Here is a 55,550-nt window from a genome sequence, read left to right as displayed (position 1 = left end):
CGGGAAGTAGTCACTCGCCGCATAGTGCTGCGTGGCCCGATTGTCCCAGAACGCAATGGAATTGGGCTGCCACCGGAAGCGGCACTGGAAGTCCGGCACCTTGGCCTGATCGAACAGGTGCTGCAGCAGCTGTGCCCCCTCGACCGGGTCGAGATCGGGGATGTGGGTGGTGAACAGGCTGTTGACGAAGAGGGTCTTGCGGCCCGTCTCCGGGTGCGTGCGCACCACGGGATGACGCACCGGCGGGTACTGCTCCTGCATGCGGGCCTGCCGCTCCGGCGGCATCGAACGACCGAACGACGGCATGAAGTCGTGCACGGCCTCCAGTGCGTCGATGCGTTCCTTGATCTCGTCGGACAGGCAGTCGTAGGCGTTGCCCATGTCCGCCCACAGGGTGTCGCCGCCTGCGGGCGGCACGTCGACGGCACGCAGCACCGAGCCGAGCGGAGGCTTCTTCTGCCAGGTCACGTCGACGTGCCAGATGTTCTCCGTCCCCGGACTGTCCTCACCGCGCTCGAAGCGCACCACCGAGGGCACCTCGCCCTGCGGCAGGAGCGGATGGACCTCCAGTTCGCCCCAGTGACTTGCGAAGTCCCGGTGCGCGGCGCCGGTGATGTCCTGGTCGCGGAAGAACAGGACCTTCCACTCGAGCAGGGCGGTACGTAGCTCGGCGATCTCCGCGTCACCGGGATCAGAAAGGTCGACGCCGCTCACCTCGGCGCCGATGAACGGCGTGACGGGACGCACCGTGATCCGCTCGTACGGCGCGGGCTCGAAGCCCTCCGGGTTCCGGCGCATCCCCCTCGGACCGAATTCGATTACATGGTCGCCGATTTCGACGGTGCGAGATGTTGTCAGTGCGGACATGCCGGCTCTCCTTTGGGTGGGTGTCAGTGGGTGGCGGTGCGGCGCTTGACGCGCTTTGCCGCGGCAGTCGAATCGGCGGCCTCCAGCGAGCCGACCGCCATGTCGATCACGTGCTCGACCGTCTCGGCGAAGCTCGCACGAACGACGGGAAGACCCTCCTCCCGCCGCTGCTCGTACACCGCGAGAGCGGAGACGGTCATGTTGAACATCAGGTCGACCCGCTCGATCGCCGCACGTCGAGACAGGTGACCCAGAATTCGCGTCAGCCGAGCAACGACCTCACGGTTTCCGTCGAAGACCTCGTCGAACTCCCCACTGGCGAAGTCGACCGACGGTGAGACACGGGCGATGAAGCGGGCGTAGTGACCCTCCGGCACCGACGCGAGGAAGTCTGTGAGCGGCCGCAGGCCTGCCTCGACGAGCGCCCTGAGGTCCTCGCCGCGGCCCTGGCGATCGATCTCCGCGAGGTACTCGCTCCGAGCCTGGTTGATCTCGCCCATCCGGTAGCGAAAGACCGCGAGCAGCAATCCGTCTCGTCCCCCGAAGTGGTACTGAACTGCCGAGTTGTTCCGCTGGCCTGCGGCGGCCGCCACATCCCGCATCGAGACGCCCTCGACGCCGTGCTCGGCGAACATCCGCTCTGCGACTTCGATGATCACGCTTCGAGTGCCCTCGACTGATGCCATGCCCGCGATGCTATAGGTCGTTGACTTAATCGTCAAGGCATTGACTTAAACTTCGAAACCCATTGGTCTACTGAATAATTGCCGCGGAAGCGCAGTCTGATCAAGCAAGGTCGGCCAATCTTCCACAGCAGTCCCGGTGAGTGAGACCGCACGGGGTCGGCTGCCTCGGTCGGTGGCTACGGTCACGATTTCACGGCGGGCGAGGCGGCCCGCATCGACTCCCACGCCGCGCCGGCGTCACCGACATGCCGCCCATGCGCATAGTGGCCCGCTCACTCACGAAGTGCTCTGCCACCACGCACAGGAACCCAGGAGTATTCGTCGATGAATCGATTCTCGATCCCGATCAACCGTACCGAGCCGCAGATCTCCCCTGCGATCAACCAGAGTGACCAGCAGCCACCGTTCACCCGTCAGCAACCGATCCGTCCGCCGGCCGGCGCACCCAACGTCCTGCTGATCATGCTCGACGACGTCGGCTTCGGTGCGTCGTCCGCGTTCGGCGGGCCGTGCCGCACCCCCACGGCGGAACGGCTCGCGTCCGACGGCGTGAAGTACACCCGCTTCCACACCACCGCACTGTGCTCCCCCACTCGCGCCGCTACCCTCACCGGACGCAACCATCACAGCGTCGGAATGGGCGTCATCTCCGAGATGGCAACCTCCGCACCGGGCTACAACGGAACGCGCCCCGATTCGGCGGCGACGGTAGCTCGGGTCCTGCAGGGGAACGGCTACGCGACCGGAGCGTTCGGAAAGATGCACCAGACGCCCGCATGGGAGGTCACCGAGGCCGGCCCGTTCGACAGGTGGCCGGCGCGCGAGGGTTTCGACAAGTTCTACGGGTTCCTCGGCGCCGAGGCCGACCAGTTCACCCCGGTCCTGTACGAGGACTTCCGGGTCGTCGACCTCCCACGCACCCCGGAGGAGGGGTACCACCTCAGCGAGGACCTGGTCGATCACGCCCTGCAGTGGATCGAAGGCGTGTCCGCGGCGGACCCGGAGAAGCCGTGGTTCTGCTATCTGCCGTTCGGTGCGTGCCACGCGCCGCTCCAGGTGCCCGAGCGCTACCTCGACAAGTATCGCGGCGAGTTCGACCACGGCTGGGACCGCCAGCGCGAGATCACTCTCGAGCGTCAGAAGCAGCTCGGCGTCGTCGCACCGGACACGGTCCTGGCGCCGTGGACCGGCGATCTGCCGCACTGGGATTCACTCAGCGCGGATCAGCGCAAGGTCTCGGCTCGGTTGATGGAGCTGTATGCGGCCTTCCTCGAACACACCGACGACGAGGTCGGCCGGTTGACCGACCACCTGCGTGATCTCGGGATGCTCGACAACACGCTCGTCGTCTACATGGTCGGCGACAACGGCGCGTCCGCGGAGGGCGGGTTCGAGGGGTCGTTCAACTACCTGGCCAACCTCAACGGCTACCGGACCACCACGGAGGAGGTGCTGGACCGGTTCGACGAACTGGGCACTCCGACGAGCTACCCGCACTACCCCGCAGCGTGGGCTCAGGCTCTCGACACCCCCTACCAGTGGGCCAAGCAGGTCGCCTCGCACTACGGCGGCACCCGCAACGGGCTGATCGTGCACTGGCCGGCGGGGATCACCGAGACCGGTGGCGTCCGCAACCAGTGGCATCACTGCGTCGACATCACTCCGACGATCCTGGAGGCGGTGGGCGTGCCGATGCCGCACACGGTGGACGGGGTGGCGCAGATGCCACTCGAAGGCGTCGCGTTGAACTACTCGTTCAACGATCCGGGGGCCGAAGAGCGGCACACCACACAGTATTTCGAGATCTTCGGCAATCGCGGCATCTACGACCACGGCTGGACCGCGATCACCGCACACCGGGCACCGTGGCTGATGGCGACCCACGGGCTGGAGCTGCCGAGCATGGACGAGGACCGCTGGGAGATGTACGACACCACCGTCGACTGGTCCCAGGCACACGATCTCGCGGAGGTGTATCCGGAGAAGCTCGAGAAGCTCAAGCAGAAGTTCCTCGTGGAAGCGGCCAGGTACCAGGTACTCCCGCTCGACGACCGGACCGTCGGCCGGCATGCCACCCCGGGATCCCGCCCCCCGCACCCCATGCACGGACGCGACTCGATCACGCTGTACCCCCACATGAACGGTCTGGTGGAGAAGGCGGCACCGAACTTCTTCAACCGGTCGTACACCCTCACCGCCGCGCTCGACACCTGCGGCAGGCCGAGCGAGGGCATGTTGGTCGGCATCGGCGGCCGCTTCGGCGGATTCGCACTGTACGTCCTCGATTCCCGTCCGGTGTTCTGCTACAACTTCAGCGGCGGAGGGCGGACCTACGTGCGCGCCGCCGCGCCGCTCACCGCGGACACCCGGGAAGTGGCGGTGGAGTTCGTGTACGACGGCGGCGGAATCGGCAAGGGCGGGACGGCGATCCTGTCCGTGGACGGCACCGAGGTCGCCCGGGAGCGGATCGAGCAGACCACCCGCGCGATCTTCAGCATGAACGAACAACTGGACGTCGGCGTCAACCGTGGCAGCCCGGTCTCGGAGGAGTACGCCGACCGCGGCCGGTTCGCCTTCACCGGGAAGCTCGCCCACGTGCGGGTCGACCTGCCCAAGGCCACGCATGCGGTGAGTGCGGCCGAGCGCGAGCGCATCGCCCTCGCCACGCACTGACCGGAAGACGACGAACGGGCGGTTACCGGAACAACTCTCGAGAGGGAGTCACGGTAACCGCCCGTTCGTTCGCGTGCACGGCCTCGCTTGTCCGCGTCAGGCCGTGAGCACCAGACCCGACGTCGGGACGCCGGTGCCGGCGGTGACGAGGACGTTCTGCACGTCCGGCACCTGATTCACCGAGGTGCCGCGAATCTGCCGGACGCCCTCCGCGATTCCGTTCATGCCGTGGATGTAGCCCTCACCGAGCTGACCACCGTGGGTGTTCAGCGGCAGCCGTCCGCCGAGTTCGATGGCGCCGTCGGCGATGAAGTCCTTCGCCTCGCCACGCCCGCAGAAGCCGAGCTCCTCGAGCTGCATCAGCACGTACGGAGTGAAGTGGTCGTAGAGCACCGCGGTCTGCATGTCCTGCGGACGCAGCCCCGACTGGGCCCACAGCTGGTCGCCGACCAGGCCCATCTCCGGCAGACCGCTCAGGCCGTCGCGGTAGTAGCTGGTCATGATGTACTGGTCCGCCCCACTCCCCTGCGCCGCGGCGGCGATGATCGCCGGGGTGTTCGGCAGGTCCTTGGCCCGCTCCGGGGAGGTCACCACGATCGCGATGCCGCCGTCGGTCTCCTGGCAGCAGTCCAGCAGGTGCAACGGTTCCGCGATGTACCGCGAGTTCTGGTGGTCCTCGATGGTGATCGGCTTGCCGTAGAAGAAGGCGTTCGGGTTGGTCGCCGCGTGCTTGCGGTCGGCGACGGCCACCCGGCCGAAGTCGGCGCTGGTCGCCCCGTACACGTGCATGTACCGCTGCGCGATCATCGCGACGAACGAGGCCGGGGTGCTCAGGCCGTGCGGGTACGAGAAGGCGTTGTCGGTACCCGACGAGTTCACCTGCTGCACCAGAGCCGAATTGACCTGTCCGAAACGCATTCCCGAGCGCTCGTTGAACGCGCGGTACGCGACCACCACGTCCGCGACGCCGGTGGCCACTGCCATCGCCGCCTGCTGGATGGTGGCGCAGGCCGCGCCGCCGCCGTAGTGGATGCGGGAGAAGAACTTCAGGTTCGGAATGCCGACCGAACGGGCCACGGCCACTTCGGTGTTGGTGTCCATCGTGAACGACGTCAGGCCGTCCACGTCCGAGGGCTTCAGGCCCGCGTCGTCGAGTGCGGCCTGCACCGCCTCCGCGGCCAGCCGGAGTTCGCTGCGGCCGGAGTCCTTGGAGAAGTCGGTGGCGCCGATGCCGACGATCGCCGCCTTGCCCGAGAGTGAATCGGTCACTGGGCTGCTCCGTCCATCACGAGGGTGACTGTCGACTTGATGTGGTCACCGAGGCTGTCCTTGCCGACGATGTCGAGGGTCACGAGCCCGTCCTCGACAGCTGCGACGCTGCCGGTCAGGGTCAAGGTGTCGTACGCGTACCACGGCACGCCGAGTCGCAGTTTGATCGACTTGATCACCGCGCGCGGGCCGGCCCAGTCGGTGACGAACCGCTGCACCAGCCCGGTGTCGGTGAGGATGTTGACGAAGATGTCCTTCGACCCGCGCTGCTGCGCCTTGTCCCGGTCGTGATGGACGTCCTGGAAGTCCCTGGTGGCCAACGCCGTCGACACGATGAACGTCGGGTCGCCGTGGATGGACAGCGGCGGCAACTGTTCGCCGACCGACACGGTAAGAGTCGAGCTCATCACTGCTCCTTCACGGGACGCCACGCGTACAGCGTCCACGGCTGCTGGTCGGTCTCGTCGTCGCCGGGCAGGTCGAGGAATTCCACCTGCACCCGCTGCCCGATCGTGACGTCGGCGGCGTCGATGCCGCGCAGTTCGCCGAGCATCCGCACGCCCTCGTCGAGTTCGACCAGCGCGACAACGAACGGCAGCGAGCGGCCCGGCACCTTCGGCGCGTGGTGCACGACATGCGAGAACACCGTGCCCAGACCGGACGCGACGGTGTAGTCGGTGCGCTCGGCCTTGTCCTTCCAGATCGCCGGGACCGGCGGGTGCTGGAGGCTGCCGTCCGGCCGCTGCTGGATCCGCAACTCGTGGGCGCCGACGCCCTCCCAGAAGAACTCGGTGTCGCGCGAGACGGACGGGCGCAGCATCCGAGCCGGGTTCAGGTCGTCGAGCGAGCCGCCCAATGACGAGGACGCCTCGGTGGGCGCGGGCGCCTCCGCCTTGGCGGGGGGCGCGAACTTCAGGATGCGGAACAGCATCTCGGCGACGACCTCGTCACCGACCTTCCAGAAGTTGCGGGTGGTGAAGAACCAGCCCTCCCCGAGGCCCGTCTTCTTCGGTCCCACAACGTCTTCGAGGACCGACTCGATGGTCACCTCCTCGCCGGGACGCAGGTACCGGTGGTAGGTCTGGTCGCAGTTCGTCGCAACCACCGAGGTGTACCCGGCCTCGTCGAGGATCTCGGTCATCCGGCCGAGCGGATCATCCTCCTCGCGGACCGCGCCGAGGCCACGCATCGTCCACACCTGAGCCATCGCGGGCGGCGCGACGAGGCCGCCGTGACCGGCGGCGATCGCGGCGTCCTCGTCGACGTAGATCGGGTTCTCGTCACCGATCGCCTCGACCCAGTTGCGGATCATCGGCATGTTGATCGGATCCCGGCCGCTGCGTGCCTTGCTGGCACCGCCGTCGCGAACCTTCTGCGCCGCAGCGAGGATGTCGTGTTCGGTCATCGGCGCGCCACCTTCGGCAGTCCCAGACCCGCGGTGGAGATGAGGTCGCGCATGACCTCGTTGACGCCGCCGCCGAAGGTGATGACGAGGTTGCGCTTGGTCTGCGCGTCCAGCCACTTGAGCAGGTGACCGGTCTCGGGATCGGCCGGGTCACCCCAGCGTCCGACGACCTCCTCTGCCAGCCGGCCCATTCGCTGGATCTGTTCGGTGGAGAACACCTTGGTGGCCGAGGCGTCGGCCATGTCGAGCGCACCGGTCTGCGAGGCCACCTGCCAGTTGAGCAGCTCGTTGAGCCGGTAGATCGCACGGATCTCGCCGAGCGCCCGCTGGACATCGGGCTGGGTCAGCAGCGGATTGCCGTCCGGTCCGGGGCGGGTGGCCCACTCGCTGACGTGGTCGTAGAGCCCGCCGACGCGGCCGCACGGGCCGAGCATGACGCGCTCGTGGTTGAGCTGGGTGGTGATCAGGCGCCAGCCCTTGTTCTCTTCACCGACCATCATCGAGGCCGGCACGCGCACGTTCTCGTAGTAGGTGGCGTTGACGTGGTGCGCGCCGTCGGCGGTGATCACCGGGGTCGAGGAGAAGCCGGGATCCTTTGTGTCCACGATCAGGATCGAGATGCCGCGGTGGCGGTCCTCGGTGGTGCCGGTGCGCACGGCGAGCCAGATGTAGTCGGCGGCGTGGCCGCCGGTCGTGAAGTACTTCTGGCCGTTGACGATGTAGTCGTCACCGTCGCGGACCGCGGTGGTGCGCAACGACGCCAGGTCGGTGCCGGCCTCGGGTTCGGTGTAGCCGATCGCGAAATGCACCTCGCCGGCGAGGATCGAGGGCAGGAACTTCTGCTTCTGCTCCTCGGTGCCGTACACCTGCAGCGTCGGGCCGACGGTCTGCAGCGTCACGGACGGCAGCGGCACGTCCGCGCGGACAGCCTCGTTGGTGAAGATCTGCTGCTCGATCTCACCGAAACCCTTGCCGCCGAACTCCTTCGGCCAGCCGACGCCGAGCCAGCCGTCACAGCCCATCCGGCGGATGACCTCGTGGTACTCGGGGCCGTGCCGGTCGGTGAGCATGGCCTCGGCCTCGTCGGGCGAGATCAGGCCCGCGAAGTACTCGCGCAGTTCCGCCTGGAGCTTCTTCTGCTCGGGGGTCAGATCGATGAGCATGCTGCCTCCACACCGAGGTCGCGGGCGCTGAGCGCGCCGAGAATGGTCAGACGGGACGAGGGTCCGCCGACGAGACGGACGAGATCCTTGGTCTGCTCGTAGTACAGGTGCGCCGGGTACGTCACGTCGGCACCCATTCCACCGTGCATGTGGCTGCACTGCTGCATCGCCACCGGCAACTGCTCGGCCAGCCAGTACGCGGCAACCGAGGTGTCCTCGGCGGCGTCGAGTCCCTCGGACAGGCGCCAGCATGCCGAACGGGCGGCCAGTTCGAGCGTGCGAGCGGTCACATAGGAATCGGCAAGCTGCTGCGAGACGGCCTGGAAGACCGCGATCGGCTTGCCGAACTGCTCACGACCGGTCACGTACTTCGCGGTGAGGTTCGTCATTCCGGTGCCCAGCCCGGCCGCCTGCGCGGCGACGGCGGCGAGCGCGATCCGGTAGACCTTGGTGACCGGGGCGCCGGTGAGCAGCGCACCCGAGTCGATACGCACACCGTCGAGCACCATCGTGTACTCGGGGGCCAGTGACGCCGTGAACGTGCGGGTCAGCGTGACGCCGTCGGCGTCCGGCGCCACGACGGCCACGCCCGCGGACGTCGGCACCAGCACGAATGCCGCCTGCTCGGCGTAACGCACGCCCACCTTGCGACCGCTGACGACGAAACCGTCGCCGTCGGCGGTGGCGGTGGTCGCCGGCGACGCGGGCAGCGGTACGCCCGGCTCGCTCAGCGCCGCGGTGAGGATCGCGCCACCGGGGACCCCGGCGAGGAAGCGCTGCGAGTCGCCACCGAGCGCGAGCAACGGCAGCACACCGAAGCCCAGGGTCTCGAGCACCGGAACCTGTGCCGCGTGCTGCCCGACCTGGCCGAGCAGCACACCGATCTCGCCGATCCCCAGGTCGTCACCGCCGAGGGACTCCGGCAAGGGGAGCGACAGCACACCCTCGTCGGCCAGCCGCTTCCACAGCGTCGCGTCCCACACGGGCGCGCCGCGGTCCATGGCCGCGAGCGCCTCGGCGCTCGCGGCGGTCTGCAGCACGGTGGCGGCCACCTCGGCCACCGCCTGCTGCTCACTGCCAAAAGTGAAGTCCACCTGAGAAATCCGTCCTGTCTGGGTACGTGGCTTGAGTTGGACTGTCGGGGCGATCAGCCGCGCGGCAGTCCGAGCAGGTGCTCGGCCGCCACGGTGAGCAGGATCTGCTCGGTGCCGCCCGCGATGGACAGGCATCGGGTGTTGAGGAACTCGCGCGAGAGCGGCCCCTCGACCGCGCCCGCCGTGCCCGCCAGCTCGAGCGCGAACTCCGCGACCGCCTGCCGATGCCGGACGCCGACCAGTTTGCGCACGCTCGACTCCGGGCCCGGGTCCTGGCCGTCGAGCTGCCGCAGCGTCGTGCGGTGTTCGAGCAGCGACCCGACCATCGCCTCGCCGACGAGGAATCCGACGCGGTCGTCGGTCACCGCATTCGGTCCGCCCCGGCCCGCGAGCTCGAGCAGTTCCTCCATCGCCTTGCCGAGCGACGACCCGCCGCTCATCGCCACCCGCTCGTTGGCGAGAGTGGTACGCGCCAGCTTCCAGCCGCCGTTGACCTGCCCGACCACGCAGTCGTCGGGCACGAACACGTCGTCGAGGAAGACCTCGTTGAAGAGGGCGTCGCCGGTGATCTCACGCAGCGGGGAGATCCGGATCCCCGCACTGCGCATGTCCACCAGGAAGTAGGTGATACCCCGATGCTTGGGTGCGTCCTTGTCGGTGCGCGCCAGGCAGATCGCCCAGTCCGCTTCGCGGGCAAGCGAAGTCCATACCTTCTGACCCTGCAGCTTCCAGCCGCCGTCGACCTTCTCGGCCGTGGTGCGCAGGGCCGCGAGGTCCGAACCTGCGCCCGGCTCACTGAACAGCTGGCACCAGATCACGTCGCCGCGCAGTGTCGGCATGGCGAAGCGTTCGATCTGCTCGGGTGTGCCGTGCTCGAGAATGGTCGGCACCGCCCACCACCCGATCACCAGGTTCGGCGTCTCCAGGCCCGCGCGCACCAGTTCCTCACCGATCAGGATCTGCTCGGCGGCCTTGGCCGACTTGCCGTACGGCTGCGGCCAGTGCGGCGCCAGGTAACCGGACTCCGCGAACGCGACACGCCGGCCGTCCTCGGGCAGCGCCGCGATCGCATCCAGCTCGCCTCGGACCGTCGCGCGCTGCGACTCGAGCTCGCCGAGGTCGACGGTGAGGTGACGACGCGCGCCCGCGTTCGTCAACTCGGCGACGCGCGCCCGCCAGGTCGCGGACCCGCCGAGCAACTGCCGCAGCGAGAGCACGCGGCGCAGGTAGAAGTGGGCATCGTGTTCCCAGGTGAAACCGATGCCGCCGAGCACCTGGATGCAGTCCTTCGCGGTGTCGACCGCCGCGTCCAGGGCGACCGCAGCCGCGACCGCGGCGGCGATCGGCAGCTCGTCGCCGGACTCCGCGGCGACCGCCGCGTCCCAGGCCACCGCGCGCGTCTGCTCGACCCGGCACAGCATCTCGGCGCACAGGTGCTTGATCGCCTGGAACGAGCCGATCGGCTTGCCGAACTGTTCGCGAATCTTGGCGTACTCCACCGCGGTTCGCAGACACCAGCCGGCGACACCTGCGGCCTCGGCGGCCGCGAGAGTAGCCGCCAGGTCGCGGACCAGACCGGGGCGCACGTCCGACAGGACGCGGTCCGCGGACACCCGCACCCCGCCGCAGGTCACGGTGGCCAGTGGGGTGCTGACGTCGACGTTCTCCACCGACTCGACCGCGAGACCCGAAGTGCCCGCCTCGACCAGGCACCATACGACGGTCTCACCGCGGACGGCCGGCAGCAGCACCGCAGTATCGGGCGCGCCGCCGAGCGCGAAGCCCGCCGTTCCGGTCAGCACCAGGCCGCCGTCTCCGTCAGGTTCGGCGGACACCGCCCCGTCGATCACCACACCGACCGGGATCGCACCCTCGGCCAGCTCCGGCCCCCACTGCTTGGCTGCCGCCTCACCGCTGCGACCGACCACCAGCGCGGCCAGCGCCGTGGACAGCACCGGACCGGACGCGAGCTCGGCAGCCGCCTGCTCGAGCATGACCGCGAGATCGACGATCTCGCCGTCCGCGCCGCCGACCTCCTCGGCCTGCGCGACCATGAACAGCCCGAGGTCGGCGAGCGCGGCCCAGTGCGACCGCCATGAGTCCGCCGGGCCGGTGCGCAGCGTCTCGATGGGGTGCGCCGCGCGCGACCAGGACTGAATAGATTCCTGGACCGCACGCTGCTCGTCGGTCGTGGCGATTGTCACTAGGAGGGCCAACCTTTCGATACTGACAAAACTGTCTAGAACGTGTTCTAATCTGTATGTCGGCCTGTAGTCAAGGCCGAGCCGGATCTGCACGAAGAACCATTGCCACAACTCAAGGAATTCGTCGATGACCTCCTCCTCTCGCAGTCGTTCCGCGGACAAGTCCTCCGCAAACAACGGGGCTGTCGCGACGCTGACCGACGACGATCTCAGTTCCAACGCGCAGCGAGAACGCCGCAAGCGAATCCTCGACGCGACGCTGGCACTGGCATCCAAGGGTGGCTACGAGGCCGTGCAGATGCGCGCCGTCGCCGAACGCGCGGACGTCGCGGTCGGCACCCTGTACCGCTATTTCCCGTCGAAGGTGCACCTGCTGGTCTCCGCGCTGTCGAACGAGTTCGAGAAGATCGACTCCCGCAAGAAGATGCCGCCGGGCAACAGCCCGATCGAGCGCATGCACCTGATCCTCGGCCAGATCACCCGGGCCATGCAGCGCGACCCACTGCTCACCGAGGCCATGACCCGCGCGTTCATGTTCGCCGACGCCTCCGCTGCCGCCGAGGTGGACCACGTCGGCAAGCTGATGGACTCACTGTTCGCCAGGGCCATGAGCGACGGTGCCCCGAGCGAGGAACAGCTCGCGATCGCCCGCGTGATCTCGGACGTGTGGTTGTCGAACCTGGTGGCGTGGCTCACCCGGCGATCCTCGGCCACCGACGTCGCCAAGCGACTCGAACTGACCGTGGAACTTCTTCTCGGCGGCGGCTACAAGGATCCGGCCGCGGAATAAGTAGACTTCGCGCAGTGAGTGCGCAGGATCTACCAGTCGAGCTCCGTCGGCGTCTCGTGTCGGTCGCGAGGACACCGCGTCTGCTTGTCGCGTCCGATTACGACGGGACCATGGCCCCGATCGTGTCCGACCCCTCGAAGGCGTTCCCGCACGCGGAATCCGTACGGGCCCTTCGCTCGCTGGCGAGCCTGCCCGCGACCACCTCCGCCGTGATCTCCGGCCGCGCACTGCGCGACCTCGCGATGCTGTCCCGACTGCCCGTCGAGGTGCAGCTCGTCGGCAGTCACGGCTCCGAGTTCGACGTCGGATTCGTGCACGAGATCAGCGACGACGCCCGCCGCCTGCTCCGGGAGCTCACCGAGGAACTGCAGCAGATCGCGGCCGCCGGCGAGGGCGTGACCGTCGAGACCAAGCCGGCCAGCGCCGCACTGCACGTGCGCAACGCCGCACCCGAGGTCGGCGAGGCAGCGCTCCAGCGGGTACGCGGCGGCGCCGCCACCTGGAACGGGGTGCAGGTCACCGAGGGCAAGGCCGTCATCGAACTCGCGGTCATCGCGACCGACAAGGGCGAGGCACTCGACATCCTGCGCCATCGCGAGGGTGCGTCGGCGACCGTGTTCTTCGGCGACGACGTCACCGACGAGAAGGCCTTCAGCCGCCTGCAGGGACCCGACGTCGGCATCAAGGTCGGCGACGGCGACACCCTCGCCGAGTACCGGGTGGACAGCACCGAGGACGTGGGCGCCGCTCTGGCGTTCCTGCTCGAGGAACGCCACACCTGGCTGCACGGCGACAGCGCCACTCCCATCCAGCGGCTGACGATGCTGGCCAGTCCCCGTTCGGTGGCGCTGCTCACCCCCGACGCCACGCTGACCTGGCTGTGCCACCCCGAACCGGACTCCGCCGCGATGTTCGCTCACCTGCTCGGCGGGGTCGGTGCCGGACACTTCACCGTCGCGCCGTACCGCGCCGCCCTCCCGCTGAGCCAGAACTACGTCGACGGGACCATGACCGTGCAGACGCGCTGGGCGAGCCTGCAGGTCACCGACTACCTGCCGCACGACGTCGACCCGGGACGCACCGACCTGACCCGGGTGATCACCGGCCGCGCGAAGGCCGTGGTGACCTTCGCGCCCCGCCCGGAGTTCGGCCAGGTCCAGGTCCACCTCGAGCAGGAGGAGAACGGCCTTCGGGTCTACGGCACCACCGACCCGGTGGTGCTGCGCTCCCCCGGCGTGCAGTGGGAGATCACCAGTGACGGCGTGCAGCAGGCCGCGCACGCGGTCGTCGACCCGTCGAACGGTCCGGTCGTGCTCGAACTGCGGTGCGGCAGTTCCGATCTCGAACCTTCGGAGATCCCCGAGGCGGATCGTCGAGCGGTGAGCGAGTCGTACTGGCGGGACTGGGCCGAGGGCCTGGAACTGCCGTCACGCAAACGCGGTCTGATGAAGCGTTCCGCCCTGACCCTGCGCGGACTCGTCCACACGGACTCCGGCTCGATCCTCGCCGCCGCCACGACCTCGCTACCCGAGGAGATCGGCGGGGTCCGCAACTGGGACTACCGGTACTGCTGGCTGCGCGACGCGTCGCTGACCGCCTCCGCACTGGTCGCACTCGGGTCGCTCGGGGAAGCCGAAGCGTTCCTGACCTGGGTGCACGGCGTCCTCGAGACGCTGCCCGGCCCCGAACGCCTGCACCCGCTGTACACGATCTACGGCGGCAACCTCCCCGCCGAGGCCGTGATCGACTCGCTGCCCGGCTACAGCGGGTCGCGGCCGGTGCGGGTCGGCAACGCCGCAAATTCGCAGGTGCAACTCGACGTGTTCGGTCCGATCGTGGACCTCATCTCGCACCTCGCGAACGCGCGCAAGAAGCACGGCGTCGCCGAGCCGGTGACCGACGCGGACTGGGATCTGGTGCGCGCCATGGTCACCGCCGTCGAGGCCCGCTGGGCCGAACCGGACAACGGCATCTGGGAGATCCGCGGCAACCCGCGTCACCACGTGTACTCGAAGGTGATGTGCTGGGTGACGGTGGACCGCGCGCTGACCCTGGCCGAGGACTTCGGCCGCGACGCCGAGCCCGCGTGGGCGGCGCTGCGCGCGGAGATCGCCGATGACGTCCTCGACCGCGGCTGGAGCGACCGCGCGCGCTCGTTCACCGCCGCGTACGACGGCACCGACCTCGACGCGGCCACCCTGCACATCGGGCTGTCGGGGCTGATCGACCCCTCCGACCCGAGATTCGCGGCGACGGTGACCGCGACGGAGGCGGAGCTGCGCAGCGGCTCGACCGTCTACCGGTACCACCACGACGACGGACTGCCCGGCGGCGAGGGCGGATTCCACCTGTGCGCGGCCTGGCTGGTCGAGGCCTACCTGCTGATCGGGCAGCGTTCCGACGCCGAGGCGCTGTTCACCCAACTCGTCGAGACGGCGGGCCCGACCGGACTGCTCAGCGAGGAGTACGACCCGGTCGCCGAGCGGTCGCTGGGCAACCATCCGCAGGCGTACAGCCACATCGGGCTGCTGCGGTGCGCACAGTTGCTCAGCTAGGCGGCTCCGCCACCTGTGAGTCCTTCTGGCCCGGCAAGGGACCACAAGGACTCACGGGCGCCGCAGGCGCCTAACTGACGGTCATGTCCGACGGGGCCCAGTAGGCGCGGAGCTCGACGATCTCGCCGGCGTCGTTGAACCGGAACGTGTCGATCGGCGCGGACCGGTAGGTGGTGTCACCGGCCTTGGAGACGACACTGAAGTGCGCGGCAGCCTCGTTGCCCGCGATCCGCAGCACCAGCAGTTCGGTGCTGTTGTCCATCGACGCGGCCCGGTTGTAGAACTCCTCGAGCGCCGCGCGCCCCACCTTCGGCGGACTGCCGACGGGGTCCTCGGCGCGGCCGTCCTCGGCGTAGAGCGCCGCGATGTCCGCTCCGGTGCCCTTCTCGAGCAGACTCAGGTAGCGCTCCACGACGGCTCGCATCTCCTCGGGGGAAGCCATGGGTGAACCTTTCCGTTTGGTGCGGTGTGCACGGACGCGGGGACACCAGGCGCCTCGGGGCGGTCGAGAACGACGGATCCCGTTGCGGTCCAGCGACACCCGACCTTGCCTCCCAACATAGGGACGGATCACAGGCGGCGCGGAATGGTCCTACTGATCGGGACCTCGGATCTCGCGCCCGAGGTCAGGAGAGCCCTGGCGGCGGGGCAGCGGTGTGGCCCCGCACGAGTTCGGTCTCGAGCATCTCGACGGTGGCGACGCCGGAGTGCGACGGGGACAGCAGCAGCGCGCCCGCCCGCCGACCCTTCTCCTCGGCGGGCTGGCGAACCGTGGTCAGGCCCTCGCGGAGCGCCTCGTCCACCCCGTCAAAGCCGGTGATCGACAGCTGACCGGGCACGTCGAGTCCGCGCCAGCGCGCGAAGTCCAGCGCGCCGAGGGCGAGCACGTCGGTGGTGCACAGCAGCGCGGTGATGCGCGGATTGATCGAGAGCGCCTGTTCGGCGGCCGAGTGCCCGGCCTTGCCGGTGTGCTCGGCGCGCTCGATCACCGTCAGCGTTGCCGGGTCGAGGCCGGCCGCGGCCAACGCGTCCCGCACCCCCGCGATCCGCTCCCGCTGCACGTGGAAATTCGGCGACTCGAGCCGCTCGGCGGCCGCGAGCCCGTCGTGCACGTCGCGACCCAGTCGCATGCAGAGCACACCGATGTCCTTGTGCCCCAACGACAGCAGGTAGTCGGCAACCTTTCGCATGGCGCCCCGGTCGTCGATGCCGACGAGTGAGGCGCCCTCGATCTCGCGCGGCTGGTCGCACACCACCATCGGCAACCTGCGTTCGAGCACCGCCGCGAGGTACGGATCGTCGTCGGCGACGGAGTACACGACGAAGCCGTCCACGCCGGCCTGCTGCACGACCGCCGCCGCGTCCACGTCCTCGCGGCCGGGGCCGGCGGGCACCAGCAACAGTCCCTGCCCCGCGGCCTCGCACGACTCCGCCAGCCCGGCCAGGAAGCTCATCGCCGCCGGGTCGCGGAACGAGTAGCTCAGCGCCTCGGTCAGCAGCAGTCCGACCGCGCCGGCCCGACGGGTGCGCAGTGAGCGCGCGACCGGGTCGGGCCCCGGGTAGCCGCGCCGCTTCGCCGCGTCGAGCACCCGTTCACGCAGTTCCGCGGACAGTTGGTCGGGCCTGTTGTAGGCGTTGGAGACGGTGGTGCGCGAGACCTTGAGCTCCGCGGCCAGCGACGCCAGCGTTGCCTGACGACGTGGATGACGGGACCTGGGCATAACGGGACGGTACGCAATGGCCGAGGTGATCGAAAGCACGGCCCCGCTAATGTACAACGGAAACGGTTTCCATTAATATCTTGGGCATGCCCCTGGTTGCCCTCCGCCCTCGACTTCTCCCCCGCCCGACCCGGCGTGGCAACCGCCGACGAATCAGCGCCGCGGTCGGTCTGGCCGCCGCCGCGCTCATCGCTGTGAGCGCCTGCTCGGCCACGGCAACGGGCAGCGCCCCCGTCGCGGACGGCCAGCGGGTGAGCATCGTCGCCTCCACCAATGTGTGGGGATCGGTGGCAGAAGCGGTCGCGGGCGACCGCGCGGACGTCAAGTCCATCGTCACCGACCCTTCGGCCGACCCGCACTCCTACGAGGCAAGCCCCCGCGATGCGGCTGCGCTCACCGACGCCAACCTGGTCGTCTACAACGGCGGCGGATACGACGGCTTCCTCGACGACATCCTGCGCAACACGCGAGACAAGCGAACGGTCAACGCGTTCGAGCTGTACGGCTCCGAGACCGACCTGCACGGCGACCACACGCAGGTCGCCGAACCCGCCGCGACCGAGTCCGATTCCCACGACGGTCACAGCCACGACAACGGCGGCGTGAACGAACACGTCTGGTACGACATGCCGACCGTCGACGCCGTCGCGCAGAAGATCGCCGCGGAGCTCGGCCGGCTCGACCCCGCCAACGCCGAGGCCTACACCGCCAACGCGGCCGCGTTCCACGAGAAGCTGCACGCGGTCACCGCGATCACCGACGCCATCGCGAAGGAACACCCGCAGGCGCCCGTCGCGCAGACCGAGCCGATCGCGCACTACCTGCTCGCCGCCGCGAACCTGCGCGACGAGACCCCCGAGGACTTCACCAAGGCGATCGAGGACGGCAACGACCCGCCGCCCGCCGCCATCGCCGCCACCCGCAACCTGCTCGCGGACAAGAAGGTGGGCGCCCTCGTCTACAACAGTCAGACCCAGGACAAGGTGACCCGCGACATCCGAGGGGCCGCCGAGGCCGCGGGCATCAAGGTGGTCGAGGTGACCGAGACGCTGCCCGAGGGGGTCGACTACATTACGTGGCAGACCAACAACGCGGAGCAGCTCGCCGCCGCGCTCGGCACTGCGCCGCTCGGCACGGCACCGCTCGGCTGACGGACACTGAGGCCCATCACGTGACAACCGAAACCCCCGCCCCTGCCGTCGAACTCCACGGCGCGCGGCTCGCGTACGGCGACCGCACGCTCTGGTCCGGCCTCGACCTCGAAGTCGCCCCCGGCGAGTTCGTCGCAGTGCTCGGCCCCAACGGATCCGGCAAGACCTCGCTGCTGAAGATGCTCCTCGGTCAGGTGCCACTGACAGCGGGTACCGCCCACATCGCAGGCAGCCCGGTCCGCCTCGGCAACCCGAACGTCGGGTACATCCCCCAGCAGAAGTCCATGGACGAAGGCCTGCCGCTGCGCGGCCGCGACCTGGTCGGGCTCGGCGTGGACGGTCACCGCTGGGGCACCGGGCTGCGAAACCGACGCAGCCGCAACGCCGTCGTGGACGCGGCCATCACCGAGGTCGGCGCCCAGTCCTACGCCGACGCGCCGGTCGGCTCGCTGTCCGGCGGCGAACAGCAGCGATTGCGCGTGGCCCAGGCCCTCGTCGGCGATCCGCGGGTGCTGCTGTGCGACGAGCCGCTGCTCAGCCTGGACCTGGCGAACCAGCACCGGGTGTCCGACCTGATCAACCGGCGCAGGGTCGGTCACGGCACCGCCGTCCTGTTCGTCACGCACGAGATCAACCCGATCCTGCCGCTCGTCGACCGGGTGCTGTACCTGGTCGACGGCCGCTTCCGGATCGGCACCGCCGCCGAGGTGATGACCTCCGAGGTGCTCTCCGAGCTCTACCAGACCGACGTCGAGGTGCTGCACGTGCGAGGACGACTGGTCGTGGTCGGCACCGGCGACGCCATCGACGCGCTCGGCGGCGCCGGCGAACTGCGCACCGACTGCGCACACCACGAGGACCACGCATGAACGAGAAGCTCTCCGATGCGCTGTCGAAGATGTTCGACTGGCAGGCCACCGTGGACCTGCTGCACTACGACTTCGTGCAGCAGGCGCTGCTCGCGGCCGCGATCCTCGGTCTGCTCGCCGGCGCGATCGGACCGCTGATCATCAGCAGGCAGATGTCGTTCGCGGTGCACGGCACCAGCGAACTGTCACTGACCGGCGCCTCGGCCGCCCTGCTCGCCGGGATCAGCGTCGGCGTCGGTGCCATCGTCGGTTCCGTCATCGCGGCCGTTCTGTTCGGCCTGCTCGGATCCAAGGCCCGCGAACGCGATTCGGTGATCGGCGTGATCATGTCGTTCGGCCTCGGCCTGTCCGTGCTGTTCATGTGGCTCTACCCCGGCCGCACCGGCACCAGCTTCTCGCTGCTGGTCGGGCAGATCGTCGGCGTCGGCAACAGCGGACTGCAACTGCTGCTGGTGTGCGCAGTGCTGGTACTGGCCGTGCTGCTCGTCGTGTACCGGCCGCTGCTGTTCGCCAGCACCGACCCGGAGGTCGCGCGGGCTCGCGGCGTGCCGATCCGCGCGCTGTCCATCGTGTTCGCCGTGCTGGTCGGCGTCGCCGCCGCCCTCGGCGTGCAGATCGTCGGGGCGCTGCTGGTGCTCTCGCTGCTGATCACCCCGGCCGCCGCGGCCGCCCGCATCACGTCGAGCCCGCTGCGGACCACAGTCCTCTCCATCGTGTTCGCCGAGATAGCGGCGGTCGGCGGCATTCTGCTCTCGCTTGCCCCCGGCGTGCCGGTGTCGACCTTCGTCACCACCATCTCGTTCGTGATCTACCTGATCTGCCGGGCGGTCGGGGCGCGGCGCGGTCGCGGGGCCGGTCGCAAGCCGGTCGCGGTCGCTGCCTGACGGGTCCGGTTCCGCACACACACGTTGGCGCCGTCACACACCCTGTAAGCGACCGGTACGGGCGTGACGGCGACAGAAGGTGTGTGCCGGAACGCGACGATCACCACGGCCGACGCTTAGGATTCGGGGAATGGCGTCCATCGATCTCAACAGCGACCTCGGCGAGAGCTTCGGCGCCTGGCGACTCGGCGACGACGAGGCCATGCTGACCGTGGTGACCAGCGCCAACATCGCCTGCGGCTTCCATGCCGGCGACCCCACCACACTGCTGACCACCTGCCGGGCCGCCGCCCAACGCACCGTCCGGATCGGCGCGCAGGTCGGCTACCACGACCTCGCCGGGTTCGGCAGGCGGTTCGTCGACGTCGCGCCCGCGGACCTCACCGCCGACGTGATCTACCAGATCGGCGCACTCGACGGCCTCGCCCAGGCCGGCGGCTCCGCAGTGGGATACGTGAAACCGCATGGCGCGCTGTACAACACGATCGTGCACCATCGCGAGCAGGCCCGCGCGGTGGTCGCGGCGGTGGTCGCGTACGACCCCACCCTCCCGGTTCTCGGGCTGCCCGGTTCGGCGTTCCTCGCCGAGGCCGAGGCCGCCGGCCTGCGCACGGTGACAGAGGCGTTCGCCGACCGGGCGTACACGCCGACCGGCGAACTTGTTTCCCGTAGAACCCCGGGCGCGGTGCTCTCGGACCCGGAAGCCGTTGCGGCCCGCGTGCTCCGGATGGTCGAACGGTCCGAGGTCGAGGCCGTCGACGGCACAATCCTGACCGTGCACCCGGAGTCGGTGTGCGTGCACGGCGACTCGCCTGCCGCGGTCGCGATGGCCGAACGGATACGCGAACGACTCGAGGCCGCCGGCGTCGACCTGGCCCCCTTCGTCTGATGCGTCTGCTCGACGCGGGCGACAGCGCGGTGCTCGCCGAGTTCGACGACCTCGACACGGTTCTCGCGTACTTCCGGGCCCTGGACGCCGATCGCCTCGCCGGCGTGGTCGACCTCGTCCCGGCGGCCCGCACCGTCCTGGTGCGCTTCGACCGCGCGGCGACCGGCCGGGACGCGATCGCGCGTTGGCTGCGCGAGACCCGACCGCTGGCAGGCGCTGACAGCGAGGCCGCCGCGCCGGTCCGGATCGGCGTCCGCTACGACGGACCCGACCTACCGGAGGTCGGGCAGCTGACCGGGCTCGGCGTCGAGGGCGTGATCGCCGCACACGTCGGCCGCGACTGGACGGTCGCGTTCGCCGGCTTCGCCCCCGGCTTCGGCTACCTGGTCGGCGGCGACCCCGCGCTGCGGGTGCCGCGCCGCGCGACGCCACGGGTCGCGGTCCCAGCCGGGGCGGTCGGGCTGGCGGGCGAGTTCTCCGGCGTCTACCCGCGGTCCTCGCCCGGCGGCTGGCAACTGATCGGCAGCACCGACGCGCGCATGTGGGACGCGGACCGGGATCCGCCCGCACTGCTGCATCCCGGCGTCACCGTTCGGTTCCACGCGCTCTGACCCGTCGCCGAGAGTGCGCATACGGTCGCCGCCACTCGGGCGATGCCCCGGCAGGTGCACACTCGGCGGACTACCGGACCGGCGCCGAGCGCCACGCCATCGGCACCGCGACGACGGCGACCACCGCGAACAGGCCGAACAGCAACTGCGCCGACCCTGCCATCGAGCCGCCGAGATTCACCAGCACCCCGGCCAGCGCAGACCCGAACGCGTTGGCCACCAACTGAACCGTGTTGATCGCCGCGGCCGCCCGGCCACCCTCCCCCGGGTCGTCGACGCTGCCCATCACGAAGGTCGCAAGGTGCGGCCAGGCGACGCCGATGCCCGCACCTGCGACCACCAACGCCGCGACCCAGGTCGCGATCACCCACCCGGACGACGTCTCACGCTGGCCGAGGGACGCCGCGAAGAGGCCGAGCGCCACCAGCGCCGGACCGGCGACCACCACCGCCCGGACCACCCGGGGGCGGGCGACGCCCGCACTGGACAACTCACCGATCGTCCAGCCCACCGCCAGCGCCGCACCGAGGAATCCCGCGGCGACCGGTGCGAGGCCACCGAGCCGCTGACCGAACAGCGGCACGAACGTCTCGGCCGTGGACGCGACCGCCAGCAGGGCAATGGTCAGGTAGGCCCACTTGAGATGGTTGCGCGCGGTGAACGTGGTGGCCGGCAGCACCCGCACGGTCGACCCCCGCTCGCAGACCACGAAGGCCACCAGCAGCGCCAACCCGGCCAGCACCCCCGCGGCGGCGACCCCGGCATGCGTCGCCAGACTCGCCACGCTCACCACCAGCGCCGCGGACGAGAGCAACAGCATCGACCGGACCGGAACCACGTCCGGCGTAGCCTCGTCGGGCCGTCGGCCCGAGATGTAGCGCGGCACCATGGCGCCGATTCCGGCCGCCAGCACCGCGAGCACCACGAACGCCAAACGCCACGCGCCGAACTGGGCGAACAGCCCGCCGAGGGACGGACCGACGAAGGTCCCCAGCCCCCACATCCCCGACACCAACGCCGACGCCCGCGCCCACAGGTGCGGGGGCAGGACGGACCGGATGAGCGCGTAGCCGAGCCCGCTCAGCAGCCCCCCGCCGAAGCCCTGCAGAGCCCGTCCGAGTAACAGGATCGCCATGTCGGGTGCGGCCGCGCAGACGACGGTGCCCACCGCGAACACGGCGACCGCGGCCAGGTACGCACCGCGTGGGCCTGCCGCCGCGAGCAGCCTGCTGACGAGCACCGCGGCGACCACCGAGGCCACGAGGAATATCGTTGTGGCCCAAGCGTAGAGCCGCGCCCCGCCGATCTCGTCGATCGCCGACGGGAGCAGGCTCGTGGTCAGGTAGATGTTGATCGCGTAGAGCGCGACCCCGCCCGCAAGCACGACCATCGGTCCGAGGTAGGCGGGCCCGAGTAGTTCGCGCCAGCCGCGGACTCGGGGCGGGGGCTCTGTCTTGCTCAGCTGCATGACCGCAACGCTAGGACCTCGAGTGCACTTGAGGTCAACGCGGGCATCCCCGTCGAGTGTGCGCCTGCGGTCACGGTTCCCGGGAAAATCCGACGGGGGTGCACCCTCGTCCGCTACCCGCCGAGGGCGAACGCGACCAGGAATCCGAGCGCGGTGGACAGGCCCACCCACCAGCCGCCCTCCCGATACGCCTCGGGCATCAGCGAGTCCGCCAGCACCGCGATCGTCGCCCCTCCGGCGAACGCCTCGGGCACATTGCCCACCGCGATTGCGACGAGCAGCACGACGCCTCCCCCGCCGCCCAGCGAGACACCGAGTGCGGTGTTCTCCGGAATGCCGTCCAAGAGCGAGCCGAGCATCAATGCCCAGCCGAGCGCCGCCGGGCCGAGTTTGTTCTCGATGAGATGGTCGGACACCACGTACACCAACGCGCCCGCCATCAGCGCGATTCCGGCGACCAGACCACCCTCCGCCTCGAACGCCGGCTGGAACAGTTCGGTGGACACCGCGGCCACCATCGTGCCCGCGCCGAAGGCCATCAGAGCTGCGAGAACGGTTCGCGGCAAGTCGAAACGCAGACCCACCGCGGCGCCGAGGAGCAGCGGCAGCACGGTTCCCAGCCCGTACAGCACGGCGGTCGACATTCGGCGATGCTGCGGCGGCCCGCTCGCGGTGGGCGACAATTGTGCGGTGAGTTGGTTGGAAGTCGTGCGCGGCGGGGTCCTGGTGACGGTCCAGGACCGGGGCCGGCCGGGCTACGCGGCGCTCGGTGTCGGGACCTCGGGCGCCGCCGATCGACGCTCGCACGACAGCGCAAACCGGTTGGTGGGCAACGACCCCGGCGCCGCCACCCTCGAGGTGACGCTCGGCGGCCTGCAGGTCCGCGCCCACGGACAGGCCACGGTCGCGGTGACCGGGGCACGGGTTCCGTTGCGGGTCAACGGCATTCCGTGCGGGGACTACAGCGCGACACACCTGTCCGACGGCGACGTCCTGACCCTCGGCCACGCAACCGCCGGACTGCGCAGCTACCTGGCCGTGCGCGGCGGGGTGGACGCGCCACCGACTCTCGGCAGTCGGGCCACCGACACCCTCGCCGAACTCGGACCGCCGTCGATCCGCACCGGTGATCGGATACCGATCGGCACGATGGCGCGGCAGTGGCCCGCCGAGGAACTGATTCCCCCACCCCCGACCGTCGGGGCAGCAACGCTTCACGTTCGGCTCGGTCCGCGCGACGAGATGTTCACCGCCGGCGCCCTGGACACCCTGTTGGGCCAGGCGTGGACGGTGACGCAGGACAGCAACCGCGTCGGTATGCGACTCGAGGGGCCGGTACCGCTGGAGCGCGCCGACCGAGGCGAACTGCCCAGCGAGGGCATGGTGCCGGGCGCGCTGCAGGTGCCTGCGGGCGGGCAGCCGGTGCTCTTCCTCGCCGACCATCCGGTGACCGGGGGCTACCCGGTGATCGCGGTGGTCGTGGACGACGACCTGGCTGCGGCCGCGCAACTCGTGCCCGGGGCCGCGCTGCGCTTCGCACGCGGTTGAAGGACGCCCATACGTGGCGTTAACTCGAATCACCATGAGATCCGACCGTCGGTACACAAATGGGTGCCCGGACCGCGACCTCCGCCGGGTGGATGCCGAGCGCCGCGTGCTGCGCACGGTTCGGTCGAGCCTCGAAGGGGGCTGACATGTCCGAGATCCTGCTCGTCACCCTCGATGCCGGCGGCAACGTGCCACCGATGCTCGGCATCGGCCGCGAGCTCGCCCGCCGCGGACATCGCGTCCGGGTGCTCGGCCACGAACGGCAGCGCACGGCCGTCGAATCCGACGGACTCGCCTTCCGACCGTATCGACGCAGCCCGCCCTGGTCCTCGGCCGAGGCGAAATCCAATGCGAAGGGTCTGGCTTCATACCTTCGGATGTTCACCGGCCGCGGTATGGGCGAGGACATGCTCGAGGTCGTCCGATCGGATCCGGCGGACCTGGTCGTCGTGGATTGCATGCTGCTGGGCGTCCTCGACGCCGCCTCACATGCCGGGATGCGGCACGCAGCACTGGTGCACACCTTCTACGGATACTTCCGCGGGCCATGGTTCCGCGGACCCATCGGGACCGTCGGCCGCGTCAGACGCCAGAATCCCCGAAGGTTGTGGGACGCGGCAGATCTAGTACTCGTCTGTACGGATCGCGAACTCGACCCGGCCGGACCCGAACCCTCCAACGCGGTCTGGTCAGGCGTGGTTCAAGACACCACTCCCTCGCACGCCGCCGCCGATGGCCGGCGAATCCTGGTCAGCCTCAGCACGATCGCATTTGCCGGCCAACGGGAGGTACTCCAACGCGTACTCGACGCTGTCGCCGTCATGGATGTCTCGGCGGTGGTCACCACCGGCGCCAGCATCGACCCCGCGGAGCTCCGATCCCCGTCGAATGTCGAGATGCATCGCGCCTTCCCGCACGACCGACTGATGCCGCATTGCGCAGCGGTGGTCGGGCACGGCGGTCACGGAACCGCGATGCGCGCGCTGTCCTACGACGTTCCGCTGCTGATCCTGCCCATGCATCCGATGCTCGACCAACCGATGGTCGGCGCCGCGGTCGCTCGCGCCGGTGCCGGGCTGACCCTAAGGAAAAGTGCTTCCCCCCAACAGATCCGGAATGCGCTCGAAGCACTGCTCGACTCCCCCGCCTACCGACAGGCCGCAGCGGCGACAGGTTCACGAATCCGGGCCACCGACGGGGCTGTGGTCGCCGCAGACCGACTGCTCGAACTCGTGTGATGTCACCGAGCCTCGTGTCCTCCGAGTCGCGCAACTAGCTCGAGCACGTCGAGGTCGCGCCCGCGCGGCCCGACGAGGCACAGCCCGACCGGGATGCCGTCGGAAGTCGGCACCGGCACGCTCACCGCGCAGCGACCGGTCGCGCCGGCGATGCAGGTGAGGGCGAACGTCGCTGCGCGGGCGCGTTCGACCACCGGCCCGCCGAGCGACGCCTCCGCTCGCGTCGGCGCCACCGACGAGGCCGACGGCAGCAGCATCAGGTCGTCGCCGAGGATTCGGTCGAGTTCCGCAGCGAACTCGGCCAGCCGCACACTCGCCCGGTCGCGGTCGGTAACGGTGTACCCGGCGGCCTTCTCGAATCGCGAACGGACGTCGGGGTTCAGACTGTCCCAGTGCCGGGAGATCCACGGCCCGTTCGCCTGCCATGCCTCCCAGCCCTGCACGGTCTGGAAGTCGCGGACCGCGGCAGGCAAGCAGGCTGCGTCGAAGGACCGCTCCTCGAGCGGTGGCAGATCCGACTCGCCCCGCCAGTCCGCGATCGCCACTCCGGTCGCGCTGCGCACCTGCACCGACGCCACCGAAAACAGGTCGTCGGAGACGATCGCCCGCGTGAACGGCCGTCGGTCTCGGCTCGGCAGCAGCACCCGGCCGACCGCGAGCAGAGTCTCGGGGTCCCTGGCCAACCACCCGACGGTGTCGAAGGACGGTGCAAGTGGCACCAGTCCGTCGGTCGGCACCGCGCCCTGCGTCGGACGGATCCCGTAGAGGCCCTGGTACGACGCCGGGACTCGGATCGATCCGGCGGTGTCGGTGCCCAGCCCGACCGTGGCCTGCCCGAGCGCTACCGCGCTGACAGGGCCGGAGCTGGATCCGCCCGGGATCCGGTCCGGCGCTGCGGGATTCGGCGGAGTCCCGTAGTGCCCGTTCGTCCCGGCCAGGCTGTACGCGAACTCGTCGGTGCGGGCGATTCCCGCGATCGTCGCGCCGGCGGCGAGCAGCGCGGCGGGCGCCGGCGCGGTGTGCGCGGCCGGTGCCGACTCGGCGAGCCAGTCGGGGTTGCCCGCCCCGACCCGACGTCCTTCGACGTCGAACAGGTCCTTGACCGCGACGGTCATCCCGTCCAGCGGTCCGGTGCCCGAGGCTCCGACCAGTGGTCGGCCGAACTCCCGCCACACGGCAGGATCGAAATCCGGGCTCACGGGGCCGACCACGGAAACCTCCTGGTCAGGTACTGTGCGCGCGATTCACCCCAACCGGGGTGAACGGCGCGCACAGGCGCGTCAGCGCCTTCGCTGGCGGGCGATGTCGGCGAGCACCACGCCGGCCGCGACCGACGCGTTGAGCGACTCGACCGGACCCGCCATCGGGATGCTGAGGATGGTGTCGCAGGTCTCGCGGACCAGCCGGGACAGGCCCTTGCCCTCGGATCCGACCACGATCACCACCGGACCCTTGCCGTCGTACTGGTCGAGGGTGGTGTCGCCACCCGCGTCGAGCCCGACGATCTGGACGCCCTTGTCGGCCCAGTCCTTCAGCGTCCGCGTCAGGTTGGTGGCCTGCGCGATCGGCAGTCGAGCCGCCGCGCCCGCGCTGGTCCGCCACGCCACCGCGGTGACGGATGCGCTGCGGCGCTGCGGGATCACCACACCGTGCCCACCGAACGCCGCCACCGAACGCACCACCGCGCCGAGATTGCGGGGGTCGGTGATGTTGTCCAGCGCCACCAGCAACGCCGGCTCCTGCTGCTTGCGGGCCTCGGCGATGAGGTCGTCGGGATGCGCGTACCGGTACGGCGGCACCTGCAGGGCAACACCCTGGTGCAGGCCGTTGGCGCTCATCCGGTCCAGGTCGCCGCGCGGGACCTCGAGGATCGAGATACCGGCGTCCGCGGCGATCTGCACGCTCTCCTTGAGCCGGTCGTCGCTCTCGGTGCCGACCGCCACGTACAACGCGGTCGCCGGCACACCGGCGCGCAGGCACTCGAGCACGGGGTTGCGGCCGAGCACGTTCTCCGGACCGGCGTCGCCCTTGCGTGGGGAGCCGCCACGGCCCCGCGGTGCGCTGCCACCGGTCCGGCCGGCATCAGCCGCCTTGGCCGCCGCCCGCGCCCGCTTGGCCGCGGGATGCTTGGTCCGCTCGATGGCGGGCGGGGTCGCGCCGCGGCCCTCGAGGCTGCGACGCCCCTTGCCGCCCGAACCGGTGACCTGGCCCTTCTTGGTGCCGGTCTTGCGGATCGCGCCGCGCCTGCTCGAATTGCCAGCCATCACTGCCCTGCTTCGTTGTGGTTCGTCTCGAGTGCCCATTCGGGCCCGTTCGGGGTGTCGGTGACCGCGATACCCGCCGCGGCGAGCCGGTCCCGGATCTCGTCGGCGGCCGCCCAGTCCTTGTCGGCCTTCGCCCGTGCGCGCGCATCGAGGTTCGCCCGGACCAACACGTCCAACGCGTCGTGTGCGGCGGACGCGTCGGCGGACTCCATGGCCCAGTGCGGGTCGAGGGGGTCCACACCGAGAATGCCCATCATCGCGCGCACCTGCCCGGCGATCTCCCGGGCGGTGTCCAGGTCGCCGGCGTCGAGCGCCTTGTTGCCCTCGCTGCGTCGGCCGTGAATCGCGGCCAGCGCCTTGGGCACACCGAGATCGTCGTCGAGGGCGGCAGCGAACTCCGCGGTCCACTTGCCGACCGGGACGTCGCCGGCCCGGTCCTGGGTCTTGAGGACGAACGCCTCGATGCCGCGGTAGGTCTCCGCCGCGACGTCCAGCGCATGGTCGGAGTACTCGAGCATCGACCGGTAGTGCGCACCACCGAGGTAGAAGCGAAGTTCTTGCGGCCGAACTCTCTTCAGCACATTCGGCACGGACAGCACGTTGCCGAGGGACTTGGACATCTTCTCGCCGCCCATGGTCACCCAGCCGTTGTGCAGCCAGTAGCGGGCGAACCCGTCACCGGCCGCGCGACTCTGCGCGAGCTCGTTCTCGTGGTGCGGGAACACCAGATCCAGCCCGCCGCAGTGGATGTCGAACTCGGAACCCAGGTACGCCTCGGCCATGGCCGAGCACTCGAGGTGCCAGCCCGGTCGGCCGCGCCCCCACGGCGTCGGCCACGACGGCTCACCCGGCTTCTCCGCCTTCCACAGCGTGAAGTCGCGCGGGTCGCGCTTGCCCTCGGCCGCGCTCTCACCCTGGTGCACGTCGTCGAGCTTGTGCCCGGAGAGGGCGCCGTAGCTTGCCCAACTCTGCACGTCGAAGTACACGTCGCCGGCCGCGGCGTACGCGTGTCCGGCGTCGATCAACCGCTGCATCAGCTCGACCATCTGGGTGACGTGGCCTGTCGCCCGCGGCTCCGCGGACGGCGGCAGCACGCCGAGCTGGCCGTAGGCCCAGTCGAAGGAACGCTCGTAGGTCGCCGCCCACTCCCACCACGGGCGACCCGCCTCGGCGGCCTTGTTCAGGATCTTGTCGTCGATGTCGGTGACGTTCCGTACGAAGGCGACGTCGTAGTCGTGGGCGAGCAGCCAGCGTCGCAGCACGTCGAACGCGACGCCGCTGCGAACGTGACCGATGTGGGGATCGCCCTGGACGGTGGCCCCGCACAGATAGATCGACGCGTGTCCGGGGGCCAGCGGAACGAAGTCACGCAAGGCCCGCGTCTCGGTGTCGAACAGTCGCAGGGTCACGACGTGCGATCTTACCGGTCCGAACCCGCGGGAAGTACCAGCGCGGTCGCGACGGCCGCGATGCCCTCACCGCGGCCGGTCAACCCCAGTCCGTCGGTGGTCGTCGCGGACACCGAGATCGGCGCGCCCAGAACACCACTGAGCGCGAACTGGGCCTCCGCCCGGCGCGGACCGATCTTCGGGCGGTTCCCGATGACCTGGACGGCCGCGTTCCCGATGGTCAGTCCCTCCGCCTCGAGCAGCCGCCGCACCTCGCCGAGCAGCAGGGCGCCACTGGCCCCGTCCCACTCCGGACGGCCGGTGCCGAACACGGACCCGAGGTCACCGAGACCCGCAGCCGACAGCAGCGCGTCGCACAGCGCGTGGGCCGCGACGTCGCCGTCCGAATGACCGGCGCAACCGTCCTCGCCCTCGAACAGCAGCCCCGCGATCCAGCAGGGCCGGCCCGCCTCGATCGGATGGACGTCGGTACCGATACCCACACGCACGCCGTGCACTCCCTACCGTTCGATCGAATCTTGCTCGCCGACCACGGCGCGGGCCAGCGCGAGGTCGAGTTGGGTGGTGATCTTGAACGCCAGCGGTTCGCCCGCGATGGTCCGGACCCGCGCGCCGAGGCGCTCCACCAGACCCGCGTCGTCGGTGGCGGCCTCGTCCGCTGCCGCGTATGCCCGTCGGAGCAGGCTCGCGTCGAACCCCTGCGGCGTCTGGATCGCGCGCAACTCGGAGCGGTCGGGAGTACCGGTGACGACACCGAGCAGGTCCACCGTCTTGATCGTGTCGGCGACCGCCAGTGCGGGCACCACGGCCTCGCGACCCGCCCGCAGTTCGGCGACCACGCGCGCGATCAGCGAAGGCGGGGTCAGTGCCCGGGCCGCGTCGTGCACGAGCAGCAGGTCGGCGTCGGCTGCGGCGGCGATGCCCGCGCGTACCGAATCGGTGCGCTCCGCCCCGCCCGCGACCACGTCGACACCGTCGGGCAGCTCGCTCCTGACGCTGACAATCCGGTCCTCGGGCACGATCACGACCACCCGGTCCACCGCACCGGACGCGAGCAGTCCGTCCACGGACAGTCGCAGCAGTGTCCGACCACCCACCGTCACGAACGCCTTGGGCAGCCCCTCACCCAGCCGGACCCCCTGACCGGCGGCCGGCACCAACGCAACGACCCGGCCTCCGTCTTCCACGTCGACCGGGTCTGTCACTTCAGTCATTTCTGCTAGGACGCCGCAGCGAGAACCTCGTCGAGAATGATCTCGGCCTTGGCGTCGTCGGTGCCCTCGGCGAGCGCGAGCTCGCCGACGAGGATCTGCCGAGCCTTGGCCAGCATCCGCTTCTCGCCGGCAGACAGCCCGCGATCCTGCTCGCGACGCCAGAGGTCACGCACGACCTCGGCCACCTTGTTCACGTCGCCCGACGCGAGCTTCTCCAGATTCGCCTTGTACCGACGCGACCAGTTGGTCGGCTCCTCGGTGTGCGGTGCGCGGAGCACCTGGAAGACCTTGTCGAGACCCTCCTGACCCACAACATCACGAACGCCGACGTACTCGGCGTTGTCTGCTGGGACCCGAACGGTGAGGTCGCCCTGCGCGACCTTCAGAACGAGATATTCCTTTTGTTCACCCTTGATGGTGCGAGTTTCGATTGCCTCGATCAGCGCCGCTCCGTGGTGGGGGTATACGACGGTGTCTCCGACCTTAAAAATCATCTGTCCCGTGCCCCTTTCGATCTGCCCAGTTTAACACGGGTTCTCGTCGCGGTGGTTCCAACGTTGCTGGTCAGGGGCACAGCGAGGTGCCTACAGGGGTTGACACGGGGACTCGAACGTGCATCCAGATGCCTCGAATTCGACCGCCGGGCCCCGCAATTCGGCCTTCCGGCGCGCGACGCGACCTGCCGAAGAACGACCCGGGGATCGACGCGCGGGATCTGACTACTACTCTGCCTAGTGGAGTTACGACCCGATGCCGTGGAGGACAACCCGTGACAGCCCTGAATGCGTCGACTCGCCGAGTCGCCACCGCCGTTGCCCTGGCCGCAGCCGCGGCCATCTCGCTGTCCGCCTGCAGCGCGGGCCAGATCACCCAGACCGCGACCCAGGTTGCGGCGGTGAATGGTAACTATGCGAACCAAGGCGACGTCTCGCTGCGCAACGTGCACATCGTGTTCCCGCAGAGCGAGGAGTACAGCCTCGAGCCGGGCGGAACCGCTGCCCTCGCGTTCACCGCGGTGAACAACGACGAGCACCGGTCCGAGCGACTCGGCCGGATCACCACCGACTACGCCAAGTCGGTCACCATCGCCGGCGAGGCGGGCGGCCGCGTGATCGAGCCGCAGACCTCCCTCGGCGCCGGCGTCCGCGCGGCCACCGTGCTGGACAACCCCGAGGACCCGACCCAGCTCGTGCTGGTCACCCTCGACGGCATCAAGGAGGGTGTGCGGCCCGGCCTGACCGTGCCGATCACCTTCACGTTCGAGCGCGCGGGCGACATCACTGTTCAGGTCCCCGTCGACGCCGGCCCGACCACCGAGCGCCACGAGTCCGCCGCGTCGGGCAGTGCCGGTTCGGAGTCGCACGGCAGCAGCGGCGGCGGCCACTAGTTCTCACCACAGCAACCCCCGACGTCGTCGACGTCGGGGGTTGCTGCTTTCGGGGGTTGCTGCGTTCGGGGATCGTGTCGGACGCACCCCCTAGGCTGCTCCCGTGGCGAAACCCAAATCCAGCTACCGCTGTTCGGCCTGCCAGCACGTGACAGCCAAGTGGGTCGGCCGTTGCCCGGAGTGCGACGCCTGGGGATCCGTCGAGGAGGCCCCGATGCTCGCCTCCGTCGCCAATCGGCCCGGTACGACCGGAGCCCGCGGCGCCGGTCTCGTCCCCACCTCCCCCGCGATGCCGCTGACGCAGGTCAGCTCCACGATCAGCCGAGCCAAGCCGACCGGAGTGCCCGAACTCGACCGGGTCCTCGGCGGTGGCATCGTGCCCGGGTCGGTGGTCCTGCTCGCGGGCGAACCGGGCGTCGGCAAGTCGACGCTACTGCTCGAGGTCGTGCACCGGTGGGCGCGCCGCAGCCCCGACGACCGGTCGCTCTACGTGACCGGCGAGGAGTCCGCCGGGCAGGTGCGTCTGCGTGCCGACCGCACCGGCGCCGTCCACGACCGCGTGTACCTGGCTGCCGAATCGGACCTTGCGACGGTGTTCGGCCACGTCGAACAGGTCCGGCCCACCCTGCTGATCGTCGACTCGGTGCAGACCATGCTCGCCGCCGACGTGGACGGTGTCACCGGCGGCGTCACCCAGGTCCGGGCCGTCACCGCCGCCCTGACCACGCTCGCCAAGACCAGCGGCATTCCGGTGCTGCTGATCGGCCACGTCACCAAGGACGGGGCGGTCGCCGGACCCCGCGCGCTCGAGCACCTGGTGGACGTGGTGCTGCACTTCGAGGGCGACAAGCACTCGACGCTGCGGATGCTGCGTGGAGTGAAGAATCGGTTCGGTTCCGCCGACGAGGTCGGCTGCTTCGAACTGCGGGAGGACGGCATCGAGTGCGTCACCGATCCCTCCGGCCTGTTCCTGCACCACCGCGACGACACCGCTCCCGGCACCGCCGTCACCGTCTCGATGGACGGCAAACGCGCGCTGCTCGGCGAGGTACAGGGACTGGTGGTGCCGACGCAGAACCCGTCGCCGCGCCGGGCGGTGAGCGGCATGGACGCCGCGCGGGTGGCGATGGTGCTGGCGGTGCTCGCCAAGCACGGCGGTGTTCGGACCCACGACAAGGAGGTGTACGCCGCGACGGTCGGCGGCATGCGCCTGACCGAACCCGCAGCCGATCTGGCGCTCGCGCTGGCCATCGCGTCCGCGAACCGCGACGCGGCGCTGCCGCCCGGGTTGGTCGTGCTCGGCGAGGTCGGGTTGGCCGGGGAGGTTCGCCGCGTCACCGCCGTCGAGCGGCGACTGGCGGAGGCCAAGCGTCTCGGGTTCACCCACGCGGTGGTGCCCCTCGACTCCGGGCCGCACCCCGCCGGCATGAAGGTCGACGCGGTCTCCACCCTGCGTGAGGCGCTGCGCGTCCTACCCCGCAGGATGGAGGCCGTCTAGGACGTCTAGAGCGTGGAACTGCCGAACGGGGACGTCGCCTCGCCGTCGACGAAGTCCTTCATCGGCGTGAAGTGCTCGGGCTTGATGGTCAGGAACAGGCCCCGAGAGGTGGCGACGACGTCGTCCCCGGCGGTCGGCCCCTCGACGATCCGGGCCTCCGCGCTGGTGTACAGCTTGCGACCGGTCATGCCGTCCATCCGGGCGCGGAACTCGAGTACCGAGCCGAGCGGAATGGGCTTGGCGAAGTCGATCTCCAGGTGCCCGGTGACCACCGGCACCCCGAGCAGCATGCACGCCATCCCCTGCGTCTCGTCGAATGCAACCGACAGGATGCCGCCGTGGATGACGCCCGGTCCGCCCTGGTAGCGGTTCGCGACCGTCAGCCGACCGGACACCTCGATGCCCTCCTCCGCGATGAACGTCATCGCCATTCCGCTGGGCTGGTCGTCGCCACAGCCGAAGCACTTCGACCAGTGCTGCGGCAGCGCTTCGCCGGGCGCGGGGAAGAAGTCGGGTCGGGTCGGCAGGTCGAGATCATCGGGCAACGTCCAGGTACTACTCATGGATAGGTAGGCTAACCGCGGCAATAAAGCGCGGGGTGACCGACTCCCGTGCATCGGACCGGGGCCGCGAGGGTCGGCGAGCAGGGGGACGGCGATGGAAGACACCGCGGCCACGCTGCGCGAGACGATCGCCCGGCTGGCGCCGGGCACCGAATTGCGCGACGGTCTGGAACGCATTCTGCGCGGCCGCACCGGTGCCCTCATCGTGCTCGGCTACGACGAGGAGATCGAGGAACTCTGCGACGGCGGCTTCGAACTGGACGTCGAGTTCGCGCCGACCCGACTGCGCGAGCTGTCCAAGATGGACGGCGCGGTGGTGCTCTCCACCGACGGCACCCGAATCGTCCGCGCCAACGTGCAACTGGTGCCCGACTACAAGATCCCGACCGTCGAGTCCGGCACCCGGCACCGCGCCGCCGAGCGCACCGCGATCCAGACCGGCTGCCCGGTGGTGTCGGTGAGCCAGTCGATGAGCATCGTCAGCGTCTACGTCGGCGGGGTCCGGCACGTGCTGGACGGATCCGCGACCATTCTGTCGCGCGCGAATCAGGCCGTGGCCACCCTCGAGCGGTACAAGTCGCGCCTCACCGAGGTCACCAACGCGCTCTCGGTCGTCGAGATCGAGGACTTCGTGACACTGCGCGACGCGCTGACAGTCGTACAGCGACTGGAGATGGTGCGCCGGGTGTCGGTGGAGATCGAACGCGACGTGCTCGAACTCGGCACCGACGGCCGGCAGCTGGCACTGCAGCTCGAGGAATTGGTCGGCGACAACGACGTGGCGCGGCAACTGGTGGTCCGCGACTACCTGGCCGGGTCGGGGCAGGCACCGACCGAGGCTGTCGAGAAGACCCTCGCCGCGCTCGACCAGCTCACCGATGCGGACCTGCTGGACCTGACCACGCTGGCCCGCGCGTTCGGCTACCCCGCGACCATCGAGGCGCTCGACGCTCCGATGAGCCCCCGCGGATACCGGGTACTCGCGCGGGTGCCGCGGCTGCAGTTCCACCAGGTACACCGGCTGGTCGGCTCGTTCGGCACTCTGCAGGGCCTGCTCGCCGCGACGGCCGCCGACCTTCAGGCGGTCGAGGGCATCGGCGGCCTGTGGGCCAGGCACATCCGCGAGGGGCTGTCCCGGCTCGCCGAGACCTCGATCGCCGGTCCGTTCGACTAGGCACTCCGTGCCCGTGAGTCCATCTGGCCCGGACAGGGACCAGAAAGACTCACAGGCGGCGGAGCCGCCTAGCCGAGGTTGAACGGCTCCGGCGTGCTGCGCAGGGCACCGAGCTGACCGACCACCGTGTACGCACCGGGACCGACCGGGTTCCGCTGCGCGGTGCAGCCCGGCTCCGAGGTCGCGCCCGACCATTTGACCGTGAACGCGGCCTGCTCTCCCGGCTTGAGGGTGCGCACGTCGGGTGCGGTGTTCGGGAAGCAGTCGGTGTTCGACCACAACCGCTTCTGACCGTCGAGGGTGTAGACCATCACCTGCTGCATGCCTGCGCCGAGATCGCGGTCGCACGGCGCGTTGCCGATGTTGGTGACCACGATGCCGAACGACGGCTCCGTGCCGGCCGGGTAGTTCGGCTGGTCGGAGCTGGCCTTGATGGCGAGCGAGTTGTCGGGGCACTGCCCGGCGGGCACCGCCGACCCGGACACCGAGCCCGCGACCGGAGCCGCGGAACCCGAAGCCTGCGCAGCCGTGCCACTCGACTCGGAACCGGAGCCCTCCGTGACGCTCGTCGACGCCGAGGCTGTCGTCGACGTCAGGGAGGAACTCGCGGCCACGGCTTCCGCGGACGCCTTGTCGTCGCCACCGCCGCGAAGGGAGGTGACGATCAACACCAGCACGATCACGGCGACCACCGCGACGCCGAGCGCAAGCATGCGGCGTCGCTGGTAGATCTCGGGGGGCAGCGGCCCGGATGGTTCCAACACGGATACCACGGTAGGTGCCCGGGCCGACGCGATCGCCCACCAGGTCCGGCGTGTCGCTCACACGGACTCGGCTCAGGCGGTCGCGGACTCCTCGTCGACGACCTCACCGATGTCGCCCACCGAGCCACGGAGTTTGATCCCGCCGTCGGAGAGCGTGTACGTGACGCCGACGATGGCGCAGGTCCCGTTGGCGACCCGGTCCGCAATGATCCGCGAGCGGTCCATCAACAGCGACCCGGTCTCCACCACGTGGCGACCCTCGAGTTCGTCGACCGTGCTCAACCCCTCGTTGCGACCCATCAGGATCGACGGTGCGACCCGCTCGACGATGTCGCGGATGAAGCCGCCGGGCACCTCGCCCTTGTCGAGTGCATTGAGGGTGGCCGCGACGGCGCCACAGCTGTCGTGGCCGAGCACGACGATCAGCGGCACGTTGAGGATGTCGACGGCGTACTCGATGGAGCCGAGGACGGAACTGTCGATGACGTGGCCGGCGGTGCGTACGACGAACATGTCGCCGAGACCCTGGTCGAAGATGATCTCCGCGGCGACGCGCGAGTCGCCGCAGCCGAAGAGCACCGCGGTGGGGTGCTGCGAGGAGACGAGCTTGGCGCGGTCGGCGATGCCTTGGCTGGGGTGCAGCGAGGCGTCGTTGACGAAGCGGTCGTTACCCTGCTTGAGGGCCTTCCAGGCCGAAATCGGGTTTGAGTTTGGCATGCCAGCCATTGTGCACCCCGCCACATCGACCGCTCCGAGGCGACCTCGCGAAACAGCGAAGAGAGGGCATGACGATCCGGTGAATTCCTCCGCACTGATCGGCTGGTACGAGCGTCAGGCTCGCGACCTCCCGTGGCGCCGGGACGGCGTCACCGCCTGGCACATCCTGATGAGCGAGATCATGCTGCAGCAGACGCCGGTGGTGCGAGTGGCACCGATCTGGGAGCAGTGGGTTGCCCGCTGGCCGGTGCCCTCGGCGATGGCCGCCGCGAGCCAGGGCGAGGTGCTCCGAGCGTGGGGCAAGCTCGGCTACCCACGCCGGGCCCTGCGCCTGCACGAGTGCGCGGGCAGGCTCGCGACCGACCACGACGACGAGGTACCGACCGATGTCGAGGTACTGCTCGGACTGCCGGGCATCGGCGCGTACACCGCGCGTGCGGTGGCCTGCTTCGCCTACGGGCAACGAGTTCCGGTGGTGGACACCAACGTTCGCCGGGTGATCGCCCGTGCCGTACACGGTGCCGCCGAGCCGGGCAACCCGTCGACGAACCGGGATCTCGCCGACGCCGAGGCGCTGTTGCCGCGTGTCCGGGCCCGTGCGGCAGTGTTCTCGGCAGCGCTGATGGAGCTGGGTGCAACCGTGTGCACGGCCCGCACCCCCGACTGCGCGCGCTGCCCGCTCGAGGACTGCGCGTGGGTGCTCGCGGGCAGACCCGAACACACCGGCCCGCCGCGCAAGGTCCAGAAGTTCGCAGGCACCGACCGTCAGGTGCGCGGGCGCCTGATGGACGTGCTGCGCGAGAGCCACGGTCCGGTGGAACGTGCACGGCTGGACCAGGTTTGGCTCTCCGACACCACGCAGCGAGACCGCGCGCTGGTCTCGCTGCTGGTGGACGGACTGGTGGAGCAGACCGACGACGGACTGTTCGCGCTGGCCGGCGAGGGCTGACGTCGGTCGACCCGGGCGCTAGCCGTCCGCCGGCGCCTTTCGCCGCGAGACCAGCGCCAGGAGTGCGCCCCCGAGCACCAGCCAGGCCCCGACGACGAGCAGTCCACCGCCGACCCCGGCGCCGTCGAAGTACACCACGGCACGCATCGCGTCGATGGCACCTGCTCCGATCCAGAAGTTGTTGAGCCAGGCCCAGAATCCGGGCAGCAGGTGCGCCGAGATCGCGCCGCCCGCGCTGGGGAAGTTCAGGAAGATCATCACCGACATCACCACGAAGATCGCCGCACGGCCGATCAGCTTGTTCAGCAGGATGGTGACGACGCCGACCGTGAACGCGTAGGCGACGGCGATGGCGAGGAGCGCTGCGATACCGAGCGCGGAGGCCCCGTACGTCCCGACGAACACCGACGAGACCAGGAACGCGACGATCGTGCCGACCACCGACATGACGCCGAGGGTCGCGAGCTGATGGCGCACGCGCATCGTCGGTGCGGCCTGGGACACGACGGTGATGGTCAGGTAGCCGAGAATGGTGCAGACGACCAGGAAGTAGAACAACCCGGTGCCGGTGCTGTCGCCGGCACTGAGCGGCGCGTGATCGGTCACCGCCAGGGGCACTCCCTGGGCTTCGGCGAGCGGTCGGGCCACGCCCTCCACGGCTTGCACGAGCGACTGCCCCTCAGCAGAGGCGATGTGTGCCGTCATCGTGGGGCCGAGCTCGATCGCTCCGACCAGGTCGCGGGACTCGATCCTGTCGACGGTGCCGGCCAGATCGGTCGAGACGGTGAGGTCGAAGCGGTCGCCGAGTTGCGGGGACAGCGCGTCGACGACCGCGCTCGCCTGTGCCGAGTCCCCCACGACCGCGATCGGGACGTGGTGGGGCTGCGGGCTGTGGAACGCACTGACGTAGCAGAGCGCGAACATGACGACGAAGAAGAGCGGGAAGCTCATCGCGCCGATGACGGCCCGCCAGTTCGGGGCGGCCGTGGGCGGGGGCGGCGTGACCTCCGGCGCCAGTGCGCGGGCGTCGGCATCCAGTGCCTGCTCCAGGTTCTCGTGGCGTCCGTCGTGCATCGGGTACTCCTGACTCTCGTGGCGTCAACACTGTTGACCACTTGATGTCAACACCGTTGACGCCAATTGTCAACAGTGTTGATAGAATGGAGCGACCGTCCGACGATCGGGGGAATGGGAAATGGCAGCCGCAGTGAGCGAGAACACCGAGCCCGACGCATCGGGCGGGCACCGCACCGCCGTCCTGACGGTGGCGACCGACCTGTTCAGAGCGAACGGCTTCGCCGCCACTGGAGTCCGCGAGATCGCGCGCCAAGCCGGGATCGACCCCGCCCTGGTCATCCGGTACTTCGGCTCCAAGGAAAAGCTGTTCCTGCGCGTGATGACCATGTCCGACGCGTTCGCTGAGGTGATGGCCGGTCCACTGGACGACCTGGGTAGCAACCTAGTCGACTTCATCCTCAGCCGCACCCGCGCCGGCACCGTGGCGACCACGGTCTTCGCCGCACTTGTGCGAGCCTCGGACCGCCCGATGGTGCAGGCCCACCTTCAGGAGTCGATCGACAAGATGATCGTCGAACCGCTCGCGCCGCGCCTACGCGGGGACGACGCGGAGCTGCGGTCGCGACTGGTGTCCGCGCAGATCGGCGGGCTGATGGTGGCGCTGTTCGTCGAGATGGACCCCGCGCTCGTCGCCGCACCGCACGACCGGATCGTCAACCACTACGGCGCTGCGGTGCAGTCGTTGATCAACGGCTGATCTCGTCGAGGAACCGTTCGACGGCGGCCCGGTACTGGTCCGGTCGGTCGTCGTGCACGAGATGTCCGGCGCCCTCGACCCACTCGTACCGGGTCACCGATTCCCTTGGGGTCCGCGCCATCTCGCGCATCTGCCCCTCGGGGGTGATGGTGAATTCACCCTCGAGCAGCAGAGCCGGGGCGCGGACCTGCGACCACTGCTGCCAGAAGTCGCGGGTGCCCCACTCCTCCGAGATGTCGCGCCAGACGGGGACCTCGCCGTGCAGGTGGTAGCCGTCCGGACGCTCCTCGAAGGAGTCCAGGAAGTACTGCGCGGCAACGGGTCCGAAGAAGTCGACCATGTGCTGCTCGTCGCGGAACGGCTGCGGCCAGGATCCGATCATGGCGGCCCAGTCGCCGGCCGTGCGCCCCTGGAAGTCGGGTGCCATGTCCTCGACGACCAGCGCCCGAACCCGATCGGGATGCGCTGCCGCGAAGCACCATCCGTGCAATCCGCCCATCGAGTGCCCGATCACCACCATTGGCTCGTCGATCGGCGCCGCGGCGGCAGCGAGGTCCGCAACGAAGGCCTCGGTGGTCAGTTCCGCGGGCGCCGGCCGGCCGTGCCCGGCGGCGTCGAAGGTGTAGACGTGGCCGTACCCGCGCAGCCACGGCACGTGCCGCCGCCAGGTGCGGGCACTGCCCATCAACCCGTGGAGCAACAGAATTGGCCGGCCGGTCCCACCCTCGTCGTGCAGCACGGCACCGAGACTAGCCCGGTGCCGTGCCGCGTCCCTGCCGAGTCCGTCAGGCGCGGTTCACCACCGGCACCGCGGTGTACTTGCCGCGCCGGCGCAGCAGCGGGGAGACGGTGATCGCCAATCCGACCAGAGCCACTCCGGTGACCAGGACGAGTCCCGGCCGGAACTGGTCGAAGCTCACTGCGGCCGCTCCCGCGGCGTGCGAGCCCCCGGTAACCAGGGCGGTGGTCAACGCCAGCACCAGTGCGGCGCCGACCTGCATCGAGGTCTGCACGAGGCCCGAGGCCAGGCCCTGCTCGGAGTCGGCGACGCCCGCGGTGGCCTGCGCCATGATCGAGGTGAAGCCGAACGCGAAGCCGAAGCCGAGCAGGATCACGCTCGGCGCGATCGCGACGACGTACGACGGCTGGTCACTGCCGACGAACAGGAACCACAGGTACCCCGCACTGAGCGAACCGATCGCCGCCATGATCATCCGCGGCGAACCGAAGCGGTCCACGAGGCGACCGACGAACGGCGACACCACCGCGACGATGAGACCGGCGGGCAGCAACGCCATCGCCATCTGCAGCGGCGACCAGCCCAGTCCGGACTGCAGGAAGATGGTCATCATGAACTGGAAGCTCAGGTAGGACCCGAAGAGCGCGATGATGCTGAGGTTCGCCCGGACTATCGCGCCGACCTTCAGGATGCCGAGGCGTACCAGCGGGTGCGCGATCCGCCGCTCGACCGCGACGAAGGTGACGAGCAGGGCTGCGGCGAGCGCGAACGACGCCAGCGTGAGCGGAGCCGTCCAGCCTCGGGCCGGCGCCGAGACCACCGTGTAGACGGCCAGCAGCATTCCCGCGACGAGTGTCGCGGCACCGACCAGGTCGTGCCCACCCGAGTCCGCGGGACGGTCCCGCGGAATGAGCAGCACGCCCCCGACCAACGCGATGATCGCGAAGGGCACCGGCATCAGGAACGTCCAGCGCCAGCCGGCGCTGGTCAGCAAGCCGCCGAGGATCAGTCCGGAGGAATAGCCGCTCGCCCCGAACACCGAGAAGATCGACAGCGCACGATTGCGCGCGGGCCCCTCCTTGAAGGTGGTGGTCAGGATGGACATCGCGGTCGGCGCGGTGAACGCCGCCGCCAACCCCTTCACGAACCGGCTGACGATGAGCAACGTCCCGTTGTCGACGAGTCCGCCCACGAGCGAGGCGATCGCGAAGACGGTCAGGGCGACCAGGAACACCTTGCGGCGGCCGAGCAGGTCGGCGGTGCGGCCGCCGAGCAGAAGCAAGCCACCGAAACCGAGCACGTAGCCGTTGACGATCCACTGCAGCGAGGTGGTTTCCAGGCCGAGTTCGGTGCCGATGGACGGTAGGGCCACGCCCACCATCGACACGTCGAGGCCGTCGAGGAACAGCACGAGGCAGAGCACTGCCAGGACGCCCCAGAGTCGGGCGGTCCAGGCCTGGTCGGGGGCGGACGCGGAGCCGTCCGCCGTGGCGAGTGGGGGCGAGGTCGTGTCGCTGATGGTCACGTTCGAAACAGTAGATGCACGTGCAATCAATGCGCAAGCACTAATTTTGTTTGCATTTAGTTTACTTGCACTAATTCCGGGGCGAAACTAGAATGCGGCCATGACTGCCGAAGCGGAACTCCGCGACACCTGGCGGACCCTGCTGAGCAGGTACAACAGCATCGCCTGCGACCTCGACCGGCAGATGCAGAGCGCCCACGGGCTGAGCATGAGCGACTTCGAGACCTTGGACCGTCTCGTGGCGGTCACCTGCAAACATCCGCGAATGCAGGAACTCGCAGCGGACATGTACCTGAGTCCGAGCGCCCTCTCCCGCAGCGTCGCGCGGCTCGAGAAGGCGGGACTGGTGGCGCGCTCGCTGTGCGAGTCCGACCGCCGCGGCGTCTTCGTCGACGTCACCGACGCCGGCCGCCGAGTGCACTCCGACGCCAGCAAGATTCAGCTGGCCGTGCTCACCGAGCACCTCGCCGAACCCGGCACCGGCGGCGCCCGCGACTGACCGCGCACCGGGTTCGGTACACCTCCTGCGACCGATTTCCCGGGAGTACGCTCGCCGTCATGGCAGTCGTGAAGATCAACGCAATCGAGGTTCCCGAGGGTGCAGGCCCCGAGCTGGAGAAGCGGTTCGCGAACCGCGCTCACGCGGTCGAGAACTCCCCCGGATTCCTCGGATTCCAGTTGCTCCGCCCCGTCAAGGGCGACGCGCGGTACTTCGTGGTCACCCAGTGGGAGACCGAGGAGGCCTTCCAGGCCTGGGCCGACGGCCCTGCCCGCGCCGCGCATTCCGGAGAGCGCGCCAAGCCAGTCGCGTCCGGATCCTCGCTGCTCGAGTTCGAGGTCGTACTGGACGTGAACGGCGCAGCCAAGTCCTGAAATCCTGTGCACTCGCGCGGCGGCCGATTGACAGGGCCGCCGCGCGAGTGCGACAGTGCGCGAGTAAGTGCGATGGTCGACGGGAATCCGGTGTAAACCCGGAGCGGTCGCGCCACTGTGATCGAGGCACACCCTCGACAGCCAGATACCGTGGCCATCGCCTGGGCTTTTTTACGGGACGCGCTATCCCAGGAGGAACCATGGCACTCGTTCACACCCCCAGCAAGGCAACCGATTCCATCGGCATTGCGATGATCATCGCGGGCGTGGTCCTGCTCGCGATGCTAACCCTGTACCTGGTCGGCTTCGACCAGGGCGCGGTCTCTCGCGGCGGCATGTACATGCACGAGCTGATGCACGACGGTCGCCACCTGCTGGGCCTGCCGTGCCACTGACCGACGCCTTCACGAAACTCCTCATTCGCGGCCTGCTGGCCGGCCTCGTCGCCGGACTGCTCGCCGGTGCCGTCGCATTCGTGATCGGCGAACCGCACATCGACGCAGCCATTGCGATCGAGGAGTCTGCCTCCGCTCCCGCCGAACATGCGGCGACGCCGCACGAGCACGACACCGCGTCCGGCGATGCCACCGCCCATCCGGACCAGGCCGCTGCCGAACCCGCCGGGCACTCGCACGGCGACGACGCGCTGGTCAGCCGGGACGGTCAGCGATTCGGACTGTTCCTGGCCACTACCTTGGCCGGCCTCGCGCTGGGCGCGATCTTCGCGGTCGTGGCCCACTACGCCCGGCGGGTGAGCGACCTGTCCGGGCCGGTGCTGGGACTGTGCCTGGCCGGGCTCGGCTGGCTCGCGATCGAGGCGGTGCCGTTCTTCAAGTACCCGGCGAACCCGCCCGCGGTCGGCGACCCGGACACCATCGACAAGCGGACCTGGCTCTGGCTCGCTTCGGTACTGCTCGGACTGCTGGCGGTCGGGCTGGCGGCGTACGCGGCGCGAATCGTCTCGGCACACCAGTTCCTGAGCGTCCGCATCGCCGCGCCCCTGCTGGCGTTCCTGGTGGTCGTGGGCATCGGCTACGTCGCGCTTCCCGGCGTCAACGAGGTCGGCAGCGACTTCCCTGCCACCCTGCTGTGGGAGTTCCGGGTGTCGTCGCTGGCCATTCAGGCGACGCTGTGGCTGCTACTCGGACTAGGCTTCGCCTTCCTCACCGAGCGCGCCAATCGGACGTCCGGGCAACGGAATTCGCTCGCGGGCGTCCGCTGAGCAGTGTCCACCACACGGTGATGGGAACCTTCGCTCGGCCTAACCGGCTGAAGGTTCCCATCACCCTGGGCAGGGGGGTACCGGCGGGGGTTGCCGGGGGACGGAGTCAGACGGCGCAGGAGCCGTCCGAGCAGGAGCCGTCCGCCTCGGACGCCCCGGCGAGGGTGACGATCGGGCTCGCGTCGGCGTAGGCCTTCTCGAGCAGCTGGGTGAACACCTCCACGGGCTGCGCGCCGGACACGCCGACGGCCCGGTTCGCTGCGAAGAACGGGACGCCGGTCACCCCCAGTGCGCGGGCCTCCGCGATGTCCGAACGGACCTTGTCGGCTGCCTCGTCGCTGTCGAGCGCGGCACGAACCTCCTCGGCGTCCAGCCCGACCTCCGCGGCGATCGCGACCAGCTCGTCGCGGTCGTCGACGACGCGACCCTGCTCGAAGTGGGCGCGGAACAGCGCGGCCATCAGGTCCTGCCCGCGGTCGCCGGCGAAGTGGATCAGCCGGTGCGCGTCGAAGGTGTTCGCGGCGATCACGGTGTCGAAGTCCATCGTCAGGCCGTCCGCGGCGGCGGTGCTCGCGACGTGCGCGAACATCTGCTTCACCTGGTCGGCAGGCATGCCCTTCATCTCGACGAGCGCGTCGACCTCTGGACGGCGGAGACCGACCGGGGTGTCCGGGGACAGCAGGTACGACCGCCACACGACCTGGACCTCATCGCGCTGCGCGAACTGCGCGAGCGCGGTCTCGAATCGCTTCTTGCCGATGTAGCACCAGGGGCAGGCGATGTCGGACCACACCTCCATCACGACGGCGGCGGTGGTGGACTGGTCAACGGATTCGATGCTCACGAATGGTTGAAACGTCCACCATCGGCGCTTTGTTCCTAGCCGCGTGCGCGTCCGAGCTGGCGGATCCACTCCCGCGACTGCGCGGGGTCGAATCGCGTCGTCGAGCCCGCCGCCCTCGACTATCGGCGGGCCACCCATGCCGATATCGGCGTCGGCGAACAGCACGAGCGGAATCTGCTTGCGCAGAGCAACTTCCAGCATCCGGTCGGCCTTGGTGTGGTTGCGCACGCCCCTGGGTGCCGGCGAGAACCGTGCAGTCGTACGAGATGACGACGGCTCCCGGTGCGATCGCGCACGGAAGTGACAGCCGGCCGAGGCAGGGAGTTTGCCACTGCCCCGACGGCCAGGCTATTTGCTTGAAAATGCTTCTGATACACCGACATCCATCGCCGCAGCGATGGATGTCGATTCGGATCCTAGTTGTCGTTGGGGCAGTCCTTCACCCACTTGACGTTTCCGTCGAAGTTGCAGCTGCCTGCGTGGGTGCCTGCGGCGAGCGCCGGGCCTGCGGCGATCCCGAGGGGCAATGCGGCCAGCAGGCCGGTCAACGCAATCTTTGCGACCAGGTGGCGGGCAGGCGAAATGGTGGGCTTGATCACTGCGGTGAATCCTTACTTTGATCGGCAGCCGTGAATCCTGGCGCCGACATCCTCGACCTGCGCCTTCGCGACCGTCTTCATGGGGGGTCCACGCCGGAACCGGTAGGTGGTTGCATCGGCGCGGTACAGCCATGATATAGGGATATTCGACCGTTGGCGAGAGTGATCCTTGCCTTTTCTAACAAAATGCCCGTACTGCTGGCCCCCGCAGGCCGCCGAACCCCGGCGACGCCGCTGACCAGCGCTGCGACGCCGCCGCGGGGTTGTCAGAGCAGGGCCGCGTCCAATGTGATGGCCACGCCGGTCAGCGCCTTGCTGACAGGGCACGACTCCCTGGCCGCCTGCGCGACAGTCGCGAACCCGGCGGCGTCGAGTCCGTCGACCTCGCCGCGCACAGTCAGCGCGATGCCGGTGAGCTTGAATCCCGGGGTGTCCGGACCGAGGCTGACCGCCGCCGTCACCTCGAGGCTCTGCGGGACACCGCCGGCCTCCCCGATCAGCGCCGACAACTGCATCGCGTAGCAGGACGAATGCGCGGCGGCGATCAACTCCTCCGGACTCGTCGTCCCGTCCGCGTCGTCCGCGGCCCGCTTGGGAAACGACACCTCGAAGGTGCCCGCCCCGGAACTGCTCAGCTCGACCTGCCCGGAGCCCTCCTGCAGGGTTCCGTTCCAGGCTGTGCGGGAAACGCGTGTGGGCATGGCTTGTCCTTCCGTCGGAACGTGCGGTTGACGGTCACCAGTGTTCACCGACAACCCCGCCTCGGACCAGTGCTCGGCCCGGGACGTCAGGAGGTGGGCGCGACCACGCGGTCGCTTTCCTCGTACTGCGCCAACAGTTCTCGTTCCCGATCGCGGTGCGGGAAGGCGAAGAAGACCAGCGCTGCACCGACCAGGACGATCGCGATGGCCGCACCGTACGCCTTGCCGTCCCCGTCCAGGAACGCCGAGCGGGCAGCGGCGATGATCGGCTCCGCGTATTGCGGATAGCGCTCGGCGATCCCCTCCGCCCCGGCGAACGACTTCTCGAGGGCGGCCTGGGTCTGCGCACTGATGGCGTCGGACTGCGGGTTCGCTGCGATCGTCGCGGCGAAGGAGGCGGTGTACCCTGCGGTGAGGAGTGCGCCGAGCACCGACTGCACGATCGCCCCGCCGAGATCGCGCTGCAGGTCGGCGGTGCCCGAGGCCATCCCCGCCCGCGACACCGGGACCGATCCGGTCAGCGAGTGCGAGGCGGGCGTGCCCGCGAGGCCGACGCCAACGCCGAGCAGCACGTACCCGAGCGCGATCTTCCAGTAGTGGGCGTCCTCCTTCCACAGCAGCAGCGCGACCAGGAGCCCCAACACGATCGCTCCGTAGCCGAGCAGAAGCGTGAACCGCGACCCGTGCGACTCGACGAGTTTGGCCGACTGCGGCGCCACCACCACCATGACAGCCGCCGCCGGCAGTCCGGCGGCCCCCGCGGCCAGAGTGGAGTAGCCGAGCACGTTCTGCATGAACTGTTGGCCGATGTACATCGTCCCCATCAGGGTCCCGAACACCACGATGCCCGCGACCGCGGCAACCCAGAAGATGCGCCGACGCGCGACATGCAGGTCGTACAGCGGGAATCGCGCCCGCGACTGGCGGATCACGAACACGACCGCGGCCGCCAGCGCGATCGACATCATCGACAGCGCCGTGCCGAGCATGCCCTCGACCGGCGCAAAGTTGATTCCGAGCACCAGTGCAGCGACCAACACCACCGACACCATCCCGCCGAGATGGTCAACCGGATCGACCGACTCGTTGACGTGACTGGGCACCCACAGCGCGGCCGCCACCAACGCGATCAATGCCAGCGGCACCGTCACCAGGAACACCGACCCCCAGTCGAAGTGTTGGAGCAGTGCACCGGAGACCAGCGGTCCCAGCGAGGAGATGCCGCCGCCGATCGAGGACCACAGCGCGATGGCCCGGGTTCGCGCCGCGCCGGACCACAGTGCGGTGATGAGCGCGAGGGTGGTCGGGAAGGCGAGACCGGCGCTGACGCCGCCGAGCAGTCGCGCGACGAAGAGCACCTCGATGCTGGGGGCGATACCCGCGACCACACTGGCTGGGATCGACAGCGCCATGCCGAGGACCAGCATCGCCTTGCGGCCGTACCTGTCGCCGAGGGCGCCGAGGTAGAGGACCGAGGCTGCCAGACCGACCGAGTAGCCCACCGCGACGAGGTTCAACTGGGTCTGGCTCGCGTCGAAGGCCCGCCCGATGTCGGGCAGGGCGACGTTCGCCACCGCAAGATTCAGGTTCGCCACAGCCGCCACGATGATCAGCGCGGCGAGGACGAGTGTGGCGCGGGCAGGGCGGTCGTCTGCTACGGACTGCACCCGGCCAGTCCACACCATCGGCCGGGTTCTCGTGCGCCGAACACGCGACCGTGGGGCGAGAACGCCCGTACCGCTCGCTGCCCCGGTGTAACCTCAGGCACTGCGAGACTGCGATTCGGGGCCTCGAGCCCGTCAGCGTCGTCTGACCGAGATGTCGACGTGCTGACACGCGGATGTGCACGATCTGGATAGACAGGCATGACGTTCCCGGGAGGAACCATGGCGATTGTCCATTCACCAAGCAGGGCAACGGAATCGCTGGGCGCGGTTCTCGTCGGCGTCGGCGTGCTCCTGCTCGCGCTACTCACCCTCTACCTGGTCGGTTTCGATCAGGGTGCGATCTCACGCACCGGAATGTTCGTGCACGAACTGATGCACGACGGCCGCCACCTACTCGGCCTGCCCTGCCACTAGCACCGCTCCACGCGAGTCGAGCAGGCCATCGCGTCGCTCGAGTTCGCTTCTCGCGCAACGAGTGCGGCTTCGCGACATACGGAGATCTCCATGAGTTCACCGACCGGTTTCGGCGCGCTGCAAGGCCGCGGCGCCGACCTCTCCCCCGTGCTCCGCAACCCGTTGGACTCGCCGTACGAGATATCCAACGAACTGTTCGCCGCTCTGCGACACGTCCTGCACGACGTCGGCGGCCAACCCGAGGAGCCCAAGTGAGCCACACCCACGACCCGCTCGCGCCCATCGAGGAATCCGGCGAGATCAGCGAGTTCGAGGTCCTCGAGACCGCGATCCGCGAACTGGCGATCGAGAAGGGCCTGTTCTCGCCCGAGGATCACCGGCGCTTCTCGGAGTGGGCGGGCTCGGTCGGCCCGTCCGGCGGGTCCCGCTTGGTCGCGAAGGCCTGGACGGACCCCGACTTCAAGGCGCGCCTGCTCGCCGACGGCACCGAGACGTGCAAGGAGGTGGGCATCGGCTGGCGCGGAGTTCGGCCTCCACATGCCACCCGACGTGGAGGTGCGCGTGCATGATTCGAACCAGAAGTCGCGGTTCATGGTGATGCCGATGCGCCCCGAGGGCACCGAGAACTGGACCGAGGAGCAACTCGCCGGCATCGTCACCCGCGACACCATGATCGGAGTAGCTCTGCCGCAGGTGGATTGGACCGCCACCGCGCCACCCTCCCAGGTCCCGACGGGGGTGTCCCGATGAACGCCGGCGGCTACGACGTGCTCAGACAGACCCTCGACCCGAGGGAGCGACGCGAGCGGACCCTGCCCGAACTGGACGGCAAACCGGCGCCGTGGGAATCGAGCATGCAGGCCACCTGCGAGTGCCTGTCGTGGCGCGGTTCGCTCGACAACCTCGAACGACGCGAGGCCGAGGACGAACTGGGCGAGACGATCTACGTCGACTTCCCGGTCCGCGCCCGGTCCGCACTGGTGACCGCGCACGCTCTGCTCGACCTGGGCGTGATCAGCCAGGACGAGCTGCAGGCCCGGATGGACGCGGTGCGGGCCCGGTTCACGCGCGGGTGAGACGACCTGCGGCGGCGGCCGCCGATCACCCGACCTGATACGTGCCCAGCCCCTTGGCCACGAGAGTGCCGCCCGTCGTGGTCACGATGTCCACGGCACAGTTGCTCAACCTGCGGCCCTGCCGCAGACGCGTTCCGATGATGTCGACGTCCTCGGCGAACGCCGGTTCGAGGAACTCGATCGACATGGACACGGTGACGCCGCGCAGCTTCTCGGGTACCCGCGGCCCGGCCCACGCCGCGGCCGTGATGCCGATGTCGATGCAGCCGGCGAGAGCGCCGCCGTGAACCATCTCGCCGACGGTGACCAGGTTGTCCCGGAACGGCATGCGCAGGTGTGCGTGATCGTCGCCGATGTCGACGAGCTCGATACCGAGGTGCCGCACGAAGGGCGACTGCGGGAGGAACAGCCGCATCGCCTCGGACCCCGTCGTAGGTGCCTGGATCGTTGCGTCGGACATGACGTCACCCCTTAACCGAAGTTTGACTACGTTTTCGGAACTGTACTACGGTTTCGGCATGAGTCTCGACCCACCCGCCGACCGCCGGCGCCGACGAACGCACACCGCGGTGCTCGACGCCGCCGATCGACTGTTCACCCGCGACGGCTACCGGTCGACGAGCGTCGACGCCCTCGCGAACGAAGCAGACGTCGCACTCAGCTCCATCTACGCGAACTTCCCCGGCGGCAAGGCCGACGTGTACGCCGCGCTCGCCTGTCGCACGGCGACCGAGCATGCGGACGGCATGCGGGAAGCACTGACCGGCATGACCGCCGGGACGAACCGTCTCCTGGCGGGCTTCGACGCATACGTCGCGTTCCACCGCTCCCGGCCCCTGGCCTTCCGGATCCTCGGCCTGACGGACGTCGACGATCGGGATTCCGAGGTCGTGGCGCTGGCCCGCACGCGCATCGACGCGACGCTGATCGGGATCATCCGCGAGCTGGTGTCGGCGATCGGTTCGACGGTCCCCGACCCCGACGAGCTCGTACTGCTGGCGTGGGCGACCGTCAACGGGGTGCTCAGCCTCGAGGGACGCCGCACGATCTCCCGTGCCGGCGCAGATTCGCTCATCGCGATGGCAAGGGCGGACGCCGTCCGCCGATTGGAGGACTTCGGAGATGCGGGGCGGTGAACTCGGCCGGGCCGACCGGCTCCGCGTGATGCTGCAGGCGGCCGCCATCCAAACCCGTGCACTGCCGAGCCAATTGGCCGCAGTACCGAAGCACGGCCCGCCGCCCGCACTGTTCGACCCGCCCGATTCCGCCCTGGCCAGGGAAGCACTCGAGCACGCTCGCGAGGTGCTCAGTCCCGGAGTCCTCGCCCACAGCCTGCGGTGTTGGCAGTGGGCCATGCGATTTCGCGCGGTGGACGGTGTCGAACCCGACCCCGAGGCACTGTTCGTCGCGTGCGCCCTGCACGACACCGCCTTGGGCGCGCCCGCCGACGCGCACGTCGGCTGCTTCGCACTGCTGGGGTCCGAGGACGCCAGGCAGTTCGTCGCGGACCGAGGCGACGCCGCTATGGCCGACACGGTGGCGATAGCGATCGCACGTCACATGGACCCGCACACACCGACCGGGCACGGCGCCGAGGCCGCCCTGCTGCACGACGCCGCCCACCTCGATGTCGCGGGATACCGGATTCGGGACCTGCCGCCGGACTTCGCTCGCGCCGTGGTCGCTGCGCTGCCCCGGGACGGTTTCGGCGCGGAGTTCGGCGCGCTCGCCCGCCACGAGAGCAAGGTCCGGCCCCGGTCGACGATCGCGGTGCTGTGGCACGGCGGGATGCGAATTCCGCTACGCCTCAACCCCCTCGACCGGACCGTCTCGCGGTAACAGCGTCGGCGGGGAAGGCTGACGCGCCGTCCCCGCCGCAGACACGACAACGCCCCACGAGCATTCGCTCGTGGGGCGTTGTCGTGCGTGCAACTACTCGGCCGAACCACCCTCGGACGGGGCCTCGCCGGCTCCGGCCAGCGCCTCGGCGGGCGAATCCGGGACCTTGACCGGCTTGGGGCTCGGCGTGAACGTGAACTTCGCGTCCTCGCCGGCACTCTCGCCGTCCCAGCCCTCGACGTCGACCAGGACGATCTGACCGGGACCGACCTCGTTGAAGAGGATCTTCTCCGACAGCTGGTCCTCGATCTCGCGCTGGATGGTGCGGCGCAACGGCCGCGCGCCCAGCACCGGATCGAAGCCGCGCTTGGCGAGCAGCGACTTCGCCTGCTCGGTCAGCTCGATGTCCATGTCCTTGTTCTTCAGCTGCTTCTCCACGCGGCCGATCATCAGGTCGACCATCTGGATGATCTGATCCTTGGTCAACTGGTGGAAGACGATGATGTCGTCGATGCGGTTGAGGAACTCGGGCCGGAAGTGCTTCTTGAGCTCGTCGTTGACCTTGAGCTTCATCCGCTCGTAGTTCGACTCGCTGCCGGTTCCGGACGAGAAGCCCAGTCCGACCGCCTTGGAGATGTCGGAGGTGCCCAGGTTCGAGGTGAAGATCAGCACGGTGTTCTTGAAGTCGACCGTACGACCCTGACCGTCGGTGAGACGGCCGTCCTCGAGCACCTGCAGGAGCGTGTTGTAGATCTCCTGGTGCGCCTTCTCGATCTCGTCGAACAGCACCACCGAGAACGGCTTGCGGCGGACCTTCTCGGTCAGCTGGCCGCCCTCCTCGTACCCGACGTACCCGGGAGGGGCACCGAACAGGCGCGAGGCGGTGAAGCGGTCGTGGAACTCGCCCATGTCGATCTGGATGAGCGCGTCGTCGTCGCCGAACAGGAAGTTCGCCAGCGCCTTGGACAGCTCGGTCTTACCGACACCGGACGGGCCGGCGAAGATGAACGAACCGGACGGACGCTTCGGGTCCTTCAGACCGGCACGGGTGCGGCGGATCGCCTTGGAGACCGCCTTGACGGCATCCTCCTGGCCGATGATCCGCTTGTGCAGCTCGTCCTCCATGCGGAGCAGACGGGTGGTCTCCTCCTCGGTGAGCTTGAACACCGGGATGCCGGTCCAGTTACCGAGGACCTCGGCGATCTGCTCGTCGTCGACCTCGGCGATGACGTCCAGGTCACCGGAGCGCCACTGCTTCTCGCGCTCGGTGCGCTGCGCGACGAGGGTCTTCTCCTTGTCGCGCAGGTTCGCGGCCTTCTCGAAGTCCTGCGCGTCGATCGCGGACTCCTTCTCCCGACGCGCGTCGGCGATCTTGTCGTCGAACTCGCGCAGGTCCGGCGGCGCGGTCATCCGGCGGATGCGCATCCGGGCGCCGGCCTCGTCGATCAGGTCGATCGCCTTGTCCGGCAGGAAGCGGTCATTGATGTAGCGGTCCGCCAGGGTGGCGGCCGCGACCAGCGCGCCGTCGGTGATCGAGACGCGGTGGTGCGCCTCGTAGCGGTCGCGCAGACCCTTGAGGATCTCGATGGTGTGCTCGACCGTCGGCTCGCCGACCTGCACTGGCTGGAACCGGCGCTCGAGGGCGGCGTCCTTCTCGATGTACTTGCGGTACTCGTCGAGGGTGGTCGCACCGATGGTCTGCAGCTCGCCGCGAGCGAGCTTCGGCTTGAGGATCGAGGCCGCGTCGATGGCGCCCTCGGCAGCACCCGCACCGACCAGCGTGTGCAGCTCGTCGATGAACAGGATGATGTCGCCGCGGGTGTTGATCTCCTTGAGCACCTTCTTCAGGCGCTCCTCGAAGTCACCGCGGTAGCGGCTGCCCGCGACCAGGGAACCCAGGTCGAGGGTGTACAGCTGCTTGTCCTTCAGCGTCTCGGGGACCTCGCCGTTGACGATGGCCTGCGCGAGGCCCTCGACCACGGCGGTCTTACCGACGCCGGGCTCTCCGATCAGCACCGGGTTGTTCTTGGTGCGGCGCGAGAGCACCTGCATGACCCGCTCGATCTCCTTCGAGCGGCCGATGACCGGGTCGAGCTTGCCCTCGAGCGCGGCCTGCGTCAGGTTGCGGCCGAACTGGTCGAGAACCAGCGACGTGGAGGGCGTACCCGCCTCGCCGCGGCTGCCACCGGACTCGGTGGGCTCCTTGCCCTGGTAACCGGACAGCAACTGGATGACCTGCTGACGGACCCGGTTGAGGTCGGCGCCCAGCTTCACGAGGACCTGGGCGGCGACGCCCTCGCCCTCGCGGATGAGACCGAGCAGGATGTGCTCGGTGCCGATGTAGTTGTGGCCGAGCTGCAGCGCCTCGCGCAGGCTCAGCTCCAGCACCTTCTTGGCGCGCGGGGTGAAGGGGATGTGACCGGACGGGGCCTGCTGACCCTGGCCGATGATCTCTTCCACCTGGCTGCGCACGCCCTCGAGGGAGATACCCAACGACTCCAGCGACTTCGCCGCAACGCCCTCACCCTCGTGGATGAGACCGAGCAGGATGTGTTCCGTGCCGATGTAGTTGTGGTTGAGCATCCGGGCCTCTTCTTGGGCCAGGACAACAACGCGCCGTGCGCGGTCGGTGAACCTCTCGAACATCGCTCTCCCTCACGTTCTTGATGGGTAGATCCCTCAGCGGGATCCACGAGCCGCACCTCTACTCTAGTGGCCGGTGGTACGGCCTGCGCCGCCTCCATCCCATTCCGACGGGGACAGTGTGCATGCTTACTGGTCTCAACGCGGTACCCAGGTGTTTCGTTTCCTGTCGGCGCTACGCTCGCAGCGAACAGGATGGAAACACGGCGTAGCAGTCAGCCGATCATCGGCAGCACCAACTCGCACGGCACCGGCGTCGGATGCTGCGGGTCGAGCGCGCTCAGCACCTTCGCTCGCGCCAGGGCTCCGCGGCCGAACCGCGGCGCGCGCTCACCCGACGACGGGCGGCACGAACACGCAGGGCACCGGGCGCTGGTGGGCCGGGTCGAGCGCGTTGAGCACCAGAGCGGCGGCCACCGGCTCACCCGCGATCGACAGGTGGTCGCCGTAGTCCTGCGAGCAGTGGTCCTGGACGAAGATGTTCGTCGCGTTCGGACCCTCCTGGTACCCACTCATGTACGGGATCACGACGTCGTCGTAGCGGGTGATGATGTTCGTGTAGGTGACACCCGGCGCGTACACGCCGCCTGCCTGCATCCTCGCCATGAATGTCGAACCGGCGATCATCTGTGAGCAAGCCCCGCACAGCTGAGCCATCCCGGGTGTCATGGCATCGACGCCCAACTTACGGAAGGACGCCAGGTTCTTGTCCAGGTCGAAGGACCCCTCGCCGTGCCAGAGCGGCGCGAGCGAGACGTACTTGTCGACCTTGTCGGCACCGCCGAGGAACTTCACCCAGTAGTTGGGCATCAGCGTGCCCTGCGAGTGACCGATGATGTCGACCTTCGAGGCCCCGGTCGCTGCGAGCACCCGGTCGACGAAGTCGGAGAGTTCCTGCGCGCTCTGTTCCATCGGGCGCATCGCGCCGATCGCGCTGATCGGCCACGGGAGCTCGTCGTGGGCGCCGTAGGTGAGGGCGAAGACGCAGTACCCCTCGTTCGCCAGCAACGGCGCGTACGTCGCCCAGTTGGTCTGGCGGTTGCCGCCGGTGCCGTGTACGAGGACCACCGGTTCCGGGTGCTGCGCGGTCGGCTTACACGACCAGTCGTTGGAACCGGGGGCCGAACCACCCGGATTTCCCAGTTCCAGCGGGACGCCGGCCAGGAACTGGTACGGAACGGGAAGGGGTGGCGGGGCGGCGCTCGAGGTGCCCGCACCCAGGAAAAACGTGGCCGCCGAAATCAACGCACCAAAGACAATTCGCCCGCGCATGGTACCCCCCGGATAGCTCTCGTCGTGTCACCCGCCCGCGAGGCTAACAGCCGACATACGCGCGGGCGGGTGAAACGAACGAGAAATACGGAAGGATCAGTTTGCTTTGTTGTACAGCTCGGTGATTTCCGAGGAGATGCGCCCGCGCGCGGACACCGGATGCCCATTGCGCCTGGCCCACTCGCGGATCGCCGCGCTCTGCTCCCGATCCACCGCCACCCGCGACTTGCCGGTCACCGGTGCGGACTTGCCGCGCCGACGCCCGGTCGACTTGCGAGCATGGGAAACCCAAACGTCAAGCTGGTCGCGGAGTTTAGCGGCATTCTCCGAGGACAGGTCGATCTCGTAGACAACTCCGTCGAGCCCGAACTCGACGGTTTCATCGGCGGCCGCTTCCTGATCCACATCGTCGATCAGCGTGACGGTGACTTTCTTCGCCATAGGTCGAGTTCCCTTCAAATGAGCGCGCAATTACCGGGCCCCGTGCTCCGGTTTTGCCGAGTGTACCCCCGAATCAAAGATACCCAACGCGCAAGAAAAGGGAAAACGCTATTAGAAAGAAATCAGCGCGCCGCAGGTCGGACAATTGGGAACAGGATCGTTTCCCTGATACCCAATCCCGTCAATGCCATGAGCAGCCGGTCGATACCCATGCCGGTGCCGGTCGTCGGCGGCATGCCCTGTTCCATCGCCGCGAGGAACTCCTCGTCGAGGAGCATGGCCTCGTCGTCGCCGGCGGACGCCAGCCGGGCCTGGTCCACGAAGCGCTCCCGCTGGATCACCGGGTCCACCAGCTCGGAGTAGCCCGTCGCGAGTTCGAAGCCCCGCACATACAGGTCCCACTTCTCGGTGACACCCGCCTCACTGCGGTGCTGCCGGGTCAGCGGCGAGGTCTCCACCGGGAAGTTACGCACGAAGGTGGGTTCGAAAAGCTGGTCGCCGCACTGGTGCTCCCACAGCTCCTCGACCAGCTTGCCGTGGCCGTAGCCCTTGTCCTTGGGCACCTCGAGACCGACCTTCTCTGCCAACGAGAGCAATTCGTCGACGGTGGTCTCCGGGGTGACCGCAACGCCGATCGCGGCGGACAGCGACGGGTACATTTCCATCGTCTTCCACTCGCCACCGAGGTCGTACTCGGTGCCGTCGGCGAGGGTCACCACCTGCGTGCCGAATGCCGACTGAGCCACCTCCTGGATCAATTCGCGAATCATCGTCGCGGAATCGTCGTAGGTGCCGTACGCCTCGTAGGTCTCGAGCATCGCGAATTCCGGCGAGTGCGTCGAATCGATGCCCTCGTTGCGGAAGTTCCGGTTGATCTCGAAAACCTTCTCGATACCG

At 69.2% G+C, this 55,550-nt stretch carries 57 protein-coding genes, 1 pseudogene and 1 riboswitch (2 of these 59 only partly in view); of the genes and pseudogenes, 25 read left to right on the top strand and 33 right to left on the bottom strand.

Going from position 1 to position 55,550, the window contains the following annotated elements:
* Both FK531_RS03375 and FK531_RS03370 read right to left on the bottom strand, forming a co-directional pair.
* Nucleotides 1-867, bottom strand: partial view of a TauD/TfdA dioxygenase family protein gene (locus tag FK531_RS03375; RefSeq protein WP_142095186.1) — the 5' portion only. 51 nt of this gene lie to the left of the window's left edge; 867 of the gene's 918 nt are visible here — the first part of the coding sequence; the start codon lies at nucleotides 865-867; its stop codon lies off the left edge, out of view.
* Nucleotides 868-890: 23 nt separating this feature from the next.
* Complete coding sequence (locus FK531_RS03370; RefSeq protein ID WP_142095185.1) at nucleotides 891-1,553, bottom strand: TetR/AcrR family transcriptional regulator; 663 nt, start codon at nucleotides 1,551-1,553, stop codon at nucleotides 891-893.
* Between the two features lie 324 nt (nucleotides 1,554-1,877).
* On the opposite strand from FK531_RS03370, the gene FK531_RS03365 reads away from it, so the two are divergent.
* Nucleotides 1,878-4,226 (top strand): arylsulfatase, encoded by a 2,349-nt coding sequence (locus FK531_RS03365; RefSeq protein ID WP_142095184.1) that lies wholly within the window; start codon nucleotides 1,878-1,880, stop codon nucleotides 4,224-4,226.
* Nucleotides 4,227-4,322: 96 nt separating this feature from the next.
* Here the strand turns inward: FK531_RS03365 and FK531_RS03360 are convergent, their stop codons facing one another.
* From FK531_RS03360 to FK531_RS03335, 6 genes are read right to left on the bottom strand one after another with little or no spacing between them, the layout of a single operon-like run.
* The gene (locus FK531_RS03360; protein ID WP_142095183.1) at nucleotides 4,323-5,495 is read right to left on the bottom strand and encodes a lipid-transfer protein; all 1,173 of its coding nucleotides are present in this window, start codon (nucleotides 5,493-5,495) and stop codon (nucleotides 4,323-4,325) included.
* Nucleotides 5,492-5,902, bottom strand: coding sequence for a MaoC family dehydratase (locus FK531_RS03355; protein WP_142095182.1), 411 nt, complete (start codon nucleotides 5,900-5,902; stop codon nucleotides 5,492-5,494). Before FK531_RS03355 ends, FK531_RS03360 begins: the two co-directional genes overlap by 4 nt.
* Nucleotides 5,902-6,900 carry a bifunctional MaoC family dehydratase N-terminal/OB-fold nucleic acid binding domain-containing protein gene (locus FK531_RS03350; RefSeq protein WP_142095181.1) on the bottom strand — a complete coding sequence of 333 codons (999 nt, stop codon included), beginning with the start codon at nucleotides 6,898-6,900 and terminating at the stop codon, nucleotides 5,902-5,904. The genes FK531_RS03355 and FK531_RS03350 overlap by 1 nt, the downstream gene beginning before the upstream one ends.
* Nucleotides 6,897-8,063 carry an acyl-CoA dehydrogenase family protein gene (locus FK531_RS03345; RefSeq protein ID WP_142095180.1) on the bottom strand — a complete coding sequence of 389 codons (1,167 nt, stop codon included), beginning with the start codon at nucleotides 8,061-8,063 and terminating at the stop codon, nucleotides 6,897-6,899. The genes FK531_RS03350 and FK531_RS03345 overlap by 4 nt, the downstream gene beginning before the upstream one ends.
* Nucleotides 8,048-9,157 carry an acyl-CoA dehydrogenase family protein gene (locus tag FK531_RS03340; RefSeq protein WP_142095179.1) on the bottom strand — a complete coding sequence of 370 codons (1,110 nt, stop codon included), beginning with the start codon at nucleotides 9,155-9,157 and terminating at the stop codon, nucleotides 8,048-8,050. Before FK531_RS03340 ends, FK531_RS03345 begins: the two co-directional genes overlap by 16 nt.
* A 53-nt stretch (nucleotides 9,158-9,210) precedes the next feature.
* Nucleotides 9,211-11,361, bottom strand: coding sequence for an acyl-CoA dehydrogenase family protein (locus tag FK531_RS03335; protein ID WP_142095178.1), 2,151 nt, complete (start codon nucleotides 11,359-11,361; stop codon nucleotides 9,211-9,213).
* Nucleotides 11,362-11,488: 127 nt separating this feature from the next.
* On the opposite strand from FK531_RS03335, the gene kstR reads away from it, so the two are divergent.
* Nucleotides 11,489-12,151, top strand: coding sequence for a cholesterol catabolism transcriptional regulator KstR (gene kstR, locus FK531_RS03330; RefSeq protein WP_142095177.1), 663 nt, complete (start codon nucleotides 11,489-11,491; stop codon nucleotides 12,149-12,151).
* Nucleotides 12,152-12,165: 14 nt separating this feature from the next.
* Complete coding sequence (otsB, locus tag FK531_RS03325; protein WP_142095176.1) at nucleotides 12,166-14,706, top strand: trehalose-phosphatase; 2,541 nt, start codon at nucleotides 12,166-12,168, stop codon at nucleotides 14,704-14,706.
* A 70-nt stretch (nucleotides 14,707-14,776) separates the two neighbouring features.
* On the opposite strand, the gene FK531_RS03320 is transcribed toward otsB, so the two are convergent.
* Nucleotides 14,777-15,148, bottom strand: coding sequence for a nuclear transport factor 2 family protein (locus FK531_RS03320; RefSeq protein ID WP_142095175.1), 372 nt, complete (start codon nucleotides 15,146-15,148; stop codon nucleotides 14,777-14,779).
* A 184-nt stretch (nucleotides 15,149-15,332) separates the two neighbouring features.
* Complete coding sequence (locus FK531_RS03315; protein WP_142095174.1) at nucleotides 15,333-16,427, bottom strand: LacI family DNA-binding transcriptional regulator; 1,095 nt, start codon at nucleotides 16,425-16,427, stop codon at nucleotides 15,333-15,335.
* Between the two features lie 86 nt (nucleotides 16,428-16,513).
* Between FK531_RS03315 and FK531_RS03310 the strand changes: the two genes are divergently transcribed.
* The 5 genes from FK531_RS03310 (at nucleotide 16,514) to FK531_RS03290 (ending at nucleotide 20,831) form a co-directional block, all read left to right on the top strand.
* Nucleotides 16,514-17,578, top strand: coding sequence for a metal ABC transporter solute-binding protein, Zn/Mn family (locus FK531_RS03310; protein WP_142095173.1), 1,065 nt, complete (start codon nucleotides 16,514-16,516; stop codon nucleotides 17,576-17,578).
* Between the two features lie 20 nt (nucleotides 17,579-17,598).
* Entirely contained in the window at nucleotides 17,599-18,447 is an 849-nt protein-coding gene (locus FK531_RS03305; protein WP_142095172.1) for a metal ABC transporter ATP-binding protein, read from the top strand.
* Nucleotides 18,444-19,331: a metal ABC transporter permease gene (locus FK531_RS03300; protein WP_142095171.1), complete on the top strand. Its 888-nt coding sequence runs from the start codon at nucleotides 18,444-18,446 to the stop codon at nucleotides 19,329-19,331. The genes FK531_RS03305 and FK531_RS03300 overlap by 4 nt, the downstream gene beginning before the upstream one ends.
* A 130-nt stretch (nucleotides 19,332-19,461) precedes the next feature.
* Nucleotides 19,462-20,220 (top strand): LamB/YcsF family protein, encoded by a 759-nt coding sequence (locus tag FK531_RS03295; protein ID WP_142095170.1) that lies wholly within the window; start codon nucleotides 19,462-19,464, stop codon nucleotides 20,218-20,220.
* Nucleotides 20,220-20,831 (top strand): 5-oxoprolinase subunit B family protein, encoded by a 612-nt coding sequence (locus FK531_RS03290; protein WP_142095169.1) that lies wholly within the window; start codon nucleotides 20,220-20,222, stop codon nucleotides 20,829-20,831. The genes FK531_RS03295 and FK531_RS03290 overlap by 1 nt, the downstream gene beginning before the upstream one ends.
* Nucleotides 20,832-20,901: 70 nt before the next feature.
* Here FK531_RS03290 and FK531_RS03285 read toward each other — a convergent pair whose 3' ends face one another.
* Nucleotides 20,902-22,299, bottom strand: a complete 1,398-nt coding sequence (locus FK531_RS03285; protein ID WP_142095168.1) for an MFS transporter — start codon at nucleotides 22,297-22,299, stop codon at nucleotides 20,902-20,904.
* 113 nt (nucleotides 22,300-22,412) lie between these two features.
* Complete coding sequence (locus FK531_RS22220) at nucleotides 22,413-22,943, bottom strand: ZIP family metal transporter (RefSeq protein WP_181762793.1); 531 nt, start codon at nucleotides 22,941-22,943, stop codon at nucleotides 22,413-22,415.
* Between the two features lie 46 nt (nucleotides 22,944-22,989).
* On the opposite strand from FK531_RS22220, the gene FK531_RS03275 reads away from it, so the two are divergent.
* Both FK531_RS03275 and FK531_RS03270 read left to right on the top strand, forming a co-directional pair.
* Nucleotides 22,990-23,847: a 5-oxoprolinase subunit C family protein gene (locus FK531_RS03275; RefSeq protein WP_181762792.1), complete on the top strand. Its 858-nt coding sequence runs from the start codon at nucleotides 22,990-22,992 to the stop codon at nucleotides 23,845-23,847.
* A 146-nt stretch (nucleotides 23,848-23,993) separates the two neighbouring features.
* Nucleotides 23,994-25,085, top strand: coding sequence for a glycosyltransferase (locus FK531_RS03270; protein WP_142095165.1), 1,092 nt, complete (start codon nucleotides 23,994-23,996; stop codon nucleotides 25,083-25,085).
* A gap of 2 nt (nucleotides 25,086-25,087) precedes the next feature.
* On the opposite strand, the gene FK531_RS03265 is transcribed toward FK531_RS03270, so the two are convergent.
* From FK531_RS03265 to carD, 6 genes are all read right to left on the bottom strand, one after another.
* Entirely contained in the window at nucleotides 25,088-26,296 is a 1,209-nt protein-coding gene (locus FK531_RS03265) for an amidase family protein (protein ID WP_246097800.1), read from the bottom strand.
* 69 nt (nucleotides 26,297-26,365) lie between these two features.
* Entirely contained in the window at nucleotides 26,366-27,349 is a 984-nt protein-coding gene (rlmB, locus tag FK531_RS03260; protein ID WP_142095164.1) for a 23S rRNA (guanosine(2251)-2'-O)-methyltransferase RlmB, read from the bottom strand.
* Nucleotides 27,349-28,758, bottom strand: a complete 1,410-nt coding sequence (cysS, locus tag FK531_RS03255; protein WP_142095163.1) for a cysteine--tRNA ligase — start codon at nucleotides 28,756-28,758, stop codon at nucleotides 27,349-27,351. Before cysS ends, rlmB begins: the two co-directional genes overlap by 1 nt.
* 11 nt (nucleotides 28,759-28,769) lie before the next feature.
* Nucleotides 28,770-29,246, bottom strand: a complete 477-nt coding sequence (ispF, locus tag FK531_RS03250; protein ID WP_142095162.1) for a 2-C-methyl-D-erythritol 2,4-cyclodiphosphate synthase — start codon at nucleotides 29,244-29,246, stop codon at nucleotides 28,770-28,772.
* A 12-nt stretch (nucleotides 29,247-29,258) separates the two neighbouring features.
* A complete protein-coding gene (gene ispD / locus FK531_RS03245) occupies nucleotides 29,259-29,972 on the bottom strand; it encodes a 2-C-methyl-D-erythritol 4-phosphate cytidylyltransferase (protein WP_142095161.1) in 714 nt (237 codons plus the stop codon).
* A 5-nt stretch (nucleotides 29,973-29,977) separates the two neighbouring features.
* Nucleotides 29,978-30,466 carry an RNA polymerase-binding transcription factor CarD gene (carD, locus tag FK531_RS03240; protein ID WP_007528440.1) on the bottom strand — a complete coding sequence of 163 codons (489 nt, stop codon included), beginning with the start codon at nucleotides 30,464-30,466 and terminating at the stop codon, nucleotides 29,978-29,980.
* A 275-nt stretch (nucleotides 30,467-30,741) separates the two neighbouring features.
* On the opposite strand from carD, the gene FK531_RS03235 reads away from it, so the two are divergent.
* The gene (locus tag FK531_RS03235; RefSeq protein ID WP_142095160.1) at nucleotides 30,742-31,359 is read left to right on the top strand and encodes a copper chaperone PCu(A)C domain-containing protein; all 618 of its coding nucleotides are present in this window, start codon (nucleotides 30,742-30,744) and stop codon (nucleotides 31,357-31,359) included.
* Nucleotides 31,360-31,462: 103 nt separating this feature from the next.
* Complete coding sequence (radA, locus tag FK531_RS03230) at nucleotides 31,463-32,857, top strand: DNA repair protein RadA (protein WP_142095159.1); 1,395 nt, start codon at nucleotides 31,463-31,465, stop codon at nucleotides 32,855-32,857.
* A 5-nt stretch (nucleotides 32,858-32,862) separates the two neighbouring features.
* Here the strand turns inward: radA and FK531_RS03225 are convergent, their stop codons facing one another.
* Nucleotides 32,863-33,420 carry a PaaI family thioesterase gene (locus tag FK531_RS03225; RefSeq protein ID WP_142095158.1) on the bottom strand — a complete coding sequence of 186 codons (558 nt, stop codon included), beginning with the start codon at nucleotides 33,418-33,420 and terminating at the stop codon, nucleotides 32,863-32,865.
* A 94-nt stretch (nucleotides 33,421-33,514) separates the two neighbouring features.
* Between FK531_RS03225 and disA the strand changes: the two genes are divergently transcribed.
* Nucleotides 33,515-34,594 (top strand): DNA integrity scanning diadenylate cyclase DisA, encoded by a 1,080-nt coding sequence (disA, locus tag FK531_RS03220; protein WP_142095157.1) that lies wholly within the window; start codon nucleotides 33,515-33,517, stop codon nucleotides 34,592-34,594.
* Nucleotides 34,595-34,662: 68 nt separating this feature from the next.
* Here the strand turns inward: disA and FK531_RS03215 are convergent, their stop codons facing one another.
* Nucleotides 34,663-35,358 carry a DUF4232 domain-containing protein gene (locus FK531_RS03215; RefSeq protein WP_142095156.1) on the bottom strand — a complete coding sequence of 232 codons (696 nt, stop codon included), beginning with the start codon at nucleotides 35,356-35,358 and terminating at the stop codon, nucleotides 34,663-34,665.
* 72 nt (nucleotides 35,359-35,430) lie between these two features.
* Nucleotides 35,431-36,075: a carbonic anhydrase gene (locus FK531_RS03210; protein ID WP_142095155.1), complete on the bottom strand. Its 645-nt coding sequence runs from the start codon at nucleotides 36,073-36,075 to the stop codon at nucleotides 35,431-35,433.
* 79 nt (nucleotides 36,076-36,154) lie between these two features.
* Between FK531_RS03210 and FK531_RS03205 the strand changes: the two genes are divergently transcribed.
* A complete protein-coding gene (locus tag FK531_RS03205) occupies nucleotides 36,155-37,024 on the top strand; it encodes an HhH-GPD family protein (RefSeq protein WP_246097798.1) in 870 nt (289 codons plus the stop codon).
* An 18-nt stretch (nucleotides 37,025-37,042) separates the two neighbouring features.
* On the opposite strand, the gene FK531_RS03200 is transcribed toward FK531_RS03205, so the two are convergent.
* Nucleotides 37,043-38,098: a hypothetical protein gene (locus FK531_RS03200; RefSeq protein WP_142095153.1), complete on the bottom strand. Its 1,056-nt coding sequence runs from the start codon at nucleotides 38,096-38,098 to the stop codon at nucleotides 37,043-37,045.
* Nucleotides 38,099-38,219: 121 nt separating this feature from the next.
* Here FK531_RS03200 and FK531_RS03195 point away from each other — a divergent pair, with 121 nt between their 5' ends.
* Nucleotides 38,220-38,798 carry a TetR/AcrR family transcriptional regulator gene (locus FK531_RS03195; RefSeq protein ID WP_142095152.1) on the top strand — a complete coding sequence of 193 codons (579 nt, stop codon included), beginning with the start codon at nucleotides 38,220-38,222 and terminating at the stop codon, nucleotides 38,796-38,798.
* Here the strand turns inward: FK531_RS03195 and FK531_RS03190 are convergent.
* Nucleotides 38,788-39,537 carry an alpha/beta fold hydrolase gene (locus FK531_RS03190; RefSeq protein ID WP_142095151.1) on the bottom strand — a complete coding sequence of 250 codons (750 nt, stop codon included), beginning with the start codon at nucleotides 39,535-39,537 and terminating at the stop codon, nucleotides 38,788-38,790. The two genes, FK531_RS03195 and FK531_RS03190, sit on opposite strands and share 11 nt — an antisense overlap.
* Before the next feature lie 46 nt (nucleotides 39,538-39,583).
* Nucleotides 39,584-41,062, bottom strand: a complete 1,479-nt coding sequence (locus FK531_RS03185) for an MFS transporter (RefSeq protein ID WP_142095150.1) — start codon at nucleotides 41,060-41,062, stop codon at nucleotides 39,584-39,586.
* Between the two features lie 100 nt (nucleotides 41,063-41,162).
* Between FK531_RS03185 and FK531_RS03180 the strand changes: the two genes are divergently transcribed.
* The 4 genes from FK531_RS03180 (at nucleotide 41,163) to FK531_RS03165 (ending at nucleotide 43,157) form a co-directional block, all read left to right on the top strand.
* On the top strand, nucleotides 41,163-41,561 hold the full coding sequence (locus tag FK531_RS03180; RefSeq protein ID WP_142095149.1) for a MarR family winged helix-turn-helix transcriptional regulator: 399 nt from the start codon (nucleotides 41,163-41,165) through the stop codon (nucleotides 41,559-41,561).
* A gap of 59 nt (nucleotides 41,562-41,620) precedes the next feature.
* On the top strand, nucleotides 41,621-41,935 hold the full coding sequence (gene mhuD / locus FK531_RS03175) for a mycobilin-forming heme oxygenase MhuD (protein ID WP_142095148.1): 315 nt from the start codon (nucleotides 41,621-41,623) through the stop codon (nucleotides 41,933-41,935).
* A 56-nt stretch (nucleotides 41,936-41,991) separates the two neighbouring features.
* Nucleotides 41,992-42,108, top strand: a riboswitch (cobalamin riboswitch).
* A 27-nt stretch (nucleotides 42,109-42,135) separates the two neighbouring features.
* Complete coding sequence (locus FK531_RS03170; RefSeq protein WP_142095147.1) at nucleotides 42,136-42,330, top strand: CbtB domain-containing protein; 195 nt, start codon at nucleotides 42,136-42,138, stop codon at nucleotides 42,328-42,330.
* Complete coding sequence (locus tag FK531_RS03165; RefSeq protein WP_142095146.1) at nucleotides 42,321-43,157, top strand: CbtA family protein; 837 nt, start codon at nucleotides 42,321-42,323, stop codon at nucleotides 43,155-43,157. The genes FK531_RS03170 and FK531_RS03165 overlap by 10 nt, the downstream gene beginning before the upstream one ends.
* 106 nt (nucleotides 43,158-43,263) lie before the next feature.
* On the opposite strand, the gene FK531_RS03160 is transcribed toward FK531_RS03165, so the two are convergent.
* The 4 genes from FK531_RS03160 to FK531_RS03145 all read right to left on the bottom strand — a co-directional run bounded on the left by FK531_RS03160 (nucleotide 43,264) and on the right by FK531_RS03145 (nucleotide 46,986).
* Nucleotides 43,264-44,001, bottom strand: coding sequence for a DsbA family oxidoreductase (locus FK531_RS03160; protein ID WP_290367597.1), 738 nt, complete (start codon nucleotides 43,999-44,001; stop codon nucleotides 43,264-43,266).
* A 416-nt stretch (nucleotides 44,002-44,417) separates the two neighbouring features.
* Entirely contained in the window at nucleotides 44,418-44,600 is a 183-nt protein-coding gene (locus FK531_RS03155) for a hypothetical protein (protein WP_142095145.1), read from the bottom strand.
* Nucleotides 44,601-44,866: 266 nt separating this feature from the next.
* Nucleotides 44,867-45,301, bottom strand: coding sequence for an OsmC family peroxiredoxin (locus FK531_RS03150; protein ID WP_142095144.1), 435 nt, complete (start codon nucleotides 45,299-45,301; stop codon nucleotides 44,867-44,869).
* 86 nt (nucleotides 45,302-45,387) lie between these two features.
* Entirely contained in the window at nucleotides 45,388-46,986 is a 1,599-nt protein-coding gene (locus tag FK531_RS03145) for an MFS transporter (RefSeq protein ID WP_142095143.1), read from the bottom strand.
* A 201-nt stretch (nucleotides 46,987-47,187) separates the two neighbouring features.
* On the opposite strand from FK531_RS03145, the gene FK531_RS03140 reads away from it, so the two are divergent.
* The 4 genes and pseudogenes from FK531_RS03140 (at nucleotide 47,188) to FK531_RS03130 (ending at nucleotide 48,458) form a co-directional block, all read left to right on the top strand.
* A complete protein-coding gene (locus tag FK531_RS03140) occupies nucleotides 47,188-47,382 on the top strand; it encodes a CbtB domain-containing protein (RefSeq protein WP_142095142.1) in 195 nt (64 codons plus the stop codon).
* Nucleotides 47,383-47,472: 90 nt separating this feature from the next.
* Nucleotides 47,473-47,637, top strand: coding sequence for a hypothetical protein (locus FK531_RS22215; protein WP_181762810.1), 165 nt, complete (start codon nucleotides 47,473-47,475; stop codon nucleotides 47,635-47,637).
* Nucleotides 47,634-48,132: pseudogene (locus FK531_RS03135) on the top strand (nitrile hydratase subunit alpha). The gene FK531_RS22215 and the pseudogene FK531_RS03135 overlap by 4 nt, the downstream one beginning before the upstream one ends.
* Complete coding sequence (locus FK531_RS03130) at nucleotides 48,129-48,458, top strand: nitrile hydratase subunit beta (RefSeq protein WP_142095141.1); 330 nt, start codon at nucleotides 48,129-48,131, stop codon at nucleotides 48,456-48,458. Before FK531_RS03135 ends, FK531_RS03130 begins: the two are co-directional and overlap by 4 nt.
* A 25-nt stretch (nucleotides 48,459-48,483) precedes the next feature.
* Here the strand turns inward: FK531_RS03130 and FK531_RS03125 are convergent, their stop codons facing one another.
* Nucleotides 48,484-48,918, bottom strand: coding sequence for a PaaI family thioesterase (locus FK531_RS03125; RefSeq protein WP_142095140.1), 435 nt, complete (start codon nucleotides 48,916-48,918; stop codon nucleotides 48,484-48,486).
* 58 nt (nucleotides 48,919-48,976) lie between these two features.
* Here FK531_RS03125 and FK531_RS03120 point away from each other — a divergent pair, with 58 nt between their 5' ends.
* Nucleotides 48,977-49,594, top strand: a complete 618-nt coding sequence (locus FK531_RS03120; RefSeq protein WP_142095139.1) for a TetR/AcrR family transcriptional regulator — start codon at nucleotides 48,977-48,979, stop codon at nucleotides 49,592-49,594.
* Nucleotides 49,581-50,297, top strand: a complete 717-nt coding sequence (locus tag FK531_RS03115) for an HD domain-containing protein (RefSeq protein WP_142095138.1) — start codon at nucleotides 49,581-49,583, stop codon at nucleotides 50,295-50,297. Before FK531_RS03120 ends, FK531_RS03115 begins: the two co-directional genes overlap by 14 nt.
* Nucleotides 50,298-50,390: 93 nt before the next feature.
* Here FK531_RS03115 and FK531_RS03110 read toward each other — a convergent pair whose 3' ends face one another.
* The 4 genes from FK531_RS03110 to lysS form a co-directional block, all read right to left on the bottom strand.
* On the bottom strand, nucleotides 50,391-52,943 hold the full coding sequence (locus FK531_RS03110) for an ATP-dependent Clp protease ATP-binding subunit (protein WP_142095137.1): 2,553 nt from the start codon (nucleotides 52,941-52,943) through the stop codon (nucleotides 50,391-50,393).
* Nucleotides 52,944-53,270: 327 nt separating this feature from the next.
* Entirely contained in the window at nucleotides 53,271-54,212 is a 942-nt protein-coding gene (locus FK531_RS03105) for an esterase/lipase family protein (RefSeq protein ID WP_142095136.1), read from the bottom strand.
* Nucleotides 54,213-54,308: 96 nt separating this feature from the next.
* Entirely contained in the window at nucleotides 54,309-54,653 is a 345-nt protein-coding gene (locus tag FK531_RS03100; RefSeq protein WP_142095135.1) for a histone-like nucleoid-structuring protein Lsr2, read from the bottom strand.
* Between the two features lie 122 nt (nucleotides 54,654-54,775).
* Nucleotides 54,776-55,550: the 3' portion of a lysine--tRNA ligase gene (gene lysS / locus FK531_RS03095; RefSeq protein ID WP_142095134.1), read on the bottom strand. Its footprint extends 737 nt past the window's final position; only the last 775 of its 1,512 coding nucleotides appear in the window; its start codon lies beyond the right edge, outside the window; its stop codon occupies nucleotides 54,776-54,778.

Source organism: Rhodococcus spelaei (assembly GCF_006704125.1).
Lineage (GTDB): Bacteria > Actinomycetota > Actinomycetes > Mycobacteriales > Mycobacteriaceae > Rhodococcus_G > Rhodococcus_G spelaei.
This window is presented reverse-complemented; position numbering and strand designations above follow the sequence as displayed.

What these genes read in the sequence shown, in the direction of transcription:
- FK531_RS03370 (WP_142095185.1), bottom strand. Translation starts at nt 1,553, where the DNA reads ATGGCATCAGTCGAGGGCACTCGAAGCGTGATCATCGAAGTCGCAGAG.
- FK531_RS03365 (WP_142095184.1), top strand. Translation starts at nt 1,878, where the DNA reads ATGAATCGATTCTCGATCCCGATCAACCGTACCGAGCCGCAGATCTCC.
- FK531_RS03355 (WP_142095182.1), bottom strand. Translation starts at nt 5,902, where the DNA reads ATGAGCTCGACTCTTACCGTGTCGGTCGGCGAACAGTTGCCGCCGCTG.
- FK531_RS03350 (WP_142095181.1), bottom strand. Translation starts at nt 6,900, where the DNA reads ATGACCGAACACGACATCCTCGCTGCGGCGCAGAAGGTTCGCGACGGC.
- FK531_RS03345 (WP_142095180.1), bottom strand. Translation starts at nt 8,063, where the DNA reads ATGCTCATCGATCTGACCCCCGAGCAGAAGAAGCTCCAGGCGGAACTG.
- kstR (WP_142095177.1), top strand. Translation starts at nt 11,489, where the DNA reads ATGACCTCCTCCTCTCGCAGTCGTTCCGCGGACAAGTCCTCCGCAAAC.
- FK531_RS03320 (WP_142095175.1), bottom strand. Translation starts at nt 15,148, where the DNA reads ATGGCTTCCCCCGAGGAGATGCGAGCCGTCGTGGAGCGCTACCTGAGT.
- FK531_RS03315 (WP_142095174.1), bottom strand. Translation starts at nt 16,427, where the DNA reads ATGCCCAGGTCCCGTCATCCACGTCGTCAGGCAACGCTGGCGTCGCTG.
- FK531_RS03310 (WP_142095173.1), top strand. Translation starts at nt 16,514, where the DNA reads ATGCCCCTGGTTGCCCTCCGCCCTCGACTTCTCCCCCGCCCGACCCGG.
- FK531_RS03300 (WP_142095171.1), top strand. Translation starts at nt 18,444, where the DNA reads ATGAACGAGAAGCTCTCCGATGCGCTGTCGAAGATGTTCGACTGGCAG.
- FK531_RS03295 (WP_142095170.1), top strand. Translation starts at nt 19,462, where the DNA reads ATGGCGTCCATCGATCTCAACAGCGACCTCGGCGAGAGCTTCGGCGCC.
- FK531_RS03290 (WP_142095169.1), top strand. Translation starts at nt 20,220, where the DNA reads ATGCGTCTGCTCGACGCGGGCGACAGCGCGGTGCTCGCCGAGTTCGAC.
- FK531_RS03285 (WP_142095168.1), bottom strand. Translation starts at nt 22,299, where the DNA reads ATGCAGCTGAGCAAGACAGAGCCCCCGCCCCGAGTCCGCGGCTGGCGC.
- FK531_RS22220 (WP_181762793.1), bottom strand. Translation starts at nt 22,943, where the DNA reads ATGTCGACCGCCGTGCTGTACGGGCTGGGAACCGTGCTGCCGCTGCTC.
- FK531_RS03270 (WP_142095165.1), top strand. Translation starts at nt 23,994, where the DNA reads ATGTCCGAGATCCTGCTCGTCACCCTCGATGCCGGCGGCAACGTGCCA.
- rlmB (WP_142095164.1), bottom strand. Translation starts at nt 27,349, where the DNA reads ATGGCTGGCAATTCGAGCAGGCGCGGCGCGATCCGCAAGACCGGCACC.
- ispD (WP_142095161.1), bottom strand. Translation starts at nt 29,972, where the DNA reads ATGACTGAAGTGACAGACCCGGTCGACGTGGAAGACGGAGGCCGGGTC.
- carD (WP_007528440.1), bottom strand. Translation starts at nt 30,466, where the DNA reads ATGATTTTTAAGGTCGGAGACACCGTCGTATACCCCCACCACGGAGCG.
- FK531_RS03225 (WP_142095158.1), bottom strand. Translation starts at nt 33,420, where the DNA reads ATGAGTAGTACCTGGACGTTGCCCGATGATCTCGACCTGCCGACCCGA.
- disA (WP_142095157.1), top strand. Translation starts at nt 33,515, where the DNA reads ATGGAAGACACCGCGGCCACGCTGCGCGAGACGATCGCCCGGCTGGCG.
- FK531_RS03210 (WP_142095155.1), bottom strand. Translation starts at nt 36,075, where the DNA reads ATGCCAAACTCAAACCCGATTTCGGCCTGGAAGGCCCTCAAGCAGGGT.
- FK531_RS03200 (WP_142095153.1), bottom strand. Translation starts at nt 38,098, where the DNA reads ATGCACGACGGACGCCACGAGAACCTGGAGCAGGCACTGGATGCCGAC.
- FK531_RS03195 (WP_142095152.1), top strand. Translation starts at nt 38,220, where the DNA reads ATGGCAGCCGCAGTGAGCGAGAACACCGAGCCCGACGCATCGGGCGGG.
- FK531_RS03180 (WP_142095149.1), top strand. Translation starts at nt 41,163, where the DNA reads ATGACTGCCGAAGCGGAACTCCGCGACACCTGGCGGACCCTGCTGAGC.
- mhuD (WP_142095148.1), top strand. Translation starts at nt 41,621, where the DNA reads ATGGCAGTCGTGAAGATCAACGCAATCGAGGTTCCCGAGGGTGCAGGC.
- FK531_RS03170 (WP_142095147.1), top strand. Translation starts at nt 42,136, where the DNA reads ATGGCACTCGTTCACACCCCCAGCAAGGCAACCGATTCCATCGGCATT.
- FK531_RS03150 (WP_142095144.1), bottom strand. Translation starts at nt 45,301, where the DNA reads ATGCCCACACGCGTTTCCCGCACAGCCTGGAACGGAACCCTGCAGGAG.
- FK531_RS03145 (WP_142095143.1), bottom strand. Translation starts at nt 46,986, where the DNA reads ATGGTGTGGACTGGCCGGGTGCAGTCCGTAGCAGACGACCGCCCTGCC.
- FK531_RS03140 (WP_142095142.1), top strand. Translation starts at nt 47,188, where the DNA reads ATGGCGATTGTCCATTCACCAAGCAGGGCAACGGAATCGCTGGGCGCG.
- FK531_RS22215 (WP_181762810.1), top strand. Translation starts at nt 47,473, where the DNA reads ATGAGTTCACCGACCGGTTTCGGCGCGCTGCAAGGCCGCGGCGCCGAC.
- FK531_RS03130 (WP_142095141.1), top strand. Translation starts at nt 48,129, where the DNA reads ATGAACGCCGGCGGCTACGACGTGCTCAGACAGACCCTCGACCCGAGG.
- FK531_RS03125 (WP_142095140.1), bottom strand. Translation starts at nt 48,918, where the DNA reads ATGTCCGACGCAACGATCCAGGCACCTACGACGGGGTCCGAGGCGATG.
- FK531_RS03120 (WP_142095139.1), top strand. Translation starts at nt 48,977, where the DNA reads ATGAGTCTCGACCCACCCGCCGACCGCCGGCGCCGACGAACGCACACC.
- FK531_RS03115 (WP_142095138.1), top strand. Translation starts at nt 49,581, where the DNA reads ATGCGGGGCGGTGAACTCGGCCGGGCCGACCGGCTCCGCGTGATGCTG.
- FK531_RS03110 (WP_142095137.1), bottom strand. Translation starts at nt 52,943, where the DNA reads ATGTTCGAGAGGTTCACCGACCGCGCACGGCGCGTTGTTGTCCTGGCC.
- FK531_RS03105 (WP_142095136.1), bottom strand. Translation starts at nt 54,212, where the DNA reads ATGCGCGGGCGAATTGTCTTTGGTGCGTTGATTTCGGCGGCCACGTTT.
- FK531_RS03100 (WP_142095135.1), bottom strand. Translation starts at nt 54,653, where the DNA reads ATGGCGAAGAAAGTCACCGTCACGCTGATCGACGATGTGGATCAGGAA.